Origin of the sequence: Parasulfuritortus cantonensis (genome assembly GCF_004337445.1) — a bacterium.
GTDB classification, from domain to species: domain Bacteria; phylum Pseudomonadota; class Gammaproteobacteria; order Burkholderiales; family Thiobacillaceae; genus Parasulfuritortus; species Parasulfuritortus cantonensis.
Window position 1 is genome coordinate 1 of the sequence record NZ_SJZB01000012.1, and the last position, 53721, is coordinate 53721.

Sequence of the window (53721 nt, forward strand, 5' to 3'; positions counted from 1 at the left end):
CCGACGCGCGAGCCGATCGCGCCGCCGACCACGCCGCCGAGCACGGCGCCGACCGCGTCGCGGTTGCAGCGACCCAGGGTGATGCCGTAGTCGTCGTCCCATTTCCGGCCGGTGTAGCCCATGTAGTAGGGGTCGTGCTTCTTGCGCCAGCCGTGCGCCGGAGCCTGGCCGGGCGGGTCGGCCCAGACCGGTTCCAGGGTCAGGGAGAGGAATATGACGGCGGCAAGGATCAGGGGATGGCGGCGGGACATGGCGGACTCCTGTGGTCTAGATGAGGGTCAGGGCGAATATGCCGAGGATCAACATGCCGATCCCGGCCATGACCACGTCCGGATTCGGTTCATGCAGGTTCTGACGGATCTGGAGCTGCATCTGGTCGATCCGGATGTCCGGATCGGCCGCCGGCGCGACGGTCAGGTCGTAGGTGCCGGGCCGCACCTCGCGCATCAGCAGGAGGTGTTCGCGGAAGGCCGGGTTGGAATTCGAGACGGTCTTGACGCCGAGCGTGAAGGCCAGCGGCTGGGCGGCGACGCCGTCCCGGCTCAGGATGGCGCTGTAACGGTCGGCGGGCGGTTGCTGCTCGTCCATGTTGGGCGAGAAGTGGCCCTGCGCCTTGAGGATCAGGCCGATCGGCGCCATCCCGGCGGTGAGCGGAAACGGCCCGGTTTGCCAGGCGGGGGCCTTGCCGGCTTCGGCCTCGGCGAGGCGCAACGGCACCACGACGGCCTCGCTGCCGGTGAAGAACTTGGCGTAGGTCCAGTAGGCGGGGCCGAGCAGCAGGCCGGCGACGATGAGTGCGAATATGAGTTTTTTCATTGCCTTGAAGGGGTCGGTCTTGGGTCAGTATAGGGAGCTTGTCGGGCCTTGGCCAAACGGCCGGGGCGCGGATCAGCCTTCCTCCTCGTCGAGCAACTGGCCGGCGATGGCCCAGTTCTCGTCGGGTAGTTCCTCGAAGGCGACGTAGGTGTAGCGCTTCGGTTTCAGGGCGATGCGTTCCAGGGTGTCGGTGATTTCCTCGGCGATCTTCCGTTTCTGGTCGCGGCTCAGGCTGCCGGCCAGCTTGATGGTGACGACGGGCATGACGGTTACTCCATGTCGTTGCGGATTGAGGCGAATACGGCCTTGAACATCGCCGGCGTCAGCCGGCGGGTCTGGGTGTTGTAGCGGCTGCAATGGTAGGAATCGTACAGCCGGCGGCCGTCCGGCAGGACGTGCCGGCCGCCGTGGCCGAACGGGAACTGGCTGGCCTTCAGGCCGAGCGCGCGCAGCACCGCGCCATGGGCGACCTGGCCGAGGGCGAGGACCCGGGCGGTTTCCTGCAGGCTGGCGATCTCGGCCTGCAGGAAACCGTTGCAGCGCCGGATTTCGGCCGGTTCCGGCTTGTTGCCCGGCGGCACGCACTTCACCGCGTTGGTGATCCGGCAGCCGGACAGGCTGAGCCCGTCATCGGCCGCCACCGAGACGGGCCGGTCGGCGTAGCCGAATTCGTGCAGGGTCTCGTACAGCAACTGGCCGGCGAAGTCGCCGGTGAACGGCCGGCCGGTCCGGTTGGCGCCGTGCAGTCCGGGCGCCAGCCCGACGATGAGCAGGCGCGGGTCGGGGTCGCCGAAGGGCGGTACCGGGCGGCAGAAATAATCCGGGTAGACCCGGCGCGTGGTGGCCAGGAACTCGGCCAGGCGCGGGCAGGCGGCGCACTCGGCGTCGAAGTTCTTGGCTGGGCGGGACATCGCTGCCGTCTAGTGCAGGTGCAGGGGGGCGCCTTGCTCTTCCGCCTCTTCCGGCATCTCGGCATGCACCGAGTCGGCATCGGCATTCGGGAACAGGGGCGCGCCGCAGTCCTCGCAGTACTCCAGCGCCATGCGCTGGTCGAGCATGACGATGTCGGTGAGGCCGGCCTGCTTGAGCGTCTGTTCGATCTCGGCGGCGACGTCGGTATTTTCGTCCTCGCCGCCGAGCAGGGGCCAGACGACCCCGTGCAGTATCTGGTCGTCGCCGCGGCGCGCGAAGCCGACCCGCCATTCCACCAGGCGGTGGTCGTAATAGGGTGCCGCGATCGCGCGCAGACCGGTGGCCGGCAGGTCGAGGGCGGCTTGTAGGTAGGCCGCCGTGCCGACCAGCGAGTAGCCGCGCGCGGCCTGGTCGGCCTGGCGCCAGGCCGAGAAATAGGCGTCCGGCAGGAGCAGCTGGATGGCGCAGCCGGGCATCGACGCCTGCACGCTAGGCCCCGCCTGGGCCTGCCATTCCCTGAGCGCGGCGTCGCGGCTGCCATCGGTCTCCTGCCAGCGGAACAGCGGCCGGCCGGCCGGGCTGCCGACGACGGCGAGGATGTAGCGGACATCGGCGATGTAGTGGCCGGTCTCGGGCAGGCCGTCGAGGGCGATCGCCAGGTTGCCTTCGCGTCCCGCCTGGTCGGCGAGTTCGGCCGCCAGGCGCTGGGTGGCGACGAAGCCGCGCGGCATCTGGTCCGGGCTGAACAGCAGGTCGGCCATGCCCACCCGGACCTCGTCGGCCAGGATGTGCGCCTTGAGCTGCACGCGCAGGTTGGCCAGGAGGCCGGCCGGCAGCTTGCGGTCGGGGATGCGGTAGCGCGACCAGGCCAGGACGGGCATGGCCAGGAGCAGGCAGCGACGGCCCTCGCTGCGCGGGCTCTCGCTGGCCGCCTCGATCAGGTCGGCGAGGTCGTCGTAGGCGCGGCCGTTGGTCTCGTGCAGACGGTCGAGCGCCTGGTTGAGGGCGTCCTCCTGGCCGGCGCCGAGCATCTTGCCGATCAGGGTGGCCAGTTCCTCCTCCCACCAGCCGTCCTCGGCCCGGCTGCCCGATTCGGCCAGGCCCTTGGCCAGCCAGACCAGGCGCTCGGCATCGCGGGAAAGTCGGTTGGAGGAATAGTGTCGACGTTGCTTCATTTCGGTTCCGGACAGCAGGATGGGCAGGGCACCGAGTTTACCGCCTCGGGTTGCAGGGTGATATGACCGATGCCGTGGTGTGCGTCCATCAGGTGGCGGGCGCGGACCAGGATGGCGGTCCAGTCGGCCAGGTAGTCGATGTCCAGGTGGGCCGAGAGGGCGATCCGGCCCGACGACAGGGTCCAGATGTGCAGGTCGTGCACCGAGGCGACGCCGTTGATGGCGGCCAGGTCGGCGCCGACCGCCTTGAGGTCGATGTGCTCGGGCACCGACTCGAGCAGGACGTGGACGGACTCGGACAGCAGGCGCCAGGCCGATACCAGGATCAGGCCGGACACCAGGAGGGAGAGCAGCGGGTCGATGGTGGTCCAACCGGTGAACTGGATCACCAGGCCGGCCACCAGGGCGGCCACGGAACCGAGGATGTCGCCCATGACGTGCATCAGGGCGGCCCGGGTGTTCAGGGTCGCCTCGCCCTTGGACAACTGCCAGGCGACGCCCAGGTTGACCAGCAGGCCGAGCACCGCGACCGCCGTGACGGTGCCGCCCTGGACCGCGATGGGTTGGGCGAAGCGGTCGAGCGCCTCGCGGGCGATGAACACGATCAACATGACCATGAGCAGGCTGTTGGCCAGGGCGGCGAGCACCTCCATGCGCACCAGGCCGTAGGTGTGCCGTCCGGTGGGCGGTTTCCGGGCCAGCCAGGCGGCCAGGGCGGCCAGGCCGAGGGCGGTGGAGTCGGTCAGCATGTGGCCGGCGTCGGAGATCAGGGCCAGGGAGCCGGACCACCAGCCGGCCAGGACCTCGACCAGGGCGAAGCCGAGGGTGAGATACAGCGCCCCGGTCAGATGATGGTGATGGCCGTGGTGACCGAGGTGGTGCGACTCATGGCTTTCGCCCTTGTCGACCGAGAGATGGTGGTGGTGCTCAGACATTCTTGACCGTCATCGCGTCGCTCAGGGCGAGTTCGGCGTCGGCGGCGCCTAGGCCGGCCAGGTGGTGCAGGGCGTTCACGTAGCGGGCGCTCTCGTGCAGGGCGACCCGGCTGGGCGGGTGCGGGCGGCCGTGCATGCGGGCGTAGCGGATCAACGCCACCGGTGCGTTGTCCCACTTCAGGCCGGCCAGGAGCTGGTCGGCCTGCTCGGGCTTGTTGCACAGCAGGGCCATGTCGCAGCCGGCCGCGAGGGCGGCGCGGGCCCGCTCGACCACGCCGCCGGCCACGCTGGCGCCCTCCATGCCCAGGTCGTCGCTGAAGATGACGCCCTCGAAGCCGTAGCGCCCGCGCAGGAGTTCGTGCAGCCAGCGGTGCGAGAAGCCGGCCGGCTGGGCGTCGACGGCTGGGTAGATGACGTGGGCGGGCATGATGCCGGCCAGGCCGAGGTCGATCAGGCGCCGGAACGGCACGATGTCGGCGGCCTCCAGGCTGTGCAGGTCGCGCTCGTCGACCGGCACCGCGAGATGGGAGTCGGCGGCGACATAGCCGTGTCCGGGGAAGTGCTTGCCGACCGCGTTCATGCCCGCCTCGTGCAGGCCGAGCACCAGGGCGTGGCCCAGTTCGGCCACCGTCTCCGGATCGTCGGCGAAGGCGCGGTCGCCGATCACCTGGCTGCGCCCGTAGTCGAGGTCGAGTACCGGGGCGAAGCTGAAGTCGACGCCGACCGCGCGCAGTTCGGCGCCCATCACGTAGCCGGCGTCGCGGGCCAGGCGCCGGGCCTGGTTGGGATGTTCGCGCCAGAGGGCGCCCAGGCCGCCCATGGCCGGGATGGCCGTGAAGCCGTTGCGGAAACGCTGCACGCGGCCGCCTTCGTGATCGACGCCGATGAGCAGGGGCGGGTGGCGCAGGGCGTGGATCTCGCGGCTGAGTTCGGCGATCTGTTCCGGGCTCTCGTAGTTGCGCGCGAACAGGATGACGCCGCCGACCAGGGGTGGCTGAGGTGGCGGCGGTCGTCGTCGTTCAGGGCCTTGCCCTCGACGTCGAGCATGAGGGGGCCGAGTGGCTGGCGCAGGGAGGTCATGTTTCGGCTACCGCGAAGGCGACGACATGTTCCTTCTCGTCGCTGATGGACAGGTGTACCCGGCGGATGCGGCGCGCCGCCAGCCAGGCGTCGAGTTCCGGGCTGCAGCCGTAATCCGGGCGGCCGAGCGGGTCGTGGCCGATCCGGATGGCGGTCAGGCTGACCGGTGCCCGGAGGCCGGTGCCGAGCGCCTTGGCGAAGGCCTCCTTGGCGGCGAAGCGCTTGGCCAGGAAGCGGTCGCGGTCGCCGGCGGCGTCGTATTCGGGCAACTCGGCGGCGGCCAGGATGCGCCGGGCCAGGCGTTCGCCGTGGCGCGCATGCAGGTCGCGCATGCGGGCGACCAGGACCAGATCGACGCCGATGCCCAGGATCATGCCGGCCGCCCTCGGCGGGTCCGCTCCAGGGCGGCGAGGCCGTGATGGGTGAAGGCCAGGGCCATGTAGACCGGGGCGACGAAGTTGACCACCGGTACGAAATGGAGCAGGCCGAGCAGGCTGCTCAACGCGAACAGGCGCCAGCCGCCGGCATGGCGCTCGTCCTTCAGTTCGCCGGCCGAGGCGTGCTCGGCGAGGGCGTCGTACATGAACAGTTTCTGGTTCAGCCAGGCGTTGAGCAGGACGGACACCAGGATGCCGAAGGGCGCGAACAGCCAGAGCGGCAACAGGACCAGCCAGGCGGCCAGGTAGAGCACCAGGGCCACCAGGCCGTTGAATACGCTGCCGAGCAGACTGCCGCCACGGCGGTATTCCAGGTCCGGGTAATGGTTGCGGGCGACGAAGCCGACGATGATCGGCATCAGGGCCAGGGAAGTGATGAGCAGGGCGGTGACGTACATGGCCGGCAGCCAGAGCAGGCTGAGCACGAACACCGCGGCATAGGCGGTCAGCCATTCGGCGCCCAGCCAGCGGGCCAGGTCGTCGAGCGGCGTGGCGGCCAGGAAGCCGGCGATCTCGGCCTTCCAGGCGGAGCCGAACAGCCAGGCCAGGATGCCCCAGGCGAGCAGGGAGAGCACCATGGGCCAGAAGGCCAGGGTGAGCATGCGCGGCGCCAGCAGGTCCTGGCCGGCGCGCCGCAGGGAGAGCAGGATGGACTCCATGGCAGGGGATTATACCGGGACCGGCATTTGCGATAATCCGGCCGTACACGTTCGGAGCATCGCCATGATCGACAAGCAAACCGTCCTCGACATCTGCCATTTCCGCCACGCCTGCAAGGAGTTCGACCCGGCCAGGAAGATTCCGGCCGAGGATTTCGACCTGATCCTGGAAACCGGGCGCCTGTCGCCCAGTTCGTTCGGCTACGAGCCCTGGCAGTTCCTGGTCATCCAGGATCCCGCGCTGCGCGACAAGCTGCTGCCGGTGACCTGGGGGCCAGGAAGCAGCTGCCCACCGCCAGCCACTACGTCGCCATCCTGGTCCGCAAGGGCGGCATGCGCTACGACGGCGAACACGTCCGCCACATGATGCACGACGTCCACAAGTTCTCCGCCGAGCGCGTCGCCGGCCGCGAGAAGGTCTACCGCAAGTTCCAGGAATCCGACTTCAGGCTGCTGGACAGCGAGCGTGCCCTGTTCGACTGGAGCTGCAAGCAGGCCTACATCGCGCTCGCCGACATGATGACCGGCGCCGCCATGATCGGCGTCGATTCCTGCGCCATCGAGGGCTACGACCAGGGCGAGGCGGAGGCGGTCCTGGCCGGGGCGGGCGTGCTCGACACCCGGGAATGGGGGTTGGCCGTGATGGTGGCGTTCGGCTACCGGGTCGCCCCGCCGTCGGCCAAGGTGCGCCAGGCCATGGCCGACGTCGTCCGCTGGGTCTAGGCGGCCGGTTACAACTGGTAACACTTGCTTACCGGTCGGCAACCGCTCGGGAACCGGTGCCGCGTAGTCTGGAATCGTAGTCACACGATTGGAGTGAATCATGAAGACCAGATACGTTGCCCCCAGCCTCCTGTTGGCCGGCCTGCTCGCCCTCGGCGCCACGCCTGCCTCGGCTTCCGACCCACTCGCCGGGGCCATCCTGGGCGCCGGTGTCGGTGCGGTCGTCGGCCATGAAGTCGGCGGCCATGACGGTGCCGTGGTCGGCGGTGTGTTCGGCGCCATGGTCGGCGCCGCCGCGACCGACGACGACGACTGGCGTTACCGCCGTCGGCCTTACGTCGTCTACGCGCCGCCGGTCCGCCACTATTACTATGAGCCGGCGCCCTACTGGGTGGGGCCGCGCGTCGTCTACCCGGCCTGGCGTTACGACCGCGACGACCGCCATGACCGGCGTTGGGATCGCGACGACCGCCGCGACCGGCGCTGGGATCGCGATGACAACCGCGGCCCGCGCTGGGGTGGCGACCGCGGCGGCCCGCCCTGGGACCGTGACGGCCGCGGCGGCTGGTAAGGAGCTCTGGCCGGCTGGCGCCGGGCAGTCGGCGCGCGGGTGGGGCGGAGCTTCGGCGCCGCGCCCCGCCGCCGGGTCCGCGCAGCGGTTTCGGGCGGGCAGGAGGAATGCGGGACCGTGGTGCGGGTGACCGCAACGGCCATTCGGCCGCAACGACGATACGGCAAGGGACTGGTGCCCGGAGCCGGGGTCGAACCGGCACGCCTTGCGGCGCGGGATTTTGAGTCCCGTGCGTCTACCAATTCCGCCATCCGGGCAGATGAGGGACGAGGATTATCGCGAAAAATCGGTGCCTGCGGCAACGTATAATCCGCCCGCACCATGAAGACCAGCGATTTCGACTACTTTCTGCCCGACGAACTGATTGCCCGCTACCCGCTTGCGCAAAGGGGGGCAGCCGGCTGCTCCACGTCGACCCGGATGCCGGTGTTTTCACCGACCGCCTGTTCGTCGACCTGCCGACCCTGTTCCGGCCCGGCGACCTGCTGGTGTTCAACGATACGCGGGTGATCAAGGCGCGCCTGTACGGCGAGAAGGCGACCGGCGGACGCATCGAGGCCCTGGTCGAACGCGTGCTGTCGGAGCGCGAGGCCCTGGCCTTCATCCGGGCCAGCAAGGCCCCGAAGCCAGGCATGCGCCTGCGCCTGGCCGACGCCATCGAGGTCGAGGTGGTCGAGCGCGTCGGCGACCTCTACCGGCTCGCCTTCGATCCTGCCCGCACGGTGCTGGACTGGCTCGAGGCCTACGGGCTGCTGCCGCTGCCGCCCTATATCGACCGGCCTGCGGAGGCCGGCGACGACGCCCGCTACCAGACGGTCTACGCCCGGGCACCGGGTGCGGTCGCGGCCCCCACGGCGGGCCTGCATTTCGACGCCGCCATGCTCGAGAAACTGGGTGCCATGGGCGTGGCGACCGCCTTCGTCACCCTGCACGTCGGCGCCGGCACCTTCCAGCCGGTGCGCGTCGAGGACATCGCCGAGCACCGCATGCATAGCGAGCTGTACGAGATACCCGAGGCGACGGTGGCGGCCGTCGCGGACGCACGCGGGCGCGGCGGCCGGGTCTGCGCGGTGGGCACCACCAGCCTGCGCGCCCTCGAGTCGGCGGCGCAAGGCGGTGAACTGCGGCCCGGCCTGGACGAGACCGACATCTTCATCACGCCCGGCTACCGCTTCCGCGTGGTCGAGCGCCTGCTCACCAATTTCCACCTGCCCAAGTCGACCCTGCTGATGCTGGTGTCGGCCTTCGGCGGCTACGACCTGATGCGCCGTGCCTATGGCCATGCGGTGGCGGAGCGCTACCGCTTCTTCAGTTACGGCGATGCCATGCTTATCGAGGGCGCCCATGAAGTTTGATCTCCTGACCACCTCGGGCTTGGCCCGGCGCGGCCGCCTGGAACTCGCCCACGGCGTCGTGGAGACGCCGGTGTTCATGCCGGTCGGCACCTACGGCGCGGTGAAGTCGGTCACCCCGGACGAGGTCGAGGCCCTGGGCGCCCAGATCGTCCTCGGCAACACCTTCCACCTCTGGCTGCGCCCCGGCCTGGAGGTGGTCGCCGCGTTCGGCGGCCTGCACGACTTCATGGCCTGGCGCGGACCGATCCTGACCGACTCGGGCGGCTTCCAGGTCTACAGCCTGACCCACCTGCGCAAGATTACCGAGGAGGGCGTCAAGTTCGCCTCGCCCCTGGACGGCGCCCGCCTGATGCTGACGCCCGAGCAATCCATGGCGATCCAGCGCACCCTGAACTCCGACATCGTCATGATCTTCGACGAGTGCACCCCTTATCCGGCCGATTGGCAGACCGCGAAGATCTCCATGGAATTGTCCCTGCGCTGGGCGGCGCGCTCGAAGGCGGCCCACCAGGGCAACCCGAACGCCCTGTTCGGCATCGTCCAGGGCGGCATGTACGAGGACCTGCGCGACCGTTCCCTGGCCGAGTTGGGCCGGATCGGCTTCGACGGCTACGCCATCGGCGGGCTTTCCGTCGGCGAGCCCAAGGAGGATATGGTGCGCATCCTGGCGTACACGGCGCCGCGCCTGCCGGCCGACCGGCCGCGCTACCTGATGGGCGTCGGCACCCCCGAGGACATCGTCCAGGCGGTCGGCCAGGGCATCGACATGTTCGACTGCGTGATGCCGACGCGCAACGCCCGCCATGGCGTCCTGTTCACCCGCTACGGCGACCTCCGGATCAAGAATGCCCGCCACCGCACCGACACCGGTCCGATCGACCCGTCCTGCGACTGCTACACCTGCCGGAACTTCAGCCGGGCCTACCTGCACCACCTGTTCCGGGCCGGCGAGTCCTTGGCCGGGCGCCTGAACACGATCCACAACCTGCATTACTACCAGACCCTGATGCGCGAACTGCGCCAGGCCATCGAGGCCGGCCGTTATACCGAGTTTGTCGCGGCCTTTAATAATGACCGCATGGCCGCATGTTAAAATCCTCAGCTATTTTTACCCGGAGTGCCGAACGATGTTGATTTCCCCCGCCTACGCCGCCGATGCGGCCCAACCCGATCCGATCATGAGCTTCCTGCCCCTGATCGTCATCTTCGTGGTGTTCTATTTCCTGATCATCCGTCCGCAGATGAAACGGAGCAAGGAACAGCGGGCCATGCAGGAGGCCCTGCAGAAGGGCGACGAGGTGATCACCGCGAGCGGCCAGCTCGGCAAGGTCATCAAGCTCAGCGACCAATACGTCACCCTCGACATCGGCGGCGGCACCGAGTCGATCTTCCAGCGCGGCGCCATCAATACCGTCCTGCCCAAGGGCACCATCAAAGACCTGTGACGCCTGCCGGGGCGCGGCGCGGCTGATCGGCCGGCGACCGCGCCACGGGCCCCTGTCCCGAACGTCCCGTCCTCCATCCTTCACGGTCGAGCCATGAACCGTTACCCCCTCTGGAAATACCTGGTCGTCCTGGTCGCCCTGGTGATCGGCCTCATCTATACCCTGCCCAACTTCTACGGCGAGGTGCCGGCCGTCCAGGTGGCGCCGGTGCGCACGACCGAGAAGGTCGACAGCGCTCTCATGGGCCGGGTCGAGACGGTACTGGCGCAGGCCGGCATCGCCGCCCAGGGCGTGTCCATGTCGGAACGCAGCATCAAGGCGCGCTTCGCCAATACCGACACCCAGCTGAAGGCCAAGGACGCCTTGCAGGCCGTTCTCGGCAATGGCTACACGGTGGCGCTGAACCTGCTGCCGGCCTCGCCCGAGTGGCTGTCGCGCCTGGGTGCCCTGCCCATGTACCTGGGCCTGGACCTGCGCGGCGGCGTCCATTTCCTCATGCAGGTCGACATGCCCAAGGCGCTGGAAAAGGCGGCCGAGCGTTACCAGGGCGATATCCGCACCCTGCTGCGCGAGAAGAAGGTCCGCTACGGCGGCATCGACCGCCAGGGCGAGGCGGTGACCCTGCGCTTCAGCGACGCGGCGACCCGCGACGAGGCACGCCAGGCCATCGAGGCGACCTATCCCGACCTCCTGCTCGCCGACAGCGAGACCGCCGAGGGCCTGTGGCTGACGGCCACGCTGAAGGAGACGGCCAAGAAGCAGACCCAGGAGTACGCCCTGCAACAGAACCTGACCACCTTGCGCAACCGGGTCAACGAACTGGGCGTGGCCGAACCGGTGATCCAGCAGCAGGGCGTCGACCGCGTCGTGGTCCAGCTGCCGGGCGTGCAGGACACCGCCAAGGCCAAGGAGATCCTCGGCCGCACCGCCACCCTGGAGGTGCGCATGGTCGACGAGGAGGCCATGCAGGACACGGCCCGCGTCCAGTCGGCGACCGCCGGCCAGGTGCCGTTCGGCGACGAGATCTACTACGAGCGCAACGGCCAGCCGGTACTGGTGAAGAAGAGCGTGGTGCTGACCGGCGACTACATCACCGATGCCCAGCCTGGTTTCGACAACAACGGCCAGTCTGCCGTGCACGTCAACCTCGACGGCCGCGGTGCGCGCATCTTCAAGAACGTGACGCGCGAGAACGTCGGCAAGCGCATGGCCATCCTGCTGGTCGAGAAGGGCAAGACCGAGGTGGTCACGGCGCCGGTCATCCGCGAGGAGATCGGCGGCGGCCGGGTGCAGATCACCGGCATGGACTCGGTCGAGGAATCCAAGGACGTCGCGCTGCTGCTGCGCGCCGGCGCCCTGGCCGCGCCCATGGAGATCGTCGAGGAACGCACGGTCGGCCCGTCCCTGGGTGCCGACAACATCCAGAAGGGCTTCAACTCGACCCTCTACGGCTTCGCCGCGATCGCCGTGTTCATGGTCATCTACTACCAGGGCTTCGGCATCGTCTCGGTGCTGGCGCTGGCCACCAACATGTTCCTGCTGGTCGCCCTGCTGTCGATGCTGCAGGCCACCCTGACCCTGCCCGGCATCGCCGGTATCGCGCTGACCCTGGGTATGGCCATCGACGCCAACGTCATCATCGCCGAGCGTATCCGGGAAGAGCTGCGCAACGGCAACTCGCCGCAGGCGGCCATCGCCGCCGGCTACGAACGGGCCTGGGACACCATCCTGGACTCCAACGTCACCACCCTGATCGCCGGCATCGCGTTGTTCTGGCTCGGCTCCGGTCCGGTCCGCGGCTTCGCCGTGACCTTGTGCCTGGGCATCCTCACCTCCATGTTCAGCGCGGTCTCCGTCTCGCGGGCCATGGTCAACCTCACCTACGGCCGGGCCAAGCGCTTGACCAAGGTATCCATCTAAGCAGGGCCGCGACATGATCGAACTGTTCCACCTCAAGCGCGACATCCCGTTCATGCGCTGGGCGCGCAGCACCATCTACGTGTCCCTGGCCTTCATCCTCGCCTCCGTCGTCCTGCTCGCCACCAAGGGCCTGAACCTGGGCGTGGACTTCACCGGCGGTACGGTCATGGAGGTCGGCTATCCTGGCGCGGCCGACGTGCCGGCCATCCGCGCGGTGCTGGCCAAGAGCGGCTACGGCGACGCCCAGGTGCAGAACTTCGGCACCTCCAGCGAGGTGCTGGTCCGCCTGCCGGTGAAGGCCGGCGTGACCTCCGCGCAGCTGTCCGAGAATGTCATGACGGTGCTCCGCCAGGCCGACGCCAAGGTCGAGATGCGCCGGGTCGAGTTCGTCGGCCCGCAGGTCGGCGGCGAGCTGTTCGAGGACGGCGCCCTGGCCCTGCTGGTGGTCTCCATCGGCATCGTCATCTACCTGGCCCTGCGCTTCGAGTGGCGTTTCTCGCTCGGTGCCATCTTCGCCACCGCGCACGACGTGTTCATCGTCCTGGGCGTCTGGTCGCTGTTCCAGTGGGAGTTCTCGCTCACCGTCCTGGCCGCCGTCCTGGCCCTCCTGGGCTACTCGGTCAACGATACCGTGGTGGTGTTCGACCGGATCCGGGAAAACTTCCGCAAGACCCGGATGACGGACGTGGCGGCGATCATGGACAACGCCAAGACCGCCACCCTGTCGCGTACCGTGATCACCAGCGGCACCACCTTGCTGATGGTCCTCGCCATGCTCTTCCTGGGCGGCGAGGTGCTGTACGGCTTCGCCCTCGCGCTGGCCATCGGCATCGTGGTCGGCACCTATTCCTCGGTCCTGGTCGCCAGCCCCATCGTCATGTGGCTGGGCGTCTCGCGCGAGGACTTCATCAAGCCGCCCAAGCAGGAACCGGGCGCCATGGTGTAAGGCCGGGGCGGCGCGGCCATGGAGATACTCGCCCAGCTCGTCGACCTGGCGCTGCACCTGGACCGCCACCTGGCCCTGTTCGTCACCGACCACGGCGCCTGGGTGTACGGCCTGCTGTTCCTGATCGTCTTCATGGAGACGGGGTTCGTCGTCACCCCCTTCCTGCCCGGCGACTCGCTGCTCTTCGTGGCCGGCACGGTGGCGGCGGCGGGCGGCATGGAACTGCCCCTGGTCATGGCCACCCTGGTCGCGGCGGCGCTCTCCGGCGACAACGTCAACTACTGGGTCGGCCGCCTGGTCGGCCCGCGCCTGTTCCGGTTCGAGGGCAGCCGCTGGCTGAAGCGCGAGAACCTCGAACGCACCCACGCGTTCATGGAACGGCACGGCGCCAAGGCCATCGTCATCGCCCGCTTCGTCCCCCTCGTGCGGACCTTCGTGCCCTTCGTGTGCGGCCTCGGGCGCCTGACCTACCTGCGTTTCCTGGGCTTCTCGATCCTCGGTGCCCTGCTCTGGGTGGGCCTGCTGGTGCCGGCCGGCTTCTTCTTCGGCAACCTTGATCTGGTCAAGAACAACCTGACCGCGGTGATCATGCTGATCATCGTCCTCTCGCTCCTGCCCGGCGCCCTGGAATACGCCCGCGCCCGGCGCCAGGCCTGACGCCGGCGGTCTCCCGGCCCGCTTAAGTTTCCCGGTCGCCTGCCGATAAGGAGGCGCTGAAACTTCGCTGCCAGGTCCATGTCGGTCGTCACCCTACCGCAGGACGATCTGGGCGCAGGCGACTGGCTGACCGGCCTGGCCGACCGGGGCGGCTGCGTCGCCCGGCTCACCTCGTTGCTCTCCGAACTGCCCATCCGGGACCGGTTGCCGGCGGTCCTGTGGCTCGACATCGACCGTTTTCGGCAGATCAACAACTCCTTCGGCTACGTCGTCGGCGACAGCGTCCTGGTTGAACTGTGCCGACGTCTGGAGCGCAGCCGGCCGCCGCAATCGACCCTCGCCCGGGTGGGCGGCGACGAATTCGTCCTAATCCTTCCGAACGCGAGCGGCCATGAGGCGGAACGCATCGCGCACAAGTTGGTCGGGGCCGTCCATCAGCGGCTGAGCATCGGTACCACGCGCATGCGCCCCTCGGCCAGCGTCGGGGTCGCCCTCGGCCAGCCGGACGAGGACGCCAACGAGCTCCTCGAACGGGCCGAACGGGCGATGGCCGAGGCCAAGCGCGAAGGCGGTGGCCGGGTCAGCCTGGCCGCCGACGCCTTGCTGCCGGCGCGCGACGGCAAGTACCTCGCACGCGAGGAGCTGGCGGTCGAGGAGACCTTGCACCGCGCCCTCGAGATTGGCGGCCTGTACCTGGACTACCAGCCCATCGTGCGGGTCACGGACGGCGTTACCGTGGCGGCCGAGGCGCTCATGCGCTGCCGGGTGGACGGCGAGATCCTGCCGCCCGGGCGTTTCATCCCGGTGGCGGAAAAGACCGGCCTGATCAGCCACCTGGGCGACTGGTGCCTGGTCACCGCCGCGGAGTTCGTGAGCCGCATGCAGGGGCACGGTACCGCCCTGAAGGTGGCGGTCAACGTGTCCCGGGTGCAGTTGCAGAACCGCAGCTTCGCGAAGTCGCTGCACGGCGTCCTCGCCTACACCGGCATCCAGCCGGGGCGCATCGAGCTCGAGATCACCGAGTCGCTGTTCATGGACCCCTCCGAGGTCGTCAAGGGCAACATACGGGCCGCCTTGGCGGCCGGGTTCCCGCTCGCCATCGACGACTTCGGCACCGGCTATTCCAGCCTGGCCTGCCTGAAGGACCTGCCCGCCGCCAAGCTCAAGCTCGACCGCGCCTTCGTCGTCGACCTGCCGGTGGACCGGCGCGCCTTCGGCGTGGCACGGGCGGTCGCCGGGCTGGCAGCGGACTTGGGCATGGAGGTGGTCGCGGAGGGGGTCGAGACGGCGGCTCAGCTACAGTTACTGGGGGAGGCCGGCATCAACGAGGTGCAGGGTTTCCATATCGCACGCCCCATGAACGAGGGCGACTTGATCGAGTGGTTGTCCTGATGGCTGACATGAGCGACGAAGAACACGGCACTGCCGGGGAAACCGGGGATCTGGCGCTGAATCGCCAGCTTGAGGCCTCGCTGCGCGAGATCGGCATCCCGCCGCGGCCGCGCATCCTGGAATTGATCATCATCGAGGCGCGCGCCGGCGAGCCGGATTTCAACTACCTGGCCGAGTTGATCCAGGCCGACGTGGCGCTGGCGGCGGGCCTGGTCAAGGTCGCCAATTCGCCCTTCTTCGGCTATCGCCAGAAGACCCGGAACGTGCGCGACGCCCTGCTCATGCTCGGCCTGCGCGTGGCGGCGAACGCGGTGGCCGGACTGATCCTGCGCCGGGTCTTTCCGCCCAGCGTCCAGCTGGAACGCTTCTGGGACGCCTCCCAGCGCACCGGCGAGCTCGCGGCGTGGCTGGTCAAGCGCCTGGGCGTGCGTTACGGCGTCGGCGCCGAGGACGCCTACACCTTCGGGTTGTTCCGCGACTGCGGCATCCCGGTGATGATGCGCCGGTTCAGCGGCTATGCGCAGGTGCTGGCGCGCGCCAACGAGGACAGCGAGCGTCCGTTCACGGCGGTGGAGGAGGCCGAGCTGCCGACCAACCACGCCGTGGTGGGCGGCCTGATGGCGCAGAGCTGGTGGCTGCCGGAGCCCATCTGCACGGCGATCCGGCGCCATCACGAGCGCGCGGTGCTGACCGACCTCGACGCGGGCGGACCGGCCGGGCGCCAGGTCGCGCTGGCGCAGTTGGCGGAGAAGCTGCATCAGGACAGCAGCGGCCTCAACCGCAGCCATGAGTGGGACAAGCTGGGCGCAGCCAGCCTGGCGGTGCTGGGGCTGGACGGGGGTGCCGAGATGGCCGAACTGGAGACCGAGGCGAAGGAATTCCTGGCCCACCTGGCCATGGCGCTGTAGCGCGGCGTTCAGTGCACCTCGACGGCGTGTTCCAGGACCACGACGTCGGCGCCGCGCGCCAGGCGCAGGTTGGCAACCCAGCTGCCTGCGCCGAGGCCGGGCAGGGTGCCGCGGTGGCGGTCGCCGGCCGCCGCCAGGGTCAACCGCGCGGTTGCCGGCTGGCCGGGGCGCGCGAGGGCGAGATCGACGGTGACGCCAGGCTCCGGATGGCCGGCGACGTCGGCCACGCTCACGGCGACGATGGCGGGGTTCCCGGCGCGTAGCTCGCCGAGGCCGTCGACCTCGACGCGCCAACCCAGCTTCTCCAACTTGTCGGCCATGCCCAGGTGCTGGCCGATGCCCTTCGCGGCGTCCTCCTGGTGCTCGACCACGCCGGCAAAGCCGGTGTGGACGTTCTTGCCCTCGGCGTGCGGCAGGAGCACCTGGGCGACGGCGGGCGGCAGCCCCTGGCCGGCGATGTACACGAAGCTCGCCATGAGGACCATGAGGACCAGGAAGAAGCCGATCAGCAGCTTGGGTGCCCAGTGCACGTTGTTCTGCTGCTTCGCCTTTTCGCCGTTCATCATGGCCAGCAGTACCGAGACGGTCGGATAGGCGATGACGTGCAGGGTGATGGTGTCGAGACCGACCGGATGGCCGAGGGCGTAGCCCAGGTAGGCGAACGACGGGATCGCCGCGGCCACCACCGCCGCCCAGTAGTTCGACAGCTTGGCGCGGCGGCCGATGCCGTACAGCAGGGCGGTCAGGAGCATGCCGCCGAACATCGTGATAAGTAGGCTCATTGTTCGTGCCGGGTGAAGAAGTGGACAGGATCGGTCACGCTCTCACCCTTGCTGTCGGTGATCACGAATTCGAACTGGTGCAGTTGCTCGGCTTGGTCCGGCGGCAGCTTGACGCTGGCCTGGACGATCACGCTGCGGCCGTTGCGGACCGGCACCTGGGCGAAGTTGCCAAGGTCGAGGGCACCCTCGGGCAGGCCACGGGCGGCGATGCGGTAGGTCTCCTCGTGGCCCGAGATGTTGGTCAGGCGGATCTGGTAGCGGTTGCGGATGCTGCCGTCGGAGAGGGTGACGTAGAGCGGCGAGCGGATCTGCTGGATGCTGTGCTCGTAGCTGGCGCGGTGGTCGATGTCATAGAACAGGTAGGCGGTCATCAGGACGATGGCCAGGCCCCAGCCGATCACCTTGAGGCGCTTCCAGTCCAGGAACGGCTCGACCGGGGCCGGGCTGTTCAGGTTGACCTCGGAGTCGTAGCGCACCAGGCCGCGCGGGTAGCCCATCTTGTCCATGATGGTGTTGCAGGCGTCGACGCACAGGCCGCAGGAGATGCAGGTGTATTGCAGGCCGTTGCGGATGTCGATGCCGACCGGGCAGACCTGCACGCAGAGGCCGCAGTCGATGCAGTCGCCGTAGCCGGCATAGCGGCGGTCGTCGTAGCCGCGCAGGCCGGGGCGGGCGGCCGCGCGGCCCAGCTCGCGTTCGCCGCGGCCGCGTTCGTAATGCACGGTCAGGGTCTCCGCGTCGTACATGGCGCTCTGGAAGCGGCCGTACGGGCAGATGAAGGTGCAAACGTGCTCGCGCAGGGTGGAGGCGGCGAGGTAGGTCGAGGCGGTCAGGGCGATGACGGTGATGTAGGCCGCCGGCGCCGCCTGGCCGGTGAAGAAGTGGGCGATCAGGTCCGGGGCGTAGCCGAAGTAGAGCACGAAGGTCATGGCGGTCCAGAAGGACAGCAGCACGAAGGCCAGCTTCGTCGCGCCGAGCTTGAGCAGCTTCTCGCGGTCGGACCAGGGCAGGCGGTGCAGGCGCAGGCGGGACGGCCGTTCGCCCTGGAACCAGTGCTCCAGCCAGGTGAAGGCGTCGGTCCACAGGGTCTGGAAGCAGAAGTAGCCGCAGAATGCCCGCCCGGCCAGGGCGGTGATGAAGAACAGCACGGCGGCGGCGATGAACAGCAGCATCGACAGCCAGAACACGTCTTGCGGATAGACGGTCAGGCCGAACAACATGTAACGGCGGCCGGGGATGTCGAACAGGATCGCCTGCGAGGGGGCGCCGGGACGGTCCCAGGGCAGCCACGGCAACAGGAAGTAGACCGAAAAGCCGAGCAGCAGGATGGCGGTCTTGAAGGTGCGGAAGGGCCCCTTGATCGAGCGCGTCATGATCGGGGCGCGCTTGAAGTAGAGTTCCTGGCCTTGAGCTTGCGTGTTCACAGTGTTTCCTGATTCGATCCTGCAATGGAAAAGCCCCGGCGAGCCGGGGCTTCAACCTCAACCGGGACGGCCCGATCGTCGCTGCGGCTTACTTGCCACCGCCCAGTTCATGGACGTAGACCGTCAAGAGCTTGATCTGTTCCGGCTTCAGGCGACCTTCCCAGGTCGGCATCACGCCGCGGTTGAGACCGCCGGTGATGACCTTCTCGACTTCCGCCACCTTGCCGGCCTGGTCGCTGGCGCCGGGCACGTTGGCCCACAGCCAGACCTTGTCGGTCAGGTTGGCGGAGCCGATGTCCTGGCGGCCCTTGGCGTCGTTGCCGTGGCAGTAGAAGCAGGCCGCGGTGTGGGAGTGGAACAACTGGTTGCCGAGGGCCGCCTTGGCCGGATCGGCCTTCTCGCCGGACAGGGAGAGGACGTAGTTGGCCAGCTCCTCGATCTGGGCCGGGTCGAGCGCCTCGGCGAAGGGCGGCATGTAGCCGTGGCGGCCCTTGGTGATGGTTTCCTGGATCTTGTCGTAGGTACCGCCGTAGATCCAGTTGTCGTCGGTCAGGTTCGGGTAGGAACCGATCTTGCCGCCGCCGCCGCTCTGGTGGCAGGCGGCGCAGTTGTCGGCGAACAGGGGCTTGCCGGCCGAGACGACGAAGCTGGACAGTTCCGGGTCCTTGCTGATCTTGTCGTAGGGCAGGCTGGCCAGCTTGTCGAAATAGGGCTTCTGCAGGGCGGCCGCCTCTTCGGTCTCCTTGAGCAGCTTGGCGCGGGTGTTCCAGTGCCAGGTTTCGGTCTGCCCTTCGGAGTTGGTGTACTCGATCTTGCCGAAGACGCCGGGCAGGAAGCTCTTGCCGATCGGCCAGGACGGGTAGATCAGCCAGTAGGTGATCGCGAACACGATGGTGGCGTAGAAGCCCCAGATCCACCAGTTCGGCAGCGGGTTGTTGAATTCCTGCAGGGTTTCGTCCCAGACGTGACCGGTGGTCTGGGGGCCTTGGGTTTGGGCGTTTTCAGCCATTGGACTTGTCCTTCGTTTCTTGATCCAGATCGTCGTCTAGAAAAGGAATGTTCTTAGGTTCTTCCATGCGTGCGGCGCGCTTCTTGTCACCCGCGTAGACCCACCACACGATCAGGCAGAAGGTGACGAAGAAGATGATCAGCCCGATCGGTTTCGCATTCTCCGGTCGGGCCAGCCACGCCAGCATCAGCGGTACTTCACCAGGTCTTCGGGCTTCACCTTGCTGAAGTCCACCATGGTCCCCAGTACCTGCAGGTAGGCGATCAGCGCGTCGGCCTCGGAGACGAACGAGCGGTCGCCGTCGTAGTTGCCGGCCTGGGCCTGGGCGACCAGGTTCTCCTGGGCCTTGTCGATGCGCAGCGTGTTGGCCACCTCGGCGCCGAACTGCTTGACGTTGGCCTGGTACTCGGCCTCGGAGGCCGAGTAGGGCACGCCGACGGTGCGCAGGGCGCGCAGGCGATCGGCGACGTCGGAGTAGTCGAGCGGAGTCTTGGCCAGCCACGGGTAGTTAGGCATCACCGACTCGGGCACCACCGAGGTGGGCTGGTTCAAGTGTTGGACATGCCATTCGTTGGAGTACTTGCCGCCGACCCGGGCGAGGTCCGGGCCGGTCCGCTTGGAACCCCATTGGAAGGGGTGGTCGTACTTGGATTCGGCGGCCAGCGAGTAGTGGCCGTAGCGGAGCTGCTCGTCGCGGAACGGGCGGATCATCTGCGAGTGGCAGGTGTAGCAGCCCTCGCGCACGAAGATGTCGCGGCCGCGCGATTCGAGCGGGGTGTAGGGGCGGACGCCGGGGACGTCTTCCACCGTGTCCTTGATCAGGAACAGCGGGGTGATCTCGACCAGACCGCCGATGCTGATCGCGATCATGGTGCCGATCAGCAGGATGCCGGCGTTGGTTTCCAGGATTTCGTGGCTGAATTTCATGTCGTCTTCCTCGGTCAGGCGGCAGCGCCGGCGGTCTGGCCAACCAGGTTGGCCTCACGCACGCCCTGGCGGATGGTCATGTAGGCGTTGAAGGCCATGACGCACATCCCGGAGAGGAAGAACATGCCGCCGATGGCGCGCATCGCGTAGAACGGATGCATGGCGGCGACCGACTCCACGAACGAGTACTGCAGGTTGCCGAAGTCGTCGAAGGCGCGCCACATCAGGCCCTGCGAGATGCCGGAAATCCACATCGCGGTGATGTAAAGGAGGACGCCGATGGTGGCCAGCCAGAAGTGCACGCCGACCAGCTTGTCGCTGTACAGCTTGGTGTTCCAGAGGCGCGGCATCATGTGGTAGAGCGAGCCGAAGGAAATCATGGCCACCCAGCCGAGGGCACCGGAGTGCACGTGGCCGACGGTCCAGTCGGTGTAGTGGGACAGGGCGTTGACGTCCTTCAGGGACATCAGCGGGCCTTCGAAGGTGGACATGCCGTAGAACGACAGGGCCACGATCATGAAGCGCATGACGTAGTCGGTACGCAGTTTGTCCCAGGCGCCCGAGAGGGTCATGATGCCGTTGATCATGCCGCCCCAGGAGGGCAGCAGAAGCATGATGGAGAAGGTGGCGCCGAGGGTGGAGGCCCAGTCGGGCAGGGCGGTCCAGTGCAGGTGGTGGGTGCCCACCCACATGTACATGAAGGACAGGGCCCAGAAGTGCACGATGGACAGGCGGTAGGAGTAGACCGGGCGGCCGGCGTGCTTGGGCACGAAGTAGTACATCATGCCGAGGAAGGCGGCGGTCAGGAAGAAGCCCACCGCGTTATGGCCGTACCACCACTGGGTCATGGCGTCCTGGGCACCGGCGAACAGGCTGTAGGACTTCATGGAGAACAGGCCGACCGGCACCGCCAGGTTGTTGAAGGTGTGGAGCAGGGCGGTGGCGAGCAGGAAGGAGAGGTAGAACCAGTTGGCGACGTAGATGTGCGGCTGCTTGCGCTTCATCAGGGTGCCGATGAAGACCGCCATGTAGCTGACCCAGACGATCTCGACCAGGATGTCGATCGGCCATTCCATCTCGGCGTATTCGCGGCCCTGGCTGTAGCCGTTCACGTAGGACAGCGCGGCCAGGACGATGACCGCCTGCCAGCCCCAGAAGGTGAAGGGGATCAGGCCGCCGCCCCAGAGGCGCGCCTGGCAGGTGCGCTGGACGACGTAGTAGGAGGTGGCGAAGAGGGCGGAACCGCCGAAGCCGAAGATCACCGCGCCGGTGTGGACCGGGCGGAAGCGGCCGAAGGTGATGTAGGGGATGTCGAAGTTCAGGAACGGCCAGGCCAGTTCGGAGGCGATGTAGACGCCGACGAACATGCCCACCACGGCCCAGACGATGGCCATGACGGTGAACTTCTTGATGATCTCGTAATCGTACTGCTCCCCTGCAGCGGGATTGCTTGCGGCCATGACACTCCTCCAGGAATTACCTACAGCGTCCGCGACGCTGGGACGTCGTCGCGGGTTGTAAAGCCGTATGCCGGCGTGACAAATTGACATGCGAGTATAGGCCGAAACTGCGGCCACTCGCAAGGTCCGGTGCCGGGTGGCGGGCTATTCCCGCAACAGGAGGGTCAGATCGTGGGCGATCTCCTCGGGCGCTTGCGCATAAGGCTGGAAAAGGCGCATCCGGCCCTGGCGATCGAGCACGTAGCTGCCCGCCGTATGGTCGACCAGATAGTCGTCCGCGCCCGGCTCGACGTGCTTGCTGTAGTGGACCCGGAACTCCCGGGCGGCGGCGGCGACCGCTTCCCGGCTGCCGGTCAGGCCCAGGAAGGACGGCTGGAAGTAGGGCACGTACTGCTTCAGGATCTCCGGGGTGTCGCGTTCCGGGTCGACGCTCACGAACAATACCTGGACCTGGGCGGCGTCCGCCGGCGCCATCCGCTTGAAGGCGGCGGCGAGGTCGGCCAGGGTGGTCGGGCAGACGTCCGGGCAGTGCGTGTAGCCGAAGAACAACACCACCAACTTGCCGCGGAAGTCGGCCAGGCTGCGCGGTACGCCGTTGTGGTCGGTGAGTTCCAGGTGACGCCCGAAATCGGCGCCGGTGATGTCGGTGGCCTTGAAATCGCTGCGCTTGCCGGGTCCGCAGGCCGCCAGCAGGGCCAGGAACACCAGGCCGAGCAGGCCACGCAGGCGCATCATGCCGCCGGCAGGGCGGCGGCGGGCAGGTCGGCCAGACGGTACTTGCCGGTCTGCACGGCCTTGGCCAGGTCCTCCAAGTGCATGTCATTCATCATGGCGATGATCTTGTTCTTGACCGGCTTCCACTTGAAATGCATGGGACAGGCGGTTTCGTCGCTGCATTCCTTGAGGCCGAGGATGCAACTCTTGGTGAAATCGGGACCCTCGGTGAGCAGGAGCACCTGCATCAGGGTCGTGCGGTGCATGCCCTCGCGCAGGCAGAAACCGCCCAAACGGCCGCGAAACGAGTCGAGCAGGCCGTGCTTGCAGAGGCTCTGCAAGATCTTGGCCAGATAGGCGGCGGGCACGTTCAGGCGCTCGGCAATATCGCGGTTGAGCACCGGTTCGCCCGGGGCTTGCGTGGCGATATAGATGAGGGCCTGAATCGCGTACTGACTCGTGCGCGACAAAACCATTTCGTTTCCTTCAGGAGTTTTTTGTCCGAATTATAACGAGGTTACGCTTTTTGCCTAGAGGCCAGGCGCGAATTTCAGAGGCTGTCCAGCCAGGCCGAGAAGCGGCGCGGCGGCAGCACGCGGGCCGCCTGCTCGGGATCGGCCGCCGGCAGGTGCGGGATCACCGCCAGGCAGGGGGCCGGCAGGCGCGCCTCCAGGGTGGCCAGGTTTTCCTCGAATACCGGCATGTCGGGGGCGACCCGGTTGGCCACCCAACCAGCCAGCCGGAGCCCACGCGCCGCGACCGCCTCGGCGGTCAGCAGGGCGTGGTTTATGCAGCCCAGGCGCATGCCGACGACGAGGATCACCGGCAGGCCCAGGGCGACGGCGAGGTCGGCGCTGTCCCGGCGCGCGTCGAGGGGCACCCGGAAGCCGCCGGCGCCTTCCACGACGATCCAGTCGGCCAGGCCGGCAAGCGCCTCGTAGGCCTCGACGATGCGCGGGATCTCGATGCGCACGCCCTTGCGCTCGGCGGCGATGTGGGGGGCGATCGGTTCCCTGAACAGGTAGGGGTTGACCAGGTCGGCCGGGGCCGGCACCGAGGCCGCACGGGTCAGGGCCAGCACGTCCTCGTTCTGCCACCTGCCGTCCACCTGCTCGGCACCGGCGGCGATCGGCTTCATGCCGAGGGCGCGCAGGCCCAGTTGGCGCATGGCGACGAGCAGGGTGGCGCTGACCAGGGTCTTGCCCACCTCGGTGTCGGTACCCGTGACGAACAGCCCGGCCATCAGCGCAATCCCATCTGGCGTTGCTCGATCTTCAGCTGGATGACCTTGCGGCCGTCCTCCCAGTGCGCCTTGTCGCCCACCCAGGCGTGGCCGTAGACCACCTCGTAGGTGGCCGGCAGGCGGCCGTCGTGCCGGAAGGCTTCGTAGTTCTCGACCAGCCGGTACCATTCGCGCCGCCCCATGAGGCCTTGCCGGCGCTCCTCCAGGACGGTATGGGCGCCGATGCCCTTGAGGTCGCGCAGCAGGTCCTTGAGGTCGGCGTAGGTGAGGGTGAGGTGCTCCATCTCCATCACGGGGTTGGCGAAGCCGGCGTGGACCAGGGCGTCGCCGACGTCGTGCATGTCGATGAAACGGTTGACGTGGCCGTGGCCGTCGAGGCCGGCGAAGGCCGCGCGCAGTTCCTTCAGGGTATCGGGGCCGAGGCTGGCGAACAGGACCAGGCCGCCCGGCCGCAGTACCCGGCGTACCTCGCGGAACATGGTTTCCGGGTCGTCCAGCCATTGCATGGCCAGGCTGGACCAGACCAGGTCGCAGCTGTCCGCCGCCAGGGGCAGGCTGGTCATGTCGGCGCACACCATGGGGGCCGCGGCGGAACTGCCGCCGAACAGGCGCCCGAGCAAGGACGGTTTCGGCCGTCGCCGGCGCGCCTCGACCAGCATGGCGTGGGCGAGGTCGAGGCCGACCAGTTCGGCCTTCGGGTAGCGCCGGTCCAGGAGCGGCAGGGCGAAGCCGGTGCCGCAACCGGCGTCCAGGATGCGTGCCGGCGCCAGCTTGATCATGTCCAGGCGTTCGTCCAGGCGCCGGCAGACCTCCTGCTGCAGGAAGGCGGAGGCGTCGTAGCCGGAGGCCGCCTGTTCGAAGGAGCGCCGGATGGCTTGCCTAAGTCTCGAGTTCATCCAGGAATCCTCGCAGTTGGGTGACAAACCAGTCCGGATGGGACAGGAATGGGGCATGCGCGGCGCGCGGATGGCAGGCCAGGCGGGCGTCCGGGATGGCCTCGGCCAGCCAGGCGGCGGCGCCGGCCGGGCACAGGTTGTCGTGCTCGCCGTGCAGCACCAGGGTCGGGCAGGCGATCCGGGACGCTTCGGCGCGCAGGTCGACGGCGCGCAACAGGGCGAGGCCGTCGGCGAGCACGCCGGGGGCCGGCTCGCCGCGCGCGAATACGGTCTCGCGCAGGCGGCCGACGGTCGCGCGGGCGTCGTCGCCACCGCGCGCCTGCAGGGACAGGAAGCGCAGCAGGGTGCCGCGGTAGTCGCTGGCCAGGGCCTCGGCGAAGCCGGCCAGGACCTCCGGCGCGAGGCCATGCGGCCAGTCGGCCCGGCTGACGAAGGCCGGGTTGGTGGCGACCAGGACCAGGCCGGCGACCTGGTCCGGGTGGCGGGCGGCCCAGGCCAGCGCCGCCATGCCGCCCATCGACCAGCCGACCACAACGCGGCGGCCCGGGTGGCCGGCTGCGAGCGCGTCGGCCAGGCCGGCCGCATCGTAGGGCGTCACCGTCGCCACGGTGCCGTAGCCGGGCAGCTCGGGCTGCGCCACGGCGCGGTTGTCGAGCCGGCTGGCGACCTCGTTCCAGATGCCGCCGTGCAGGCCCCAGCCGTGCAGCAGGATCACCGGCAGGCTCATGCCAGCTCCGCCAGGGCCGCGACCAGGCGGTCGACGTCGGCCTCGTCGTGGCCGGCCGAGAGCGAGATGCGCAGGCGCGCCGTGCCCTCGGGCACGGTCGGCGGGCGGATCGCCGGACACAGGATGGCGCGCTCGGCCAGGCCGTCGGCGAGGCGCAGCGCTTCGCGGTTGCCCCCCACCAGGAGGGGCTGGATTGCCGTCTCCGAAGGCAGCAGCGACCAGGGCAGGCCGGCGGCGCCGGCCTTCAGGCGGGCGATCAGCCGGGCCAGGTGGCGACGCCGCGCCGGCTCGCCGGCAATCAGGGCCAGGCTGGCCGACGCGGCGGCGGCGAGCATGGGCGGGGTGGCGGTCGTGTAGACGTAGGTGCGCGCCTTGTTGACCAGCCATTCGATCAAGTCTGCGGAGCCCGCCACGCAGGCCCCAGAGACACCGGCCGCCTTGCCGAGGGTGGCCAGGTAGATCAGGCGGGCGTCCGGCCGGGTGATGCCGTAGTGCTCGAGGATGCCGCGGCCACCGGCGCCGAGGACGCCGAAGCCGTGCGCGTCGTCGAGATACAGCCAGGCGTCGTAGCGCTGCGCCAGGGCGAGCAGTTCCGGTACCGGGGCGAGGTCGCCGTCCATGCTGAACACGGCGTCGCAGGCGATCAGCTTGTCCTGCGCCGTGCTCGCGCGCAGCAGCTGTTCCAGGTGGTCGAGGTCGTTGTGCCGGTAGCGCTGGTGGTCGGCGCGCGAGAGGCGGGCGGCGTCGACCAGGGAGGCGTGGTTGAGCTTGTCGGCGAACACGGCGCCGTGGCGGTCGACCAGGGCGCCGACCACGCCCAGGTTGGCCATGTAGCCGGTCGCGAAAAGCAGGCCGGCGGGCAGGCCGACGAACCCGGCCAGTTCGTGCTCCAGCCTGTCGTGCAGGGCATGGTGGCCGGTGACCAGGTGGGCGGCCCCCGCCCCGGTGCCGACTTCGGCGGCGGCCGCCCGGGCCGCCTCGGCGAGGGCCGGGTGGCCGGCCAGGCCGAGATAGTCGTTGCTGGCGAAGGACAGGTAGTCGCGGCCGTCGATCCTGACCCGGCTACCCTGGGGTCCGTCGAGGACGCGCCGGCGCCGGCGCAGGCCGAGCCGGTCCAGCTCGGCGAGCCGGGCCGCGAGGTCCATCATGGCGGCTGCCCCGGTCAGGCCTCGGCGCAGCGCCGACCCTTGACCGGCTCGGGATGCAGGCCCAGCTTGGCCATCAGGGTGTTGTCGGCGCTGACGTCGGGGTTGCCGGTGGTGAGCAGCTTGTCGCCGTAGAAGATGGAGTTGGCGCCGGCCAGGAAACACAGGGCCTGGCCCATCTCGCCCAGTTCGTGGCGGCCCGCCGACAGGCGCACATAGGATCTCGGCATGGTGATGCGGGCCACGGCGATCGTGCGCACGAACTCGAGCGGATCGAGGTCGGCGTTGGCCGCGAGCGGGGTGCCGGCCACCTTGACCAGCATGTTGATGGGCACGGACTCCGGCTGCGGGTCCATGCAGGCCAGTTCGGCGACCATGCGGGCACGCATGGCGCGCGACTCGCCCATGCCGATGATACCGCCGCAGCATACCGAGATGCCGGCATGGCGAATCTTGGCCAGGGTGTCCAGGCGGTCCGCGTAGGTGTGCGTGGTGATGACCTGGCCGTAGAACTCGGGCGCCGTGTCGATGTTGTGGTTGTAGTAGTCGAGGCCGGCCGCCTTGAGCTTTTCGGCCTGGCCTTCCTTGAGCATGCCCAGGGTGACGCAGGCCTCCATGTCCAGGGCCTTGACCTGGCGCACCATGTCGGCGACGGCGTCGAGGTCGTTCTCCTTGGGGCCGCGCCAGGCCGCGCCCATGCAGAAGCGGGTGGCGCCGCTCTCCTTGGCGGCGCGGGCGCGCGCCAGCACCTCGTCGGCCTCCATCAGCCGCTCGCGTTCCAGGCCGGTGTCGTGGCGGGCGGACTGGGAACAGTAGCCGCAGTCCTCGGAACAGCCGCCGGTCTTGATCGACAGCAGCGTCGACATCTGCACCGCGTTGGCGTCGAAATGCTGCCGGTGCACGGTCTGGGCACGGAAGATCAGGTCGTTGAAGGGCAGGTCGAACAGGGCCGCGATGGCCTCGCGGGTCCAGGCCGGGGTGGTGTCGAGGTTGGCTAAATCGGTCATGCTTGAAGCTCCAGTTGAATGTCCTGCCAGGTTTCCTTGCCGGCCTTCCAGATGTCGTAAAGCGACCACGGCACCAGGGCGACGACGAACAGCACCCAGACGCCGGCCCAGCCGGTCGGCAGGTGGGCGAGATCGTTGGCCATGATGGTCAGGAAGCCGACCAGCGCGTAGTAGCGGTAGCCGGCCCACTTGTTGTAGTGGCGTACCTTGGCGTCGGGGTGGTGGGCGATAGCGGCGTACACGAACATCGAGGCCGCCAGCCAGATCATGACCGGGGGCAGCGACATGGCCATGGGCAGGAAGGCCAACTTCTTGTCGGCGAGATTGTGGCCGATGGTGAACAGGGTGGCCGACAGGGCCGTGCTGGCGACGGCGAGGATATTGAAAAGCCGTGCCGAACGCAGGCAGGACGCGGCGGTGACGACTTTTGTCTCAGCCATGATAATAAAAAAGGTAAAAGATAAAGCCGCACATGTTCGCGGCGGGGAGGTTGGTTGTCAAATCCTGTTGCCGATGCGTTGAACAGCTGCATAAATTATATGCAAGCCCGGCTCGCCCAGCCCTGCCTGCTGTGCGGTGCGCGCAGCCGGGCCGGGTTGCTCTGCCCGGCCTGCGCCGCCGATCTGCCACGGCTGCCAGCCGAGCGTTGCCCGGTGTGCGCCATGCCGACGCCCGGCGGGGCGGTGTGCGGCGCCTGCCTGAAACGGGCGCCGGCCTACGACCGGACCGAGGCGGTGTTCCGGTACGCCTTTCCGGCCGACGTCCTGGTCCAGCGCCTGAAGTACGGCGGCCAGACCGTCCTGGCCGGCTACCTGGCCGGGCTGATGGCGCCCTCGGCACGTCCCGACCTGATCGTGGCCATGCCGTTGCATCCGCACCGCCTGCGCGAGCGCGGCTACAACCAGGCCGCGCTCCTGGCCGGCCACCTGGCCAGGCGCCTGGCCCTGCCGTTCGCGGCCACGGCCTGCCGGCGCCTGCGCGACACGCCGCCCCAGGTGGACCTGCCGGTCAAGGCCCGGCGCAGGAACCTACGCGGCGCGTTCGACTGCACGATGGACCTGGCGGGCAGGCACGTCGCCCTGGTCGACGACGTCATGACCAGCGGCGCCAGCCTGGACGAACTGGCCCGGGTGGTGAAACGCGCCGGCGCCGCCGAGGTGTCGGCCTGGGTGGTCGCCCGCACCGTGCGGGATTAACCCGGTACGCCTCAGGCCGTCTCGCCGATGTCGAACAGGCGCCGGTGTTCGAGGATGGCGTAGCGGTCAGTCATGCCGGCGACGTAGTCGCACACGGCGCGGGCGACGCCGGCCCCGGCACGTTCCTGGAATTCCGGCGGCAGCAGGCGGGGCTCGGCCGTGAAGGTGGCGAACAGGTCGCGGATCAGGCGGCGCGCCTTTTCGCTCATGCGCATGACCCGGTAGTGCCGGTACAGGTTCTGGAACAGGAAGCGCTTCAGGGCCAGGCTTTGCGCCTGCATGTCTGGGCTGAAGGCCACCAGCGCCGGGCAGGCGCGCACGTCGGCCAGGGTTTCCGGCCGGTGCGCGGCGATGTTGGCGCGGGTCTGGGCGACCAGGTCGACCACCAGGGTGTTGATCATGCGGCGTATCGTCTCGTGGATCAGGCGCCGGTCGGTCAGGGCCGGGTAGAGCCGGCGCACCTCGTCCAGGTGGCGGCGGAACAGCGCGATCTCCTCCAACTGCGCCAGGGTGATCAGGCCCGAGCGCAGGCCGTCGTCGACGTCGTGGTTGTTGTAGGCGATCTCGTCGGCCAGGTTGGCGATCTGCGCCTCCAGGCTGGGCTGGCGGCCGTCCAGGAAGCGCTGGCCGACATCGCCCAGCTTCTCGGCGTTCTTCTTCGAGCAATGCTTGAGTATGCCCTCGCGCGCCTCGAAGGTGAGGTTCAGGCCCTCGAACTCGGCGTACTTCTGTTCCAGCTCGTCGACCACCCGCAGGGACTGCAGGTTGTGCTCGAAACCGCCGTCCTCGCGCATGCATTCGTTGAGCGCGTCCTGGCCGGTGTGGCCGAACGGCGTGTGGCCGAGATCGTGGGCCAGGGCCACGGTCTCGATCAGGTCCTCGTTGAGGTCCAGGATGCGGGCCAGGGTGCGGCCGATCTGGGCCACCTCGAGGCTGTGCGTCAGGCGAGTGCGGAACAGGTCGCCCTCGTGGTTGACGAACACCTGGGTCTTGTACTCCAGGCGCCGGAACGCGGTGGAGTGGATGATGCGGTCGCGGTCGCGCTGGAATTCGGAACGCGGCGCCGCCGGCGGCTCCGGGTGGCGGCGGCCGCGCGAGCCGTTGGAATGGGCGGCGTAGGGGGCGAGGTCGGTCATGGTCGGCATCCCGTTCTGGCAGCAGGCTGGTGCACGGACCGCCCGGCGGTCGTGCTGGCTGGATTCTCGCACAGCCCCGGCGCACCTTGGCGCCGGATGCCGGTCGGGCTCAGCGACCGAGGTCGGCGGGCAGCGCGTAGTCCGGGTAGGCCCTGCGAAACGCCGCCAGCTCGTCGCCGGCTTCGCGGTCCCGGCCGGCCAGCTTGAGGCGGCGGATGGCGTCCAGCCAGGCCTCCGGGCCTTCCGCCGCATCTGCCGGTGCGGTCGCCGCGGCAGCCGGCGCGAGGGATGGGCGCGCCGGGGCGCCGGCCGGGGCTTCGGCAGCCAGGCTTTTCTTGCGCGCGGCGACGGCGCCATCCGCCGCCCCGGCCGGCTCGGCGGCGAAGCGTTCGACGGGCGGCGGCGGAGCCTCGGCGGGGGGCGGTTCCGGGACGGCCTCGGCCATGGGCGCCGCGTCCTGCCGGACTGCTGCCCCGGCGGCGCGGGCACGCGCCGCAACGGCCTTGCCGGCGACGGTCCGCTTGGCCGGCGCCGCCGCGGGTTGCGCCGGTTCGGCCGCCAACTCCGGTGCCCGGGCCGGTGCGGCCGCCAGCGGCACCGCGGCATCGCCGTGCAGGGCGTCCGGATGCTCGCGTTCGACCAGCAGGCCGACCGAGACGCCGATCACCAGCGTCGCCGTCAGGCTGGCCGGGACCAGCCAGCGCGACCACCGTGTTGCCGGGCGCCGGGCGGTCCCGGGCCGGGGCTGCCGGGCCGCCGCCAGGATGGCCGCGTCGACCGCGGCGGGGGGCGTTTCGGTGGCGGCTTCCCGATACAGGCGGGACAGCCGCGGATCGATCTCGGTCATCGCCATGGCTCCAGGAACTTGCGCAACTTGGCTGCCGCATAGCGTAGCCGGCTCTTCACGGTTTCGCGACCGACCCCGGCGAGCGCCGCGATCTCCTCCAGGGTCAAGCCGCCCTCCTCGGCCAGCAGAAAGGCCTCGCGCTGTGCCTCGGGGAGATCGGCGACGGCCGCCGCCAGGGCCTCGGCCAGCTGCTTGCCGGCGACCTGGCGATCCGGCCGGTCGGCTTCGGGTGCCGCCACCTGCCATTCGCAGTCGTCGCCGTCGGCATCCGCCGGCAGGGGATCGAGCGGCTCCCGGCCGCGTTTGCGCCAGTGGTCGATCAGGCGGTTATGGGCGATGTGGAACAGCCAGGTCGGGAACCTGGCGGTCGGTTGGTAGCTTGGCGCGGCGCCGATCACCTTCATGAACACGTCCTGGAAGAGTTCGTCGGCCTCGCCGGCCTGCGCGCACTGGCGCAGGAAATAGCGGTAAAGGGGACCGCGCCAGCGCCCGTACAACACCTCGAAGGCGGCGGCGTCGCCGTCCCGGTAGGCCAGCATGAGACCTTCGTCGGTTCTGGGGTCTTCGAGCACGTTAACGACGGATCGGTGTGAATGGGGTTGGCGGGGCAGGTTCCGATTGTGCCATCGGTGCGTCTTCCCGGTTTAACCCCATTGCCCGATCGCCGGCGTTCAAGGGGTACCCAGCCACCACCAGGAGACCACCATGCTGCGCCACACCCTGTCCATCCTTTCCGCCACCCTGCTGATCGCCTGCGCGGGCGGCGCCGAGGCCGGCCGCTATGCCGACGTCGCGGTCGTCAACCGCACGACCGGCGAGACGCTGCCGGTCTACCGCCACCAAGGCCGCTACTACGTGGAGGGCCGCGCCGGCGACCGCTACGCCATCCGCCTGGCGAACCGGAGCGGCGCCCGCATCCTCACCATCCTGTCGGTCGACGGCGTCAATGCCGTGACTGGGCAGAACGCCGCCACCGACCAGGACGGCTACGTCCTGAGCGCCTGGTCGAACGCCGAGATCGCCGGCTGGCGCAAGGACATGGACAACGTCGCCGCCTTCTACTTCACGGCCCTGGGCGACAGCTATGCGGCGCGGACCGGACGCCCGGACAACGTCGGGGTGATCGGGGTCGCCGTCTACCGGGAATACGTCGCCCCGGTACCGATCGCCGAGCCGGCGCCGGCCCGGTCGGATACCTGGGGCGACGCCGCCACGCAGGAATCGGCGGCACCGGCGGCGGCCGCCGCGGGGCCTGCCCGCCGCGCCAAGGCGCTCGCCGAGGAGAAGATCGGCACCGGCCACGGCGAACGCCTGTACGCGCCCACCGAGACCACGGAATTCCGGCGCGCCAGCCAGGCGCCCGCCGAGATCATCCGGATCTACTACGATAGCCGGGCCAACCTGGTCGCCCGCGGCATCATCCCGAGCCGCCCGCGGGTACCGCAGGCCTTCCCCGGCAACGGCTTCGTGCCCGATCCGTCCTGAGTCGGCGAAGGTCAGGGTGCCGCCGGGCCGGTCGCCTCGGTCAGGGTCTGCCGGAGCAGTTCGGCCGGGGCGTCGGCGCCGACATAGCATGCGCCCAGGCGGCGGAACAGGACGAAGCGGATCTTGCCGCCCTCGACCTTCTTGTCCACGCCCATGTAGCCGAGATAGGCGTCGGCCCCCAGGTCCGGGGCCACGGTCGGCAGCTTGGCGCGCTTGAACAGGGTGACGACCCGTTCGACGTCGGCGCCGTCGATGTTGCCCATGCGCCGGGACAGGTCGGCCGCCAGCACGGTGCCGGCGGCGACGCCCTCGCCGTGCAGCCAGACCCCGTAGCCCATGCCGGCCTCGATGGCGTGGCCGAAGGTGTGGCCCAGGTTGAGCAGGGCGCGCTGGCCCGCCTCGCGCTCGTCGGCGGCGACCACCTCGGCCTTGTTCTCGCAGGAGCGCCGGATGGCATAGGCCAGGGCCTCGGCATCGCGCGCCACCAGCCTGTCCATGTTGGCCTCCAGCCACTCCAGGAAGGGCAGGTCGCGGATCAGGCCGTACTTGATCACTTCGGCCAGGCCGGCCGACAGCTCGCGGTCGGGCAGGGTGGCCAGGGTGCCGGTGTCGGCCAGCACGACCTGCGGCTGGTAGAAGGCGCCGATCATGTTCTTGCCGAGCGGGTGGTTGATGCCGGTCTTGCCGCCCACCGAGGAGTCGACCTGGGCGAGCAGGGTGGTCGGCACCTGGATGAAGGGCACGCCGCGCTGGTAGGAGGCGGCGGCGAAGCCGGTCAGGTCGCCGATGACGCCGCCGCCCAGGGCGATCAGCGTGGTCTTGCGCTCGGCCCGGTTGCTCAGCAGGGCGTCGAAGATCCGGTTCAGCGTTTCCCAGTTCTTGTAGGCCTCGCCGTCGGGCAGGACGATGGCCAGGACCTCGACGCCGGCGTCCTTCAGCGTGGCCGTCAGGCGTTCCAGGTAGAGCGGCGCCACCGTGGTGTTGGTGACGACGGCGACGCGCTTCTGCTTCAGGTGCGGCAGGATCAGGTCGGCGCGCTCGAGCAGGCCGGTGCCGATGTGGATGGGGTAGCTGCGGTCGCCCAGGTCGACGGTGAGGGTTTGCATGGTGGCACCACGGGATATCGATGCCCGCCATTATAAGCGTTAGGCCGATCGGGCCCGGAGGCGGCGTCGGTCCGGGGCGGGTTTGGGCAGGTGCGGCATCCGGACTATGATCATGGTAATGCACGGTCGCCGGGGGCCTTGCGGCGCGGCCGCGCCGGAGGAATCACCGGCCGAGGGAACCAAAATGAAAATGACCCATGCGCAATGGATGAAGGACACCGCCGCTTTCGGGCGCGTGCGCAGCAAGGAATTGAAGGCTTTGGACAATGCCCTGATGCTCTACGAGCAGGCGCTGACGGGCTCGGGTTCGGTCCTGCGGGAGAAGAAGAACCTGCAAAACGCCCTGGAGGCGTGGAAGGCGGCCCAGAAGGCGAAGGGTCAGGACTGGCGCAGCAGCGTGCGCAACAAGCTCAAGGCCGTCGAGAAGCTGGATGCCGAACTCGGCCATGTCATCATGGGGGCCGGCGGCCTGAGCAGCCGGGGCGACCTGATGGTGGACCCGGAGGAGATGCGGGCCCGCAAGATCATCGCCGACCACATCAAGCAGAACACCCGAACGATGTTCATGGGTCAGAAACTGACCATGAAGACGTCGTCGAAGTTCACCACCGCGAACGACGTCCGCGGCGCGGTGATGGAGTTCAAGGGCAAGACCAAAGCCATCGTCGATGCGGCCAAGGGGGTCGCTCCCGATACCTCGGCGGCGCAGACCCTGCTCGTCAAGCTGTTCGGCGACTTGCCCATGCCGGCGGTCATGGAGGCCCTGGGCGGGACGGTGGGCGAATTCATCGGCAACGTGGCGCCCTTCCTCGGCGCCGTGAAGTCGGCCGGCCAGGCGGCGATAAAGTGGGGCAAGGTCGCCAAGGGCCTGTACGACAAGCATGGCCTGAGCAAGGCCGAGCTTTCCTTCGCGCCCGGGGACCCGGCCGCCGCGTTCGAGGCCATCCTGCGCATCCAGCAACGGGAGATCAATGCCAACCTCGCCCAGGCGGGCATCTACTCCGCGTCGGCGGTGGCCAAGACCGCCTTCACCGCGGCGGATTTCGGCGGCGTCAGCGGACCGTTGCTGGGGGCCGCCGAGTCCATGGCCCTGCTGGTCCAGAAGGTCTACGCGTTCGCACGCGACTGGATCGAGATGCGGGAGGCCAACGAACTCCTGGCCAAGGGGCCGTACGACCTGACCCTGTTCAAGACCTGTCCGTTGCTGGGCTGCTACCTGATCGGCAATTCCAACACCAGCGACATCATCAACATGGCGGTGGGCGACTACGGCAAGACCGGCTGGATGCTCGAGGTCGAGGTGATGGTGCGCAAGGCGCAGCCCGTGTTCGAAAAGTCACGCGAAGTCATCCGCGGGTCGCGCTACGAGATTGCCGGCATGCAGGGCATGAAGGGCGTGGTGGCGGACCGCAAGCGGACGACGCTCGGCCTGCCGACGGGCAAGCTGGACGGCGCCATCGACGACGTGTCGGCGAAGATCAAGGGGATATTCAAGTGATGCCGGCGTGCCGCCCGTGAAGCTCGCCACCTGGAACGTCAATTCGCTCAAGGTCCGCCTGCCCCACCTGCTCGACTGGCTGGCGGCGGAGGCGCCGGACGTGGTCTGCCTGCAGGAGACGAAGACGACCGATGACGTCTTCCCGGTCGAGGCGCTTGCCGCGGCCGGCTACCGGGCGGTCTTCTCCGGCCAGAAGACCTATAACGGCGTCGCCATCCTGAGCCGCGCCGACGCCGTCGACGTGGTCGCCGGCATCCCGGGCTTCCCGGACGAGCAGAAACGGGTGCTGGCCGCCACGGTGGCGGGGGCCCGGATCATCTGCCTGTACATCCCGAACGGCCAGAGCGTCGACTCCGACAAGTACCAGTACAAGCTGGCCTGGCTGAGCGCGCTGCAGGGTTGGCTCAAGGCCGAACTGGCGGCACACCCGCGCCTGGCCGTGCTGGGCGATTTCAACATCGCCCCGGAAGACCGCGACGTCCATGACCCGGCCGCCTGGGCGGGCCAGGTGCTCTGCTCGGAGCCCGAGCGGCAGCACTTCCGGGACCTCATCGGCCAGGGCCTGACCGATGCCTTCCGGCTCTTCGAGCAGGCGGACAAGTCGTTCTCGTGGTGGGATTACCGGCAGGGCGGCTTCCGGCGCAATCTCGGCCTGCGCATCGATCACATCCTCCTGTCCGGGGGCCTGGCCGGCGCCTGCACCGCCTGCCGCATCGACAAGACGCCGCGCACCTGGGAGCGCCCCTCGGACCATGCGCCGGTGGTCGCCGAGATCGCCGCGCCCGGCTGAGCCGAGACCTCCCGCGGCGTCGGCTCGCCTGCCGCAGGCGGCCTCCCCGATCTGATCCGGTTGCCGGAAAACGGCAGTTTTCGCCGCCGCCGGCGGCCTCCCCGCGGCCCGCCGGAACCGCCGCCGGGCGCGCTCCGGCGCGGTTTGAGTAGATTTTCCTTGCGTCTGGCATAAACCATGCATATGGTGTTTAGTGCTGGTGCCGACCGCTAGATTTAGTGTATGGTGCCGGCCTTGGTTCCAATCGTGCAAGGGGAGATATAACGATGCAAGAAGCGCTGTTTCCGGAACTGGCCGAGCAGGATATTTCCACCGAAGTCCTGCTGGAGAAATACGCCAAGGGTACCGAGCAGAACGTCACCGACGTGCGCATGCGGGTCGCCCGCGCGCTCGCCGCGGTGGAGGACAAGAAGGGCCGGGCGCAATGGGAACGACGTTTCTTCGAGGCGATGGAAGCCGGCTTCATTCCCGGCGGCCGCATCAATTCCGCCGCCGGCACCGAACTCCAGGCGACCCTGATCAACTGTTTCGTGCAACCGGTCGGCGACGCCATCTCCGGCATCAACGACGGCAAGCCGGGCATCTACAACGCCCTCGAGGAGGCCGCCGAGACCATGCGCCGGGGCGGCGGGGTGGGCTACGACTTCTCCACCATCCGGCCCAAGGGCGCCCTGGTGAAAGGCACCCAGTCGCGTGCCAGCGGCCCGATCTCCTACATGCGCGTCTTCGACCGCTCCTGCGAGACGGTGGAATCGGCCGGCGCCCGGCGCGGTGCCCAGATGGGCGTGCTGCGCTGCGACCATCCGGACATCGAGGACTTCATCCACGCCAAGGACCAGGGCGACCTGCGCAACTTCAACATCTCGCTCGGCGTCAGCGACGCCTTCATGCAGGCCGTACAGGACGACGGCGAGGTCGAGCTGGCGCACAAGGCCGAGCCGGGCGAGGAACAGAAGGCGTCCGGCGCCTACCAGCGCGGCGACGGCCTCTGGGTGTACCGCAAGGTCAAGGCGCGCGCCCTGTGGGCCCAGGTCATGCATTCCACCTACGACCATGCCGAGCCGGGCGTGCTGTTCCTCGACCGCATCAACAAGGACAACAACCTCGGCTACTGCGAGACCATCGAGGCCACCAACCCGTGCGGCGAGCAGCCCCTGCCGCCCTACGGCTGCTGCTGCCTGGGCTCGATCAACCTGACCCGGTTCGTGAAGTCCGGCTTCCTGCCCGAGGCCGAGTTCGACTTCGCGGCCCTGGCCAGGACGGTCGCCACGGCCGTGCGCATGCTCGACAACGTCCTCGACCTGACCGCCTGGCCGCTCGACAAGCAGCACGACGAGGCCCAGTCCAAGCGCCGCATCGGCCTCGGCTTCACCGGCCTGGGCGACACCCTGGTCATGCTCGGCCTGCGCTACGACACCGACCTGGCGCGCGTATTCGCCGGCAAGGCGGCCCAGTTCATGCGCGACGAGGCCTACAAGGCGTCCGTGGAACTGGCCAAGGAGCGCGGCCACTTCCCGCTCTTCAACCGCGACCTGTACCTGTCCGGCAGCAACTTCGCCTCGCGCCTGCCGGCCGAGATCAAGGCCGATATCCGCGAGCACGGCATCCGCAACTCGCACCTGCTCTCGATCGCCCCCACCGGCACCATCTCGCTCGCCTTCGCCGACAACGCCAGCAACGGCATCGAGCCGCCGTTCTCCTGGTACTACACGCGCAAGAAGCGCATGCCGGACGGCGGCCACAAGGAATACCAGGTCGAGGACCACGCCTACCGCATGTACCGCGACCAGGGCGGCGTCATGGAGCAGTTGCCAAACAGCTTCGTCACGGCGCTGGAAATCTCCGCCCTCGACCACATGAAGATGGTCGCCGCAGTGGCACCCTACGTCGACTCGGCCATCTCGAAGACCGTCAACGTGCCGGCCGACTATCCGTTCGACGACTTCGCGGAACTCTACAGCGCGGCCTGGAAGGCCGGCCTCAAGGGCATCACCACCTACCGTCCGAACGCGGTGCTCGGCAGCGTGTTGTCGGTGGAGAAGGAAAAGGTGGCGCCGCAGGACTTCCAGATCAGCGACGTCAACCGCCGCATCGAGATCAAGAACGTCCCGGCTCCGGTACTGGAGTCCCTCAAGTGGCCCGGCCGGCCCAAGCTGCCCGGCGGCAACATGGCCTGGAGCTACATGATCGAGTCGCCGCATGGCAGCTTCGCCCTGTTCGTCGGCCACGTCGAGAACGGCGGCGGCAAAGCCTGGCCGTTCGAACTCTGGGTCAACGGTGCCGAGCAGCCGCGCGGCCTCGGCGCCCTGGCCAAGACGCTGTCCATGGACATGCGCGCCAACGACCGTGCCTGGCTGAAGCTGAAACTGGAGTCGCTGGCCAAGACGCGCGGCGACGACGCCTGCTTCATCCCCTTCCCGCCGCACGGCGAGTTGCGCTCCGTGCCCAGCATGGTGTCGGCCATGGCGCAGATCGTGCAGTGGCGCCTGGAACAGCTCGGCGCCCTCAACGTCGACGGCCCGAGCCCGCTGATGGACGTCCTGTTCAGCCACAAGGAACCGAAGACCGGCACCGACGGCACCCTGTCCTGGACGGTCGACGTGCTCAACCCGGCCTCCGACGACGACTTCGTCCTCGGCCTCAAGGAGATCACCCTGCCGGACGGCGTCACCCGCCCGTACTCGGTGTGGCTGTCGGGCGACTATCCGCGTGCCCTGGACGGCCTGTGCAAGATCCTGTCGCTCGACATGCGGGTGATCGACCCGGCCTGGATCGGCATGAAGCTGCGCAAGCTCCTGAACTATCAGGAGCCGCTCGGCGACTTCATGGCCAAGACGCCGGGGTCGGAGAAGAGCCAGACCTGGCCCTCCACCGTCGCCTACGTCGCCCAGCTGATCATCCACCGCTACGCCATGCTGGGCCTGCTCACCGAGGACGGCCAGCCGATCCAGCAGATGGGCATCCTGCAGGAGCCGGTCCACCAGGCCGGCCAGGCCCCGGCCGCCATGCCGGCGATGAAGGGCAAGCGCTGCAAGGAATGCGGCAACGAGACGGTGATCCGCAAGGATGGCTGCGACTTCTGCACCGCCTGCGGGGCGGTGGGGGCGTGCGGGTGAGGGTACTGAGAAGTGATGGATACGCTGATCGCATGCGTCTCACTACTCGTCTCCATCATCGCCTTGGCGATATCCGTAAGGTTTTGGCAGCAATCCTTCAGACCCATCGTGACGGCGGCAGTGAAGACGCACTCTGGAGGGAGTGAAGCCATCCATTACAGCCTGGTGCTGATGAACTCGGGCGCGATCCCCGCAAAGAATGTTGTGCTTCGCGCAAATCAAAGGTCGCTTCATGGAGCGCTGGGTGATGAGGCGACAGAAGAAAATAGACGACGATGGCTCGCCTGTTTTTCCGACAGAGCAGCAGTAGCTGTTTTGCAGAACGGCGACAGGGCTTCTTGTTCGTTTGGGGTGACAAAACGCAACAATGCTGGCTTCTGGAAGTACAAATCGGTCATCAAAATATCGATTGAGTATGAAGGTTGGTTTGGTCGCAAATATTCAGAACCCCAAGAACTACTGATTGCTGATTCCGATAGCTTCACGGGTTTTTCTTGGGGTTAGCGATCACAGTGCCGATGTGGGCTTCTGAGAGGAATCTGGGGCCTCCGGCTTCGCCGCAGTCCGTTCTGGCTGCCGGGGGTTACGGACTAGGTGTTTCGTACCGGTAACACCTGGTTACATCTGCACCGTAAACGGGAAATTTCTCCCTAGCAGGCGACGCGCACGATGACTCCACCCGTGATCGACGGGGTTCAACCTGAATGGAGTCCACCATGAACGCACCATCCAAATCCGTCGCCGCCCTGGCGGCCGCCACCCTGCTGTCCGCCACCGTGCCCGCCCAGGCGGCGATGGGGCCGTGCATGCCCATGATGATGTTCGGCGCCGGCGCACCGGCCTGCAACAGCCAACCGGCGCCGCAGGAACGCAACCAGGCCTGCGCCGTGCCGCAGGAGAACGCGGGGCCGGCCCGGGGTTGCGCCGGCAATCCGCAGATGGGCGCCATGATGGGCGACATGGCCGCCGGCGGCATGGGTATCGCCATGGCGGTCATGGGCGCGATCTTCGGCCCTCCGCACCAGTAAGCCGCCCCGGACCCCGTCCGTCCGGACGGGGTCTGTCGCATTTCCGACCACGGCCCGGGGTCTGGCACGACCCGCGCACGGGGTTGGGCGTGGATTCATATATCAATCAACAAGATAGTTGCGCTCTTGGGTTGGCACGACGATTGCCACTCTGGGAAGAACGATGGGATTCCCAGGTGACTCGACCATGCCGGCCGAACAGGAAATGCAACAGATCAAGCATCGGATCGCGGAGGTGTATGCCCGGCGCGAGCGGCTCAAGCAGGCGCTCGCCGCAGGCGAACTGGCAGCGCGCGCCGGTTTTGCGCAACTGGAGACCACCGACCGCGAGTTGTCCGAGCTGGACAGCCGCTACAAGACCTTGTGGGACGCGGCGAACCCGCGCCGGGCCGGCCATCCCGCGGCCGCCTGGGCGCGCCGTACGGTCTTCGCGCCGGCGCAGCTGGACTGCGTGGCGGCGATCATGCTCAAGGTGCTGGACGGCAAGTGCAAGATGGGGCCGGCCGACAAGGCGGCCATCACGGCCGTCTACGACGTCGTCAAGGGGCAGGCGGGCGAGTCGCTCGCCGACGAGGTGCACGACTTGATCGCGGCCGCCCGCCAGGGCATGGACGCCGACCTGGCGGCGACGGTGCACGGTTGGCGCACGCGCGCGGAGGCGCTGATCGCCAAGCCGGTCATGAAGGATTTCAAGGCATTTATCGGGGCCGCCATGCCCCGCACCGAGGAGACGACATGAACTATTATCAAGACATCCAGCCGGCCGAGGTGGCCGCCCTGCGTGCCGAGTCCGAGCTGCTGGTCATCGACATACGCGACTCCGGCAGCTATGCGCGCGCCCACCTGGACGGCGCCCAGCCGGTCTCGGACGCCCTGCTCCAGCAGCTGCTGCGCAGCCGGCAACGCCAGCGCCCGGTGCTGGTGTACTGCTATCACGGCAACAGCAGCCGCGACATCTGCGACTTCATCGCCGGCTTCGGCTTCACCCGGGTGCACAACCTGGTCGGCGGCTGGCAGGCCTGGGAACAGTACGCGGCCGGCGCGGTGTCCGGTCCCGACCTGGCGGACTGGCTGGCACGCCGGGGCTTCCCGGCCGACGGCGGCATCCACTGCCGGATCGACAACGGCATGTCGCCGCTCATGGTCGCGGCGCTGGCCGGCGAACGCGAGGTGGTGGCGGCCCTCCTGGCGCAGGGTGCCGATCCCAACCACGTCAACGACGACGACCATCACGCCCTCTGGTTCGCCTGCGTGCACGGCGATCCGGAGCTGGTCGGCCTGCTCCTGGGGCGCGGCGCCGATGTCGACAACCAGAACGTCAACGGCGCCACCTGTGCCATCTACGCCGCCTCGACCGGCAAGCTGGACGTGCTCAAGCGCCTGGTCGAGGCCGGCGCCGACCTCGGCAAGGAGACCACGGGCGGCTACGACGCGCTCGCCAGCGCCTCCACCCTGCCGGTGTTGAAGTACCTGCGCACCGTGGTCGCGGAGGCGCGCCTCGCCGCCTGAGCGGCATTGCCCGGCGGCGCGCAGGGAGTAGAATGCCGGCCCCTGGCGCGTGCCGGGTTCCATGACGGCCATCCGGCGGTCGGGCGCGGGTCGCGATCACGGCCGCGCCGGCCGGGGTGGGGTGTCCTGGCCGGACGCCCGCAACCTTTCCGGCCGGCCTGTCATGTCCCTGATCTATGTTCTCGACCTGTGCGCAGTCTCCGTGTGCGCCATCACCGCTACCCTGGAGGCTCGCCGCAGCGAACTCGACCTGTTCGGGGTGACGGTGATCGCGGTCATCGCCGGGATCGGCGGCGGCACCGTGCGCGACCTCCTGCTCGGGCGCCTGCCGGTCTACTGGGTCTATGACGCCAGCTACGTGGTGGTCGGCCTGGTGGCGGGCACGTTGACGTTCTTCCTGGCCCGGCGCCTGGTCCTGCCCAAGAACTTCTTCCTGATCCCGGATGCCGTGGGCATGGCGCTGTTCACCGTGATCGGCACCAGCATCGCCCTCGGCCTGGGCACGCCCTCGCTGGTTGCCGCTCTGATGGGCGTGATCACCGCGGTGTTCGGCGGCGTCATACGCGACATCCTGTGCAACGAGGTGCCGCTGATCTTCCGGACCGACATCTATGCCACGGCCTCCCTGGCCGGTGCCGGGGTGCTCATCGCCCTGGATGCCCTGGGCATCGGCCACAACGCGGCGGTGCTCATCGCCATGGTCGGCACCGTGGCGATCCGCCTGGCCGCCATGCGCTGGCACATCCAGTTGCCGCGCCTGCGCGACGAAGGCGCGGCCTGAGGGCGGCTCAGGCCGCGGGCCGGCGTCGGAAGACTTCCTGGCCGGCGCGCCGGGCGAGCACGCCGGCGGCCTCGGTCATGACCTCGTAGAGGGCGCGCGCGAGGCGGTCGCGCAGGGGGGCCAGCAGCATGGGCATGTGCAACGCGCCGGCCAGCGCGCGCGTCTCCCGGGCGTACAGGTGCAGCAGTTCGTGCACCTGGCGTTCCAGTTCGGCGCGCGGGTAGGCCGCCTGGCAGGCCGACCGGGCGCCCCGGCCGTCCGGCCAGGCGGACAGGACGGCGTGCGCGGCGCTGCCCAGGCGTTCGATGCGCTGGCGCCGGATCGGCTCGATCTCGTCGTAGCGGATGACGATGTCGACCGGAATGCCGGCGACGTTGCGCAGGAAATGGCGGTCGACGTCGCGCGCGGCGGCGAGCAGTTCGCGCACCGCGTCGGCGCCCAGGGGCGCGCCGGCCCGCCGGATGACCAGGGTGTCCTTCTTGATTTCCTTGGCGACGTTCTGGTTCAGGAAGTGTTCCAGCCAGGGCAGCGCCATGCGTACCGGCAGGCGGTCGTTCAGGCCGACCGCGACGTGCCGGCTGAACGCACGCAACAGGGAGCGGTTACACGAGGCCAGCGCGTCAGCGCGATCCATGCTTGGGCCGGTGCTTGGCCACGCCCGGACAGGGGCCGCCAGGCCGGCCCTTGACCGCCCGGTGCAGGCCCACCATGCCGCCCAGGAGCGATTGCCCCTCGACCTCGCAGTAGCCGATGCCGCGCAGGACCTCCGACAGTTCCTCGGTGGTGTAGAAGGCTTCGAGGGCGTCGATGAAATAGGTCTGCGCGTTCATCGCCGCCCGCCCGCTCCGGTAGAGCAGGCCGGTGACCGGCAGGCTCAGGCGCAGGTAGCCGTAGTAGAGCTTCTCCACCACCGGGTTGCCCGGGCGCAGCATGTCGCAATGGTGGAAGTGGCCGCCCGGCTTGAGCACCCGGTGAATCTCGCGGAACAAGTCGTGCACGCGCAGGTGGCGCGACGCCCATTGCAGGGTGATGACGTCGAAATGGTTGTCCGGGAAGGGCAGCACGTGGACGTCGCCGATGGTGCTGTCGATGTGCAGGCCGAGCGCCTCGGCGCGCTGGCGGCCAACTTCCTGCATGGCGGCGCTGCGGTCGATGGCGTGCACCGTCAGGGTGGGTTCGCGCTTGAGCAGGGCGATGCCGACCGCGTTGGTGCCGGCGCAGACGTCGAGCACGCGCTCTCCGGGCTGGAGGTCGATCATGGCCATGAAGCGGCGCGAGAACCAGTCCCACAAGCCGAGGCTGGCGATCCGGTTGGCGCGGTCGTAATACGGCGCCACGTCGACGAAGATGTCGTCGAGATCGTTCTTCCAGACGGAGCCGAAGCGGCTGAGACGGAATTCGTCACGTTCTGCGATGGGGGGAGGACTCATGATGTGTGCGTGAAGTTGTGAAACCAGCCCGCATTCTACCGTACCGGGACCGGCCACCCGGCCCGAGCCCGGGCCGCCGGGTCGGGCGAGGGCGGTGGCCGTGGCGGCTATGGGACACTGTTGGTCGTTCGGCGCCCCGGGCGTTGCGTCCCGGAAGACGGGGATTAGCGATTCCTAATATACTATGGGCCGCCTTTGTAGCAGTCGTAACGCATGCATGTCTAAGCCAGTCGAAACCATCCTTTATGTTCGTCTGCCGGTCTGGAAGATCTATCCGGGCGGCGTCCTCTATGTGGCCGATTTCATCCACAAGCAGCGTCCCGGCGTGCGCCAGGAACTGCTCGACATGGCGCTGGTGCCGCCGGGCGAGCGCCAAGCGGCGCTGCGTGGCCGCATCGAGGCGCTGAAGCCGGACGTGGTGGCCTTCTCGTGGCGCAACATGCAGACCTTCGGGCCGCATCCGGAGAACGATGCCCTCGACGTGGTCATGAACTTCGACTACTCGCCGAAGCCGTGGCGCCGGGTCAAAGCGGCCTGGGACGCGGTCGGCATCATCTGGGACTACGCCGCGTCGCGCCTGCGCAACTTCGGCTACATGAAGCTGGTGCGCAAGCTGCTGCCGGAGGCGCGCATCGTGGTCGGCGGCACCGCGGTGTCGATCTTCGGCAAGTACGTCGCCGAGAAATGCCCGACCGATACCGTGGTGGTCGTGGGCGAGGGCGAGGAAGCCATGCTTTCCGTGGTCGACGGCTTCGAGAACCCGGCCGGGCATTACTACTACAAGGACCGCGCCGGCCGCGTGACCCATCGGCCGGCCGAGGAGACCTTCGACCTGGCACACCTGACGGCGGTCGACTTCGCCTACATCGAGACGATGTTCCCGCAGTTCCGCGAGTACCTGGACGGCTACATCGGCGTGCATACCAAGCGTGGCTGCCCGTTCCAATGCCATTTCTGCCTGTACAACAAGATCGAGGGCGCACACCAGCGCTTCCGCGACCCGGCCGAGGTGGCCAAGGAGGTCGAGACCCTGAACAAGGTCTACGGGGTCAAGTACATCTGGTTCACCGATGCCCAGTTCTGCTCGACCCTGCGCAGCACCCGCCACGTCGAGGACATCCTGGACGAGATGATGGCGCGCCAGGTGGAGGTCTACTGGACCGGCTACCTGCGCCTGAACCACCTGACCGCGGACATCGCCCGCAAGATGCTGAAATCCGGCCTGATCAGCATCGACCTCTCGTTCACCGGCACCCAGGACGTGATCGACAGCCTGACCCTGGGCTATGACCTCGACCAGCAGATGGAAGCCTTCAAGCTGTTCAAGGAGGCCGGCCACACCGACCAGCAGGTCAAGCTGTACATGCCGCTCAACGCGCCGGGCGAAACCGAGGCGACGCTGCTCGCGACGATTGACCGGATCAAGGACCTGTACCGCATGTTCGGGCGCGACAGCGTGCTGCCGTTCATCTTCTTCATCGGCATCCAGCCCAATACCCCGGTCGAGAAGCGTCTGATCGCCGAGGGCTATCTGAAGGCCGGTTACGACCCGCTCACCCTCAACCCGTTCACGATCAAGAAGCTGCTCTACAACCCGGATCCGCTCGGCCGTCTGATCGCCCAGGCCTATCTCGAGGCCATGGAGACGCACAACCCGGGCAGCGACTACATCGGCCGCGCGACCATGGAGATACTGGAGCGCCGCCTGCGCAGCCCGGGCGATCAGCCGGAGTTGCAGATGGCGGTCTGACCGCGGCCGCGACGGCCATGAAAAGGGCGGGAATTCCCGCCCTTTTTCGTTTCCCGGGGCTAACCTCAGATGTCGCCGTTGGCGCCCGCCGTCATGATGCTGAGCAGGTTGTCGCGCACTTCCTCGGCCTTGGCCTTCACTTCCGGGGGCAGGTTGGCGGCCTTGATCATGTTGTCCATGTTGAGCATGATGATCCGGCCCTTGCCCTGCTCGTCCTCGACCAGGGCGACCCGGCAGGGCAGGAAGGCGGCGAAGGCGGGGTTGAGTTCAAGCAGCTTCTTGGCCGTCAGGGCGTCGCAGAACTGGTAGATGGTCATGCGGCGCTGCGGCTTCCCGGTCATCGCCTCGACCTGCTTGGACAGGGGCAGTTCGGCGACCAGCTTGAAGTTCAGCTGGTTGGCGCGCAGCTTCATCGACTCGACCGCGTCGTCCATGCTGACGCCATCGGCCAGCGGCATTTCCAGGATGCCCTGGCCGACCACGTAGACCACCGAGGGTTTCTTGACGCTGTCGGCGGCCCAGCCGGGGGTGGCGAGCCAGGCCAGGGCGGCGAGCGCGATTAGGCACGCGCGCGCGCCACGAAGGATGAAGTTATCGGTCATGGAAGCTCCCACTCTCTCGAAACGGTAAATTGAAATGCCGGGCGTCGGTGGCCCGGTCGCGGCTAGATTATAAGTAAATGATTATATTCTTGCGTAACAGTTCCCGATTTTTTTACTGGTATATTTTTCCCCCGAAACATTCGGACGATCAAAAGGATAGGAGTTAAGCCATGACCCTCAAGCTGCTGTATCTGGTCCACGTCCTGGCCACCGTGATCTGGGTGGGCGGCATGTTCTTCGCCCATCAGGTCCTGCGCCCGGTGGCCATGGCGGAACTGGAACCGCCCCAGCGCCTGCGCCTCTGGAACGGCGTGTTCCGGCGCTTCTTCCCCTGGGTGTGGACGGCGATCCTGGCCCTGATCCTGACCGGCCAGGCACTCGCGCTGCAGTTGGGCGGCATGGCGGTGGTCGGTCTGCACGTCCACATCATGGCGGCCGTCGGCTATCTGATGACGGCGATCTTCGCCTACATCTACTTCAAGCCCTACGCGGCCTTGCGCCGCGCGGTCGCGGCGGAGAACTGGCCGGCCGCCGGCGCGGCGCAGAACCATATCCGGCCGCTCGTCGCGACCAACCTCAGCCTAGGTTTGGCCAACATCATCCTGGTCTTCGTCCTGCCCGTGCTGATATAGGGCGCCGACCCGGTGGTAGGCGGACTCGCCATGCGCCAGTTCGCCGGCCGGGGCCAGGTCCCAGCGCCAGTCCGCAGCGAGCCGCCAGCCGGCCAGCAGGGGCCGGAGATCGCGGCGTTCGAGTTCGCCGCCGGCGCCATCCAGGTGGACCTGTTCCAGGTCGGCCAGCACGCAGACCGGGGCCCGGAAACGGGCCAGCCAGGCCAGGTGCTGACGCGCCAGCACGGTGCCGAATTCGGCGACCTTGTCCGCCGGCCAGGATGCCTGGCGCGTCCGTAGCCACGCCTCCGGGAGGCGGGCGAGCTGCGACAGCAGGTTGACGGAAGCGACCCAGTCTATGCCCGGCTCGGCCAGGAACAGCCCGGGTGGCTCGGGCCACGCCGGCAGCCTGTCCAGGCAGCCGGTGACGTCGGCGCTGATCAGGCGGACGTTGCCATAGCGGCGGGCGGCGCGCCGGGCCGGCCATGGGTGCACGACGTCGACCAGCCAGACCTGCCCGAAGAGGGCGGCCAGCTCGTCGAGCGGCACGTCGAGCAGGTGGCCGGAGCCGAGCACCAGGGCGATGCCGCGCCCGGGCGCGGCACGCGCCGAGTCGAGCAGGGCGCGCCGGCTGGCAGCCAGGTGCGGCGCCCAGGCCTGCCGGCAGCGCCGGTGCCGGGCGGCGATGGCGATGCTCTCCGCCAGGTAGCCCAGGCGGCGTGCGCGCACCGTGGCCGGGGTCAGCAGCCAGGCGAGGGCTTCGCTCAGCATGAGGCGTTCGCCAACGGTGTCCGGGCCGGGCAGGTCTCAGCGCAGCCCGTAGTTGGCGAACTTGGCCAGGGCCTCGTCCATCTCGGCGTCCGAGAGTTGCACGGGGTCGCCCATCAGGCTGGCCCGCCAATACTGTTCGCACAGGCTTTCCACCTCCACCGCGAGGGCCAGGGCCAGGCGCAGGTCGGGGCCGACCGCGACCAGGCCATGGTTGGCCATCAGGCAGGCGCGCCGGTCGGTCATGGCGGCGACGACCAGGTCCGACAGCGCCTGGCTGCCGAACGTGGCGTAGCCGGCACAGCGGATGTCCTTGCCGCCGGCCACGGCCACCATGTAGTGGAAGGGCGGGATGGCCCGGCGCAGGCACGCCAGGGAGACCGCGAACGGGGAATGGACGTGGACCACGGCGTTCACTTCCGGCCGGGCCGAGTAGAGGTCGCGGTGGAAACGCCATTCGCTGGACGGCGCCAGGTCGCCCTCGGCGTCGCCGGCCATGGTCATCCGCACGACCTGGTCCGGACGCACCTCGGCGGACGGAAGCCCGGACGGCGTGATCAGAAAACCGTCGTCCCAACGCGCACTTACATTGCCGGAACTGCCCCGGTTCAGGCGTTCCACGACGGTGAGGCGGGAGGTCTCGGCGACCGAGTGGCGGAGGGCGGATTCAGGCATGGGCGAACCTTTCGGAAATAAATCGCGAAATATTATTGACAGAAAAACTGCGATAGCTAAAATGCGCAGCCTCGATGCGGGAGTAGCTCAGTTGGTAGAGCGCAACCTTGCCAAGGTTGAGGTCGCGAGTTCGAGACTCGTCTCCCGCTCCAAGTTACAATGGGGAAAGCTTGCGGGCTTTCCCCATTCCCTTATCAGGGCACCGTTTCTCGCGGCGCGTTAGCAAAGCGGTTATGCACCGGATTGCAAATCCGTGAAGGTCGGTTCGACTCCGGCACGCGCCTCCAAACAGCCTTACCGACCCGCCCGGGTGGCGAAACAGGTAGACGCAAGGGACTTAAAATCCCTCGACTTCGGTCGTACCGGTTCGAGTCCGGTCCCGGGCACCAGTCCGAGGCGTCGGGCGGCATATCCCAGAGAGTTCAATTCACCCCTTATTTCGTAACCGGAAACCTGTTACAATTCAAAAGTTTTCTTGGATGGGCGTTGCGCCCATTTTTTGTTTCTGAAGCGAATGGAACTGCAAAACTTGATCGAGCCGACCCTGGTCGGCATGGGCTATGAACTGGTCGCCACCGAGCGGGTCGGGCGCGGGCTGCTGCGCGTCTACATCGACAAGCCGGACGGCATCGGCGTGGAGGATTGCGTCAAGGTCAGCAACCAGCTGACCCGCCTGTTCATGGTCGAGAACGTCGACTACAGCCGTCTCGAGGTGTCGTCGCCGGGGCTCGACCGGCCGCTCGTCAAGGAAGCCGATTTCGTCCGCTTCGCCGGCGAGGCGGCGACGATCAAGCTGCGCATGCCGACCGAGGCCGGACGCAAGAAGTTCGTCGGCAAGCTGGCCGGCGTGACGGACGGTGTGCTGCACCTGGAGACGGAAACGGGAGCCGAGGCAATCCCGCTCGCCGATATCGATTCGGCCCGTCTGGTACCGAATATTTGACAGTTTTGCCCCGGAGGATGCGATGAGTCGGGAAGTTTTGTTGTTGGCCGATGCGCTGGCGCGCGAGAAGAATGTCGACCCGGACGTGGTGTTCGGTGCCCTGGAATCGGCCCTGGCCCATGCCACCAAGAAGCGCTTCAGCGAGGATGCCGACATCCGCGTGAGCATCGACCGCAAGACCGGCGAGTATGAAGCGTTCCGGCGCTGGGAGGTGCTGCCCGACGAGGCCGGTCTGGAATTCCCGGATCGCCAATACCTCCTGTTCGAGGCCCGCGAGATCGATCCCGAGATCGAGATCGGCCAATTCGTCGAGGAGCCGACCGAGGCGGTCGACTTCGGCCGCATCGGCGCCCAGGCCGCCAAGCAGGTGATCCTGCAGAAGATCCGCGACGCCGAGCGCGAGCAGGTCCTGAACGACTTCCTGGCCCGCAACGAGTCCCTGGTGTCCGGCACCATCAAGCGCATGGAGCGCGGCAACGCGATCATCGAGTCCGGTCGCATCGAAGGCCTGCTGGCGCGCGACCAGATGATCCAGAAGGAAAACCTGCGCATCGGCGACCGGGTGCGTGCCTGCCTGTTGCGCGTCGAGCGCGGCGGCCGCGGCCCCCAACTGATTCTGTCGCGCACCGCGCCGGAGTTCATCAAGCAGCTGTTCGCCCTCGAAGTGCCCGAGATCGCCGAGGAACTGATCGAGATCAAGGCGGCGGCCCGCGACCCCGGCCTGCGCGCCAAGATCGCCGTCAAATCGAACGACCCGCGCGTCGATCCCCAGGGGTCCTGCATCGGTGTGCGCGGTACCCGGGTCACCGCCGTGACCAACGAGTTGAACGGCGAGCGCGTCGACATCGTCCTGTGGTCGCCCGAGCCTGCCCAGTTCGTCATCAACGCCCTGGCCCCCGCCGAAGTCACCAGCATCGTGGTGGACGAGGAGAAGCACAGCATGGACGTGGTGGTGGACGAGAGCCAGCTGGCCAACGCCATCGGCCGCGGCGGCCAGAACGTGCGTCTGGCCTCGGAGTTGACCGGCTGGACCATCAACATCATGACCGAGGCCGAGGCCGAGGAGAAGAAGGAATCCGAGGTCTCCACCATCCGCCAGCTGTTCATGGACAAGCTGGACATCGACCAGGAAGTCGCCGACGTCCTGGTCGAGGAGGGGTTCTCCACGTTGGAGGAGGTGGCCTACGTGCCCCTGGCCGAGATGCTCGAGATCGAGGTGTTCGACGAGGACACCGTCAACGAATTGCGTGCCCGCGCCCGCGATGCCCTGCTGACCGCGGCCATCGCCCAGGAAGAGACGGTGGAGAAAGAATCTACCGATCTCATGAGCGTCGAGGGCATGGATGCCAAGCTGGCGTCCGACCTGTCCGCCAAGGGCATCAAGTCCGCCGAGGACCTGGCCGACCTGGCGGTCGACGAACTGGTGGAGCTCACCGGCATGGCCGAGGACCAGGCACAGGCCCTGATCATGGCCGCGCGTGCGCCCTGGTTCGACTGAGCTGCATAGATAGAGGGTTAGATGAACGTCGAACAATTCGCCAATGAGCTGAAAGTCGCCCCGACCCTGCTGGTCGAACAATTGCAGGCTGCCGGCGTGTCGGTCACGGAAACCACGGACGAACTGTCCGACCAGGACAAGGCGCGTTTGCTGGATTACCTGCGCGACAAGCACGGCGCCAAGACGCCCAAGACCAAGATCACGCTGACCCGCAAGCAGACCTCGGAGATCAAGACCGCGGACAGCTCGGGCAAGTCCCGCACCATCCAGGTCGAGGTGCGCAAGAAGCGCGTCCTGGTGAAGCGTGAGACCCCGGTCGCGGCGACCGAGGAACTGCCGGGCGAGATCGTCGACGAGGCTCCGCTACTGCCCGAGCCGGTCGTCGAGGTGGTGCCCGAACCGGTCGTCGAAATGGTGCCCGAACCGGTCGAAGAGCCGGTCGTCGAGGAACCGGTCGTCGAGGTGGCGCCCGAGCCTGTCGAGGAGGTCGTCGAGGAGACGCCCGAGCCGGCGCCGACGCCGGTCATCGGCGAGCACGAGCTCAAGCTGCGCGAGGCCGAGGCCTCGCGCCACGCCGCGCTGCGCGCCATCCAGGAGGCCGAACTGAAGGCCAAGCAGGAACGCGAAGCGGCACGCAAGGCGGCCCAGGAGGCCGAGGCCGCCAAGAAGGCCGCCGAGGCCGCCAAGCCGGCCGCGCCGAAGCCGGCCGAGACCAAGCCGGCCGTCAAGCCCAAGGTCGACAAGGCGGCCGCCAAGAAGGGCAAAACCGGCCAGGACGAATCGGCCGGCAAGAAGGGCCTCAAGGTGCGTGGTGCCCTGGAGGCCGAGAGCGGTTGGCGCGGTGGCAGCCGCAAGGCCAAGCACAAGTCCGAGCAGCCCCAGTTCGTGCCGCCGACCGAACCGACGGTCAAGGAAATCCTGGTGCCCGAGACCATCTCCGTCGCCGAGCTGGCGCACAAGATGGCGGTGAAGGCGGCCGAGGTGATCAAGACCCTGATGAAGATGGGCTCCATGGTCACCATCAACCAGGTGCTCGACCAGGACACCGCCATGATCGTGGTGGAGGAACTGGGTCACGTCGCCAAGCCGGCCCCGACCGACAACCCCGAGGCCTATCTGGAGGATACCGGCGAGGTCAAGGAAGTCGAACTCCTGCACCGCGCCCCGGTGGTCACCGTCATGGGCCACGTCGACCACGGCAAGACCTCGCTGCTCGACTTCATCCGGCGTGCCCGCGTGGCGGCCGGCGAAGCTGGCGGCATCACCCAGCACATCGGCGCCTACCACGTCGAGACCCCGCGCGGCATGATCACCTTCCTGGACACCCCGGGCCACGAGGCCTTCACGGCCATGCGGGCGCGCGGTGCCAAGGCCACCGACATCGTCATCCTGGTGGTGGCGGCCGACGACGGCGTCATGCCGCAGACCAAGGAAGCCATCCACCACGCCAAGGCCGGCAACGTGCCCATCGTGGTGGCGGTGAACAAGATCGACAAGCCGGGCGCCAACCCCGAGAAGATTCGCCAGGAAGTCTCCGCCGAGGGCGTGGTGCCCGAGGAATGGGGCGGCGAGACCATGTTCGTCGACGTCTCCGCGAAGACCGGCGTCGGTATCGACCAGCTGCTGGAATCCGTGCTCCTGCAGGCCGAGGTGCTGGAACTGAAGGCCCCGATCGACGCCCTGGCCAAGGGCATCGTCATCGAATCGCGCCTGGACAAGGGGCGCGGCCCGGTGGCCACCGTGCTGGTGCAGTCCGGTACCCTGAAGCGCGGCGACATGATGTTGGCCGGCGCCGCCTTCGGCAAGGTGCGTGCCATGCTGGACGAGGACGGCAAGCCGGTCACCGAGGCCGGTCCGTCCATCCCGGTGGAGATCCAGGGCCTGTCCGAAGTCCCGGCCGCCGGCGAGGACGTCATGGTCCTGCCCGACGAGCGCAAGGCGCGCGAGATCGCCCTGTTCCGCCAGGGCAAGTTCCGCGACGTCAAGCTGGCCAAGCAGCAGGCGGCCAAGCTGGAGACCATGTTCGAGCAGATGGGCGAGGGCGAGGTGAAGAGCCTGCCGCTGATCATCAAGGCCGACGTCCAGGGTTCCTACGAGGGCCTGACCCACGCCCTGCAGAAGCTCTCCACCAGCGAGGTGCGGGTGAACATCATCCACGCCGCCGTAGGTGCGGTGTCGGAGTCCGACATCAACCTGGCCATCGCCTCCGGCGCCGTGATCATCGCCTTCAACGTCCGGGCCGACGCCCAGGCGCGCAAGCTGGCCGAGAACTCCGGTGTTGACATCCGCACCTACAACATCATCTACGAGGCCGTGGACGACGTGAAGGCGGCCATGGGTGGCCTCCTGTCGCCGGAGAAGAAGGAGAACGTCACCGGTATGGCCGAGGTGCGCCAGGTCTTCCGCATCACCAAGGTCGGCACCGTGGCCGGCTGCATGGTCACCGACGGCTTCATCAAGCGCGCCGGTTCGGTGCGCGTGATCCGCGACAACGTGGTCATCCACACCGGCGAGATCGATGCCCTCAAGCGCTTCAAGGACGACGTCCGCGAGGTCAAGGAAGGCTTCGAATGCGGTCTCAGCCTGAAGAACTACAACGACCTCGTCGAAGGCGACCAGCTCGAATGCTTCGAGGTGGTCGAGGTGGCCCGGACGTTGTGATGCCTCGACCCGGGGCGGGCGCGGCGGCGAGCCGCGCCCGCCCCGCCTGAACAGTTCAGCCATGCCATCCGATTTTCCCCGTTCCCGCCGCGTCGCGGAGCAGATCCGCCAGGAATTGGCGGACATACTCTGGCGCGACATCAAGGACCCGCGCGTCAAGGGCGTCACCATCAACGCGGTCGAGGTCAGTCCCGACCTGGAGCACGCCAAGGTCTGGTACACGGTCATGGTCGGCGACCGCCAGGCCGTCGCCAAGGGCCTGAACAGTTCGATCGGCTTCCTGCGCCGCGAACTGGCCCACCGCATGCGCCTGCGCATGGTGCCCAGCCTGGCCTTCCAGTACGACGAATCGGTCGAGCGCGGCGCCCACCTGTCGCAACTGATCGACCGGGCGATCGAGGAAGACAAGCAGCATCCCCACGACGAGGACTGATGGCTAAGCGCAAGGTCGACGGCGTACTGCTGCTGGACAAGCCGGAGGGCATCACCTCCAACCTGGCCCTGCAGAAGGCGCGCCGCCTGTTCAATGCCGAGAAGGCCGGCCATACCGGGACCCTCGACCCGTTCGCCACCGGCCTGCTGCCGCTTTGCCTGGGCGAGGCGACCAAGTTCTCCCAGTTCCTGCTCGACGCCGACAAGGTCTACCTGGCCGAACTGCATCTGGGCGTCCGCACGACCACCGCGGACCCCGAGGGCGAGGTGATCGAGACCCGCCCGGTGGCCGTGACGCGCAACGACATCGCCGGCATCCTGCCCCGCTTCATCGGCGCCATCGACCAGGTGCCGCCCATGCATTCGGCCATCAAGCGCGACGGTCGGCCACTCTACGAACTGGCCCGCAAGGGTGTCGAAGTGGAACGCCAGGCGCGCCGGGTGAAGGTGTACGGCATCGAGCTGCTCGGCCTGGCCGGCGACCGCCTGACCGTGCGGGTGGACTGCGGCAAGGGCGTCTACGTACGCACCCTGGCCGAGGACATCGGCGCCGCGCTCGGTTGCGGTGCCCACCTGGCCGCGTTGCGGCGCGAG

General features: G+C 68.1%; 57 protein-coding genes, 4 tRNA genes and 3 pseudogenes (1 of these 64 only partly in view). 31 read left to right on the forward strand and 33 right to left on the reverse strand.

The window, feature by feature from the left end:
* From EZJ19_RS02550 to EZJ19_RS02590, 9 genes and pseudogenes are all read right to left on the reverse strand, one after another.
* Positions 1-251, reverse strand: a pseudogene (locus EZJ19_RS02550) (hypothetical protein); the annotation flags it as partial.
* A gap of 16 nt (positions 252-267) precedes the next feature.
* A complete protein-coding gene (locus tag EZJ19_RS02555) occupies positions 268-816 on the reverse strand; it encodes a hypothetical protein (protein WP_131444741.1) in 549 nt (182 codons plus the stop codon).
* 72 nt (positions 817-888) lie between these two features.
* Entirely contained in the window at positions 889-1080 is a 192-nt protein-coding gene (locus EZJ19_RS02560; RefSeq protein ID WP_131444742.1) for a tautomerase family protein, read from the reverse strand.
* Between the two features lie 5 nt (positions 1081-1085).
* Positions 1086-1727 carry a uracil-DNA glycosylase gene (locus EZJ19_RS02565; protein ID WP_131444743.1) on the reverse strand — a complete coding sequence of 214 codons (642 nt, stop codon included), beginning with the start codon at positions 1725-1727 and terminating at the stop codon, positions 1086-1088.
* A 9-nt stretch (positions 1728-1736) separates the two neighbouring features.
* The gene (locus EZJ19_RS02570; protein ID WP_131444744.1) at positions 1737-2903 is read right to left on the reverse strand and encodes a DUF2863 family protein; all 1167 of its coding nucleotides are present in this window, start codon (positions 2901-2903) and stop codon (positions 1737-1739) included.
* The gene (locus EZJ19_RS02575; RefSeq protein WP_131444745.1) at positions 2900-3838 is read right to left on the reverse strand and encodes a cation diffusion facilitator family transporter; all 939 of its coding nucleotides are present in this window, start codon (positions 3836-3838) and stop codon (positions 2900-2902) included. The genes EZJ19_RS02570 and EZJ19_RS02575 overlap by 4 nt, the downstream gene beginning before the upstream one ends.
* Positions 3831-4918 (reverse strand): annotated as a pseudogene (gene nagZ, locus EZJ19_RS02580) (beta-N-acetylhexosaminidase). The gene EZJ19_RS02575 and the pseudogene nagZ overlap by 8 nt, the downstream one beginning before the upstream one ends.
* Positions 4915-5292 carry a holo-ACP synthase gene (gene acpS, locus EZJ19_RS02585; RefSeq protein ID WP_131444746.1) on the reverse strand — a complete coding sequence of 126 codons (378 nt, stop codon included), beginning with the start codon at positions 5290-5292 and terminating at the stop codon, positions 4915-4917. The pseudogene nagZ and the gene acpS overlap by 4 nt, the downstream one beginning before the upstream one ends.
* Positions 5289-6014, reverse strand: coding sequence for an EI24 domain-containing protein (locus EZJ19_RS02590; RefSeq protein WP_131444747.1), 726 nt, complete (start codon positions 6012-6014; stop codon positions 5289-5291). The genes acpS and EZJ19_RS02590 overlap by 4 nt, the downstream gene beginning before the upstream one ends.
* Positions 6015-6078: 64 nt before the next feature.
* Between EZJ19_RS02590 and EZJ19_RS16165 the strand changes: the two genes are divergently transcribed.
* The 3 genes from EZJ19_RS16165 to EZJ19_RS02600 all read left to right on the forward strand — a co-directional run bounded on the left by EZJ19_RS16165 (position 6079) and on the right by EZJ19_RS02600 (position 7308).
* The gene (locus tag EZJ19_RS16165; RefSeq protein ID WP_240754624.1) at positions 6079-6381 is read left to right on the forward strand and encodes a nitroreductase family protein; all 303 of its coding nucleotides are present in this window, start codon (positions 6079-6081) and stop codon (positions 6379-6381) included.
* A complete protein-coding gene (locus EZJ19_RS16170; RefSeq protein ID WP_240754625.1) occupies positions 6348-6737 on the forward strand; it encodes a nitroreductase family protein in 390 nt (129 codons plus the stop codon). Before EZJ19_RS16165 ends, EZJ19_RS16170 begins: the two co-directional genes overlap by 34 nt.
* A 100-nt stretch (positions 6738-6837) precedes the next feature.
* Positions 6838-7308 carry a glycine zipper 2TM domain-containing protein gene (locus tag EZJ19_RS02600; protein WP_131444748.1) on the forward strand — a complete coding sequence of 157 codons (471 nt, stop codon included), beginning with the start codon at positions 6838-6840 and terminating at the stop codon, positions 7306-7308.
* Between the two features lie 172 nt (positions 7309-7480).
* Here EZJ19_RS02600 and EZJ19_RS02605 read toward each other — a convergent pair.
* Positions 7481-7565 (reverse strand) — tRNA-Leu (locus EZJ19_RS02605).
* Positions 7566-7629: 64 nt separating this feature from the next.
* Here EZJ19_RS02605 and queA point away from each other — a divergent pair.
* The 8 genes and pseudogenes from queA to EZJ19_RS02645 all read left to right on the forward strand — a co-directional run bounded on the left by queA (position 7630) and on the right by EZJ19_RS02645 (position 15931).
* Positions 7630-8663 (forward strand): annotated as a pseudogene (queA, locus tag EZJ19_RS02610) (tRNA preQ1(34) S-adenosylmethionine ribosyltransferase-isomerase QueA).
* The gene (gene tgt / locus EZJ19_RS02615) at positions 8653-9756 is read left to right on the forward strand and encodes a tRNA guanosine(34) transglycosylase Tgt (protein ID WP_131444749.1); all 1104 of its coding nucleotides are present in this window, start codon (positions 8653-8655) and stop codon (positions 9754-9756) included. Before queA ends, tgt begins: the two are co-directional and overlap by 11 nt.
* 34 nt (positions 9757-9790) lie before the next feature.
* The gene (gene yajC / locus EZJ19_RS02620; protein WP_131444750.1) at positions 9791-10108 is read left to right on the forward strand and encodes a preprotein translocase subunit YajC; all 318 of its coding nucleotides are present in this window, start codon (positions 9791-9793) and stop codon (positions 10106-10108) included.
* Positions 10109-10201: 93 nt separating this feature from the next.
* Positions 10202-12028 (forward strand): protein translocase subunit SecD, encoded by a 1827-nt coding sequence (gene secD, locus EZJ19_RS02625; protein ID WP_131444751.1) that lies wholly within the window; start codon positions 10202-10204, stop codon positions 12026-12028.
* A 16-nt stretch (positions 12029-12044) separates the two neighbouring features.
* Positions 12045-12974 carry a protein translocase subunit SecF gene (gene secF, locus EZJ19_RS02630; RefSeq protein WP_131444814.1) on the forward strand — a complete coding sequence of 310 codons (930 nt, stop codon included), beginning with the start codon at positions 12045-12047 and terminating at the stop codon, positions 12972-12974.
* An 18-nt stretch (positions 12975-12992) separates the two neighbouring features.
* A complete protein-coding gene (locus tag EZJ19_RS02635; protein WP_131444752.1) occupies positions 12993-13631 on the forward strand; it encodes a DedA family protein in 639 nt (212 codons plus the stop codon).
* Between the two features lie 78 nt (positions 13632-13709).
* The gene (locus EZJ19_RS02640) at positions 13710-15023 is read left to right on the forward strand and encodes a putative bifunctional diguanylate cyclase/phosphodiesterase (protein WP_131444753.1); all 1314 of its coding nucleotides are present in this window, start codon (positions 13710-13712) and stop codon (positions 15021-15023) included.
* An 8-nt stretch (positions 15024-15031) separates the two neighbouring features.
* Positions 15032-15931, forward strand: a complete 900-nt coding sequence (locus tag EZJ19_RS02645; RefSeq protein ID WP_131444754.1) for an HDOD domain-containing protein — start codon at positions 15032-15034, stop codon at positions 15929-15931.
* Between the two features lie 8 nt (positions 15932-15939).
* On the opposite strand, the gene EZJ19_RS02650 is transcribed toward EZJ19_RS02645, so the two are convergent.
* From EZJ19_RS02650 to EZJ19_RS02715, 14 genes are all read right to left on the reverse strand, one after another.
* The gene (locus tag EZJ19_RS02650; protein ID WP_131444755.1) at positions 15940-16713 is read right to left on the reverse strand and encodes a hypothetical protein; all 774 of its coding nucleotides are present in this window, start codon (positions 16711-16713) and stop codon (positions 15940-15942) included.
* Positions 16710-18137 (reverse strand): cytochrome c oxidase accessory protein CcoG, encoded by a 1428-nt coding sequence (ccoG, locus tag EZJ19_RS02655; RefSeq protein ID WP_240754626.1) that lies wholly within the window; start codon positions 18135-18137, stop codon positions 16710-16712. Before ccoG ends, EZJ19_RS02650 begins: the two co-directional genes overlap by 4 nt.
* Positions 18138-18225: 88 nt before the next feature.
* The gene (gene ccoP / locus EZJ19_RS02660) at positions 18226-19146 is read right to left on the reverse strand and encodes a cytochrome-c oxidase, cbb3-type subunit III (protein ID WP_131444756.1); all 921 of its coding nucleotides are present in this window, start codon (positions 19144-19146) and stop codon (positions 18226-18228) included.
* Positions 19139-19333 carry a cbb3-type cytochrome oxidase subunit 3 gene (locus EZJ19_RS02665; protein WP_131444757.1) on the reverse strand — a complete coding sequence of 65 codons (195 nt, stop codon included), beginning with the start codon at positions 19331-19333 and terminating at the stop codon, positions 19139-19141. Before EZJ19_RS02665 ends, ccoP begins: the two co-directional genes overlap by 8 nt.
* Positions 19333-20073: a cytochrome-c oxidase, cbb3-type subunit II gene (ccoO, locus tag EZJ19_RS02670; protein WP_131444758.1), complete on the reverse strand. Its 741-nt coding sequence runs from the start codon at positions 20071-20073 to the stop codon at positions 19333-19335. Before ccoO ends, EZJ19_RS02665 begins: the two co-directional genes overlap by 1 nt.
* A 14-nt stretch (positions 20074-20087) precedes the next feature.
* Complete coding sequence (gene ccoN / locus EZJ19_RS02675; protein ID WP_131444759.1) at positions 20088-21533, reverse strand: cytochrome-c oxidase, cbb3-type subunit I; 1446 nt, start codon at positions 21531-21533, stop codon at positions 20088-20090.
* Between the two features lie 144 nt (positions 21534-21677).
* A complete protein-coding gene (locus EZJ19_RS02680) occupies positions 21678-22268 on the reverse strand; it encodes an SCO family protein (RefSeq protein ID WP_131444760.1) in 591 nt (196 codons plus the stop codon).
* Positions 22265-22723 carry an RrF2 family transcriptional regulator gene (locus tag EZJ19_RS02685; RefSeq protein WP_131444761.1) on the reverse strand — a complete coding sequence of 153 codons (459 nt, stop codon included), beginning with the start codon at positions 22721-22723 and terminating at the stop codon, positions 22265-22267. Before EZJ19_RS02685 ends, EZJ19_RS02680 begins: the two co-directional genes overlap by 4 nt.
* A 74-nt stretch (positions 22724-22797) precedes the next feature.
* Complete coding sequence (gene bioD / locus EZJ19_RS02690) at positions 22798-23490, reverse strand: dethiobiotin synthase (protein WP_131444762.1); 693 nt, start codon at positions 23488-23490, stop codon at positions 22798-22800.
* On the reverse strand, positions 23490-24386 hold the full coding sequence (gene bioC, locus EZJ19_RS02695; RefSeq protein ID WP_131444763.1) for a malonyl-ACP O-methyltransferase BioC: 897 nt from the start codon (positions 24384-24386) through the stop codon (positions 23490-23492). The genes bioD and bioC overlap by 1 nt, the downstream gene beginning before the upstream one ends.
* The gene (bioH, locus tag EZJ19_RS02700; RefSeq protein ID WP_131444764.1) at positions 24370-25113 is read right to left on the reverse strand and encodes a pimeloyl-ACP methyl ester esterase BioH; all 744 of its coding nucleotides are present in this window, start codon (positions 25111-25113) and stop codon (positions 24370-24372) included. The genes bioC and bioH overlap by 17 nt, the downstream gene beginning before the upstream one ends.
* Complete coding sequence (bioF, locus tag EZJ19_RS02705) at positions 25110-26261, reverse strand: 8-amino-7-oxononanoate synthase (RefSeq protein ID WP_131444765.1); 1152 nt, start codon at positions 26259-26261, stop codon at positions 25110-25112. The genes bioH and bioF overlap by 4 nt, the downstream gene beginning before the upstream one ends.
* 14 nt (positions 26262-26275) lie before the next feature.
* Complete coding sequence (gene bioB, locus EZJ19_RS02710; RefSeq protein ID WP_131444766.1) at positions 26276-27265, reverse strand: biotin synthase BioB; 990 nt, start codon at positions 27263-27265, stop codon at positions 26276-26278.
* Positions 27262-27705, reverse strand: coding sequence for a hypothetical protein (locus EZJ19_RS02715; protein ID WP_131444767.1), 444 nt, complete (start codon positions 27703-27705; stop codon positions 27262-27264). The genes bioB and EZJ19_RS02715 overlap by 4 nt, the downstream gene beginning before the upstream one ends.
* Positions 27706-27804: 99 nt before the next feature.
* On the opposite strand from EZJ19_RS02715, the gene EZJ19_RS02720 reads away from it, so the two are divergent.
* Positions 27805-28461, forward strand: coding sequence for a ComF family protein (locus tag EZJ19_RS02720; RefSeq protein ID WP_131444768.1), 657 nt, complete (start codon positions 27805-27807; stop codon positions 28459-28461).
* An 11-nt stretch (positions 28462-28472) separates the two neighbouring features.
* Here the strand turns inward: EZJ19_RS02720 and EZJ19_RS02725 are convergent, their stop codons facing one another.
* The 3 genes from EZJ19_RS02725 to EZJ19_RS02735 all read right to left on the reverse strand — a co-directional run bounded on the left by EZJ19_RS02725 (position 28473) and on the right by EZJ19_RS02735 (position 31016).
* Positions 28473-29597 carry a deoxyguanosinetriphosphate triphosphohydrolase gene (locus EZJ19_RS02725; protein WP_131444769.1) on the reverse strand — a complete coding sequence of 375 codons (1125 nt, stop codon included), beginning with the start codon at positions 29595-29597 and terminating at the stop codon, positions 28473-28475.
* Between the two features lie 109 nt (positions 29598-29706).
* Positions 29707-30444, reverse strand: coding sequence for a hypothetical protein (locus EZJ19_RS02730; protein ID WP_131444770.1), 738 nt, complete (start codon positions 30442-30444; stop codon positions 29707-29709).
* Positions 30441-31016 carry an RNA polymerase sigma factor gene (locus tag EZJ19_RS02735; protein ID WP_276320094.1) on the reverse strand — a complete coding sequence of 192 codons (576 nt, stop codon included), beginning with the start codon at positions 31014-31016 and terminating at the stop codon, positions 30441-30443. The genes EZJ19_RS02730 and EZJ19_RS02735 overlap by 4 nt, the downstream gene beginning before the upstream one ends.
* Positions 31017-31149: 133 nt before the next feature.
* Here EZJ19_RS02735 and EZJ19_RS02740 point away from each other — a divergent pair, with 133 nt between their 5' ends.
* Positions 31150-31929, forward strand: coding sequence for a hypothetical protein (locus tag EZJ19_RS02740; protein WP_131444772.1), 780 nt, complete (start codon positions 31150-31152; stop codon positions 31927-31929).
* 11 nt (positions 31930-31940) lie between these two features.
* On the opposite strand, the gene aroB is transcribed toward EZJ19_RS02740, so the two are convergent.
* Positions 31941-33035: a 3-dehydroquinate synthase gene (aroB, locus tag EZJ19_RS02745; protein WP_131444773.1), complete on the reverse strand. Its 1095-nt coding sequence runs from the start codon at positions 33033-33035 to the stop codon at positions 31941-31943.
* A 184-nt stretch (positions 33036-33219) separates the two neighbouring features.
* Here aroB and EZJ19_RS02750 point away from each other — a divergent pair, with 184 nt between their 5' ends.
* From EZJ19_RS02750 to EZJ19_RS02785, 8 genes are all read left to right on the forward strand, one after another.
* A complete protein-coding gene (locus tag EZJ19_RS02750; RefSeq protein ID WP_131444774.1) occupies positions 33220-34533 on the forward strand; it encodes a hypothetical protein in 1314 nt (437 codons plus the stop codon).
* A gap of 16 nt (positions 34534-34549) precedes the next feature.
* Complete coding sequence (gene xth, locus EZJ19_RS02755) at positions 34550-35323, forward strand: exodeoxyribonuclease III (protein WP_131444775.1); 774 nt, start codon at positions 34550-34552, stop codon at positions 35321-35323.
* Positions 35324-35589: 266 nt separating this feature from the next.
* On the forward strand, positions 35590-38439 hold the full coding sequence (locus EZJ19_RS02760) for an adenosylcobalamin-dependent ribonucleoside-diphosphate reductase (protein ID WP_131444776.1): 2850 nt from the start codon (positions 35590-35592) through the stop codon (positions 38437-38439).
* A 15-nt stretch (positions 38440-38454) separates the two neighbouring features.
* Complete coding sequence (locus EZJ19_RS02765) at positions 38455-38943, forward strand: hypothetical protein (RefSeq protein WP_131444777.1); 489 nt, start codon at positions 38455-38457, stop codon at positions 38941-38943.
* A gap of 212 nt (positions 38944-39155) precedes the next feature.
* Positions 39156-39467 carry a hypothetical protein gene (locus EZJ19_RS02770; RefSeq protein ID WP_131444778.1) on the forward strand — a complete coding sequence of 104 codons (312 nt, stop codon included), beginning with the start codon at positions 39156-39158 and terminating at the stop codon, positions 39465-39467.
* Positions 39468-39672: 205 nt separating this feature from the next.
* The gene (locus EZJ19_RS02775) at positions 39673-40206 is read left to right on the forward strand and encodes a hypothetical protein (protein WP_131444779.1); all 534 of its coding nucleotides are present in this window, start codon (positions 39673-39675) and stop codon (positions 40204-40206) included.
* A complete protein-coding gene (locus EZJ19_RS02780; RefSeq protein ID WP_131444780.1) occupies positions 40203-40976 on the forward strand; it encodes an ankyrin repeat domain-containing protein in 774 nt (257 codons plus the stop codon). Before EZJ19_RS02775 ends, EZJ19_RS02780 begins: the two co-directional genes overlap by 4 nt.
* Positions 40977-41139: 163 nt before the next feature.
* Positions 41140-41757, forward strand: a complete 618-nt coding sequence (locus tag EZJ19_RS02785) for a trimeric intracellular cation channel family protein (RefSeq protein ID WP_131444781.1) — start codon at positions 41140-41142, stop codon at positions 41755-41757.
* Between the two features lie 7 nt (positions 41758-41764).
* Here the strand turns inward: EZJ19_RS02785 and EZJ19_RS15745 are convergent, their stop codons facing one another.
* Positions 41765-42391, reverse strand: coding sequence for a hypothetical protein (locus EZJ19_RS15745; RefSeq protein ID WP_165873433.1), 627 nt, complete (start codon positions 42389-42391; stop codon positions 41765-41767).
* Positions 42378-43187, reverse strand: coding sequence for a class I SAM-dependent methyltransferase (locus EZJ19_RS02795; protein ID WP_131444782.1), 810 nt, complete (start codon positions 43185-43187; stop codon positions 42378-42380). The genes EZJ19_RS15745 and EZJ19_RS02795 overlap by 14 nt, the downstream gene beginning before the upstream one ends.
* Before the next feature lie 217 nt (positions 43188-43404).
* Between EZJ19_RS02795 and EZJ19_RS02800 the strand changes: the two genes are divergently transcribed.
* Entirely contained in the window at positions 43405-44937 is a 1533-nt protein-coding gene (locus EZJ19_RS02800) for a B12-binding domain-containing radical SAM protein (protein WP_165873434.1), read from the forward strand.
* A gap of 65 nt (positions 44938-45002) precedes the next feature.
* Here the strand turns inward: EZJ19_RS02800 and EZJ19_RS02805 are convergent, their stop codons facing one another.
* Complete coding sequence (locus EZJ19_RS02805) at positions 45003-45539, reverse strand: DUF302 domain-containing protein (RefSeq protein ID WP_131444784.1); 537 nt, start codon at positions 45537-45539, stop codon at positions 45003-45005.
* A 170-nt stretch (positions 45540-45709) separates the two neighbouring features.
* Between EZJ19_RS02805 and EZJ19_RS02810 the strand changes: the two genes are divergently transcribed.
* Entirely contained in the window at positions 45710-46171 is a 462-nt protein-coding gene (locus tag EZJ19_RS02810) for a CopD family protein (RefSeq protein ID WP_131444785.1), read from the forward strand.
* Here EZJ19_RS02810 and EZJ19_RS02815 read toward each other — a convergent pair.
* Together EZJ19_RS02815 and EZJ19_RS02820 are read right to left on the reverse strand one after the other, a co-directional pair.
* The gene (locus tag EZJ19_RS02815) at positions 46121-46921 is read right to left on the reverse strand and encodes a hypothetical protein (RefSeq protein ID WP_131444786.1); all 801 of its coding nucleotides are present in this window, start codon (positions 46919-46921) and stop codon (positions 46121-46123) included. The genes EZJ19_RS02810 and EZJ19_RS02815 overlap by 51 nt on opposite strands.
* 36 nt (positions 46922-46957) lie before the next feature.
* Positions 46958-47593: a class II aldolase/adducin family protein gene (locus tag EZJ19_RS02820; protein WP_131444787.1), complete on the reverse strand. Its 636-nt coding sequence runs from the start codon at positions 47591-47593 to the stop codon at positions 46958-46960.
* A gap of 76 nt (positions 47594-47669) precedes the next feature.
* On the opposite strand from EZJ19_RS02820, the gene EZJ19_RS02825 reads away from it, so the two are divergent.
* The 8 genes from EZJ19_RS02825 to truB all read left to right on the forward strand — a co-directional run.
* Positions 47670-47745 (forward strand) — tRNA-Gly (locus EZJ19_RS02825).
* Positions 47746-47806: 61 nt separating this feature from the next.
* Positions 47807-47880 (forward strand) — tRNA-Cys (locus tag EZJ19_RS02830).
* 17 nt (positions 47881-47897) lie between these two features.
* Positions 47898-47982: transfer RNA gene (locus EZJ19_RS02835), tRNA-Leu, on the forward strand.
* A 125-nt stretch (positions 47983-48107) separates the two neighbouring features.
* On the forward strand, positions 48108-48536 hold the full coding sequence (gene rimP, locus EZJ19_RS02840; protein ID WP_131444788.1) for a ribosome maturation factor RimP: 429 nt from the start codon (positions 48108-48110) through the stop codon (positions 48534-48536).
* A 22-nt stretch (positions 48537-48558) separates the two neighbouring features.
* Positions 48559-50034 carry a transcription termination factor NusA gene (nusA, locus tag EZJ19_RS02845; protein WP_131444789.1) on the forward strand — a complete coding sequence of 492 codons (1476 nt, stop codon included), beginning with the start codon at positions 48559-48561 and terminating at the stop codon, positions 50032-50034.
* Positions 50035-50055: 21 nt separating this feature from the next.
* Positions 50056-52695 (forward strand): translation initiation factor IF-2, encoded by a 2640-nt coding sequence (gene infB / locus EZJ19_RS02850; RefSeq protein WP_131444790.1) that lies wholly within the window; start codon positions 50056-50058, stop codon positions 52693-52695.
* Positions 52696-52756: 61 nt separating this feature from the next.
* Complete coding sequence (gene rbfA / locus EZJ19_RS02855) at positions 52757-53128, forward strand: 30S ribosome-binding factor RbfA (RefSeq protein ID WP_131444791.1); 372 nt, start codon at positions 52757-52759, stop codon at positions 53126-53128.
* Positions 53128-53721, forward strand: the 5' portion of a protein-coding gene (truB, locus tag EZJ19_RS02860) for a tRNA pseudouridine(55) synthase TruB (RefSeq protein ID WP_131444792.1). Its footprint extends 300 nt past the window's final position; the window shows 594 of its 894 coding nt (coding positions 1-594); the start codon lies at positions 53128-53130; its stop codon lies off the right edge, out of view. Before rbfA ends, truB begins: the two co-directional genes overlap by 1 nt.

Excerpts from the sequence above, each read along its gene's own strand:
- EZJ19_RS02785 (WP_131444781.1), top strand. The coding sequence starts at position 41,140 with ATGTCCCTGATCTATGTTCTCGACCTGTGCGCAGTCTCCGTGTGCGCC.
- EZJ19_RS02685 (WP_131444761.1), bottom strand. The coding sequence starts at position 22,723 with ATGGTTTTGTCGCGCACGAGTCAGTACGCGATTCAGGCCCTCATCTAT.
- ccoP (WP_131444756.1), bottom strand. The coding sequence starts at position 19,146 with ATGGCTGAAAACGCCCAAACCCAAGGCCCCCAGACCACCGGTCACGTC.
- EZJ19_RS02750 (WP_131444774.1), top strand. The coding sequence starts at position 33,220 with ATGAAAATGACCCATGCGCAATGGATGAAGGACACCGCCGCTTTCGGG.
- EZJ19_RS02650 (WP_131444755.1), bottom strand. The coding sequence starts at position 16,713 with ATGAGCCTACTTATCACGATGTTCGGCGGCATGCTCCTGACCGCCCTG.
- EZJ19_RS02560 (WP_131444742.1), bottom strand. The coding sequence starts at position 1,080 with ATGCCCGTCGTCACCATCAAGCTGGCCGGCAGCCTGAGCCGCGACCAG.
- EZJ19_RS02590 (WP_131444747.1), bottom strand. The coding sequence starts at position 6,014 with ATGGAGTCCATCCTGCTCTCCCTGCGGCGCGCCGGCCAGGACCTGCTG.
- EZJ19_RS02820 (WP_131444787.1), bottom strand. The coding sequence starts at position 47,593 with ATGCCTGAATCCGCCCTCCGCCACTCGGTCGCCGAGACCTCCCGCCTC.
- EZJ19_RS02640 (WP_131444753.1), top strand. The coding sequence starts at position 13,710 with ATGTCGGTCGTCACCCTACCGCAGGACGATCTGGGCGCAGGCGACTGG.
- EZJ19_RS02555 (WP_131444741.1), bottom strand. The coding sequence starts at position 816 with ATGAAAAAACTCATATTCGCACTCATCGTCGCCGGCCTGCTGCTCGGC.
- acpS (WP_131444746.1), bottom strand. The coding sequence starts at position 5,292 with ATGATCCTGGGCATCGGCGTCGATCTGGTCCTGGTCGCCCGCATGCGC.
- EZJ19_RS02795 (WP_131444782.1), bottom strand. The coding sequence starts at position 43,187 with ATGAGTCCTCCCCCCATCGCAGAACGTGACGAATTCCGTCTCAGCCGC.
- bioC (WP_131444763.1), bottom strand. The coding sequence starts at position 24,386 with ATGAACTCGAGACTTAGGCAAGCCATCCGGCGCTCCTTCGAACAGGCG.
- EZJ19_RS02765 (WP_131444777.1), top strand. The coding sequence starts at position 38,455 with ATGGATACGCTGATCGCATGCGTCTCACTACTCGTCTCCATCATCGCC.
- bioD (WP_131444762.1), bottom strand. The coding sequence starts at position 23,490 with ATGGCCGGGCTGTTCGTCACGGGTACCGACACCGAGGTGGGCAAGACC.
- aroB (WP_131444773.1), bottom strand. The coding sequence starts at position 33,035 with ATGCAAACCCTCACCGTCGACCTGGGCGACCGCAGCTACCCCATCCAC.
- bioH (WP_131444764.1), bottom strand. The coding sequence starts at position 25,113 with ATGAGCCTGCCGGTGATCCTGCTGCACGGCTGGGGCCTGCACGGCGGC.
- rbfA (WP_131444791.1), top strand. The coding sequence starts at position 52,757 with ATGCCATCCGATTTTCCCCGTTCCCGCCGCGTCGCGGAGCAGATCCGC.
- EZJ19_RS02600 (WP_131444748.1), top strand. The coding sequence starts at position 6,838 with ATGAAGACCAGATACGTTGCCCCCAGCCTCCTGTTGGCCGGCCTGCTC.
- EZJ19_RS02810 (WP_131444785.1), top strand. The coding sequence starts at position 45,710 with ATGACCCTCAAGCTGCTGTATCTGGTCCACGTCCTGGCCACCGTGATC.
- infB (WP_131444790.1), top strand. The coding sequence starts at position 50,056 with ATGAACGTCGAACAATTCGCCAATGAGCTGAAAGTCGCCCCGACCCTG.
- ccoN (WP_131444759.1), bottom strand. The coding sequence starts at position 21,533 with ATGGCCGCAAGCAATCCCGCTGCAGGGGAGCAGTACGATTACGAGATC.
- EZJ19_RS02775 (WP_131444779.1), top strand. The coding sequence starts at position 39,673 with ATGCAACAGATCAAGCATCGGATCGCGGAGGTGTATGCCCGGCGCGAG.
- EZJ19_RS02740 (WP_131444772.1), top strand. The coding sequence starts at position 31,150 with ATGCTGCGCCACACCCTGTCCATCCTTTCCGCCACCCTGCTGATCGCC.
- EZJ19_RS02800 (WP_165873434.1), top strand. The coding sequence starts at position 43,405 with ATGTCTAAGCCAGTCGAAACCATCCTTTATGTTCGTCTGCCGGTCTGG.
- EZJ19_RS15745 (WP_165873433.1), bottom strand. The coding sequence starts at position 42,391 with ATGGATCGCGCTGACGCGCTGGCCTCGTGTAACCGCTCCCTGTTGCGT.
- EZJ19_RS02805 (WP_131444784.1), bottom strand. The coding sequence starts at position 45,539 with ATGACCGATAACTTCATCCTTCGTGGCGCGCGCGCGTGCCTAATCGCG.
- ccoO (WP_131444758.1), bottom strand. The coding sequence starts at position 20,073 with ATGAAATTCAGCCACGAAATCCTGGAAACCAACGCCGGCATCCTGCTG.
- EZJ19_RS16170 (WP_240754625.1), top strand. The coding sequence starts at position 6,348 with ATGCGCTACGACGGCGAACACGTCCGCCACATGATGCACGACGTCCAC.
- EZJ19_RS02715 (WP_131444767.1), bottom strand. The coding sequence starts at position 27,705 with ATGGCTGAGACAAAAGTCGTCACCGCCGCGTCCTGCCTGCGTTCGGCA.
- EZJ19_RS02725 (WP_131444769.1), bottom strand. The coding sequence starts at position 29,597 with ATGACCGACCTCGCCCCCTACGCCGCCCATTCCAACGGCTCGCGCGGC.
- nusA (WP_131444789.1), top strand. The coding sequence starts at position 48,559 with ATGAGTCGGGAAGTTTTGTTGTTGGCCGATGCGCTGGCGCGCGAGAAG.
- secD (WP_131444751.1), top strand. The coding sequence starts at position 10,202 with ATGAACCGTTACCCCCTCTGGAAATACCTGGTCGTCCTGGTCGCCCTG.
- yajC (WP_131444750.1), top strand. The coding sequence starts at position 9,791 with ATGTTGATTTCCCCCGCCTACGCCGCCGATGCGGCCCAACCCGATCCG.
- EZJ19_RS02760 (WP_131444776.1), top strand. The coding sequence starts at position 35,590 with ATGCAAGAAGCGCTGTTTCCGGAACTGGCCGAGCAGGATATTTCCACC.
- EZJ19_RS02575 (WP_131444745.1), bottom strand. The coding sequence starts at position 3,838 with ATGTCTGAGCACCACCACCATCTCTCGGTCGACAAGGGCGAAAGCCAT.
- EZJ19_RS02645 (WP_131444754.1), top strand. The coding sequence starts at position 15,032 with ATGAGCGACGAAGAACACGGCACTGCCGGGGAAACCGGGGATCTGGCG.
- tgt (WP_131444749.1), top strand. The coding sequence starts at position 8,653 with ATGAAGTTTGATCTCCTGACCACCTCGGGCTTGGCCCGGCGCGGCCGC.
- EZJ19_RS02570 (WP_131444744.1), bottom strand. The coding sequence starts at position 2,903 with ATGAAGCAACGTCGACACTATTCCTCCAACCGACTTTCCCGCGATGCC.
- bioF (WP_131444765.1), bottom strand. The coding sequence starts at position 26,261 with ATGATGGACCTCGCGGCCCGGCTCGCCGAGCTGGACCGGCTCGGCCTG.
- EZJ19_RS02815 (WP_131444786.1), bottom strand. The coding sequence starts at position 46,921 with ATGCTGAGCGAAGCCCTCGCCTGGCTGCTGACCCCGGCCACGGTGCGC.
- EZJ19_RS02635 (WP_131444752.1), top strand. The coding sequence starts at position 12,993 with ATGGAGATACTCGCCCAGCTCGTCGACCTGGCGCTGCACCTGGACCGC.
- EZJ19_RS02770 (WP_131444778.1), top strand. The coding sequence starts at position 39,156 with ATGAACGCACCATCCAAATCCGTCGCCGCCCTGGCGGCCGCCACCCTG.
- EZJ19_RS02780 (WP_131444780.1), top strand. The coding sequence starts at position 40,203 with ATGAACTATTATCAAGACATCCAGCCGGCCGAGGTGGCCGCCCTGCGT.
- rimP (WP_131444788.1), top strand. The coding sequence starts at position 48,108 with ATGGAACTGCAAAACTTGATCGAGCCGACCCTGGTCGGCATGGGCTAT.
- EZJ19_RS02680 (WP_131444760.1), bottom strand. The coding sequence starts at position 22,268 with ATGATGCGCCTGCGTGGCCTGCTCGGCCTGGTGTTCCTGGCCCTGCTG.
- EZJ19_RS02730 (WP_131444770.1), bottom strand. The coding sequence starts at position 30,444 with ATGACCGAGATCGATCCGCGGCTGTCCCGCCTGTATCGGGAAGCCGCC.
- EZJ19_RS02565 (WP_131444743.1), bottom strand. The coding sequence starts at position 1,727 with ATGTCCCGCCCAGCCAAGAACTTCGACGCCGAGTGCGCCGCCTGCCCG.
- EZJ19_RS02720 (WP_131444768.1), top strand. The coding sequence starts at position 27,805 with ATGCAAGCCCGGCTCGCCCAGCCCTGCCTGCTGTGCGGTGCGCGCAGC.
- EZJ19_RS16165 (WP_240754624.1), top strand. The coding sequence starts at position 6,079 with ATGATCGACAAGCAAACCGTCCTCGACATCTGCCATTTCCGCCACGCC.
- EZJ19_RS02665 (WP_131444757.1), bottom strand. The coding sequence starts at position 19,333 with ATGCTGGCGTGGCTGGCCCGACCGGAGAATGCGAAACCGATCGGGCTG.
- bioB (WP_131444766.1), bottom strand. The coding sequence starts at position 27,265 with ATGACCGATTTAGCCAACCTCGACACCACCCCGGCCTGGACCCGCGAG.